This window comes from Sphingobium sp. OAS761, from assembly GCF_024168485.1.
Classification (GTDB): domain Bacteria; phylum Pseudomonadota; class Alphaproteobacteria; order Sphingomonadales; family Sphingomonadaceae; genus Sphingobium.
The window spans coordinates 1-56952 of record NZ_JALJVY010000017.1; the positions used below are offsets into that span (position 1 = coordinate 1).

Consider the following 56952-nt stretch of genomic DNA (forward strand, 5'->3'; position numbering starts at 1 on the left):
AACCAGATCAGATCACTCATGGCAGCACTCCTTGAACCGCCATTGAATCAATCAACCTCACCTCACACAAGCAATTTAATGGGTCCTGAGCCTAGTTCTCCTGATCGCGGGGAGCAACGATCGGGTAACCATCGATAATGGCGTAAACGATTGGTGGGGCCGGATCGAGAAAGTGTCTTTTGCCGATGGGACGATATGGACTTTTACCGACCTCATGGCGCGGTCCACGATAGGAACTCCCGGCACCGATGTTATCTATGGCCACGACGGAATAGATCAAATCACGGGTAAAGCGGGAGATGACATTCTTTATGGGAATAATGGTAATGACCGGCTCACTGGTGGTAGCGGCAACGATACGTTGAGTGGTGGCAACGGAATCGACGTTGCGGTGTTCAATGGCGAGCAAAGTTCTTACAGCCTGAGCACAAGTAATGGTTCTATTTTTGTAACAGATGTCGACGCCGCATCGGATGGCGACGACGGCAAGGATAGCCTATCCAGTATCGAGATAGCGGAATTCAAGAACGGCGTTCAAAGTTCGCTGGCAGCTCCCATCGTTCTCGATCTGAACGGTGACGGCGTTCAATTGATCGAGAAGGCTGTTTCAGAAGTGAATTTCGATTGGAATAGCGATGGAATTTCTGATCCGACGGGATGGATCGGAGGCACGGATGGCTTCCTATTTATCGATCGGGACAACAATGGTACCGTGACCGACGGAGATGAGCTGAGTTTCACAAATGATAAAGCGGATGCGAAATCCGATCTGGATGGCTTGAATGCTTTTGACAGCAACGGTGACGGCGTTCTTTCGGGAGCGGACGATCAATTTGAGCTCTTTGCTGTTTGGCGCGATGAAGACGGTAATGGCCTAGCTGCAGAGGGGGAAATACTCTCCTTGGCAAATGTTGGAATAGCATCGATCAATCTGGAAGGTGATGCTGTCAACGCGATTTGGCGGTGGGGAGAAAATGTTACCGTTAATACGGGTAGCTTTGTTCGTGCTGATGGTTCCACCGGATCATTTCTGGACGTAGCTCTCAGCTTCGACATGTCGTCAAACCCCGCTCCTAAGCTTGAAGGGCGCATTTCCTCTCCCGGAGATCGTCAGGCAAAAATTTCTACTCGAAATCAGGCATCGCGCTTGGTCGAGGCAATCGCTGCTTTTGACGGCGGGAGCGGTACCAGCGAGTTCGACCTACACGATCAATGGCGAGACCGACGGGAATATGCTTTTGCCTTCGGCCGAACGGAAATGAGATAAGACCGCATGCGCCGGAGATCCGATAATCACGATCTCCGGCACCTAAATCAGGAATATGCAGAACTAGATTAGTCGAGGAAGAAGATATTCGTTCCGCCAATAGTTCTCCATACGGCCCCTCTCAATCCCAGTAGACAATTGGCACTTTTGATGGTATTTACCGTTGGTCGGAGGCAAGAACTTCCGGTAAATCAATACCTTACTTCGATTACCGAGTGACCGTAGGGGTCACCAGGCACGCCAGGTATCGCGGCGGATTTTCCCGAATTATTGAAGCCGTTTCGCCCCGCACAGGACGGGCCTGCCGAACATTCGGCCTGCAATCCGATCTCTGGCTTGGTCAAGTCGCGGCGACGGCGGACTGCGCGACGAGGATGATGGTGCCCCCGGTCGGACTCGAACCGACACATCCGAAGATACCGCATTTTGAGTGCGGCGCGTCTACCAGTTTCACCACAGGGGCATGGCGCCTCCATAGTCGCAAGATGCGGTTACGCCAACTGCTTTTGCAGCGCGCGTGCGAGGGAAATCCGATGCGCACGGCAGGTACCGAACGAGCGCAATGCCGTGTCGTCACATTTGTCCGGATCATAGTGCAGGCTTCAGGCATTATGTTGCCGCAGGGCTGCATGACCGATACCCTGCTTGCGTAACGATCCGCGCCCGGTATAAGGGCGACATCGTGCAGACATAGATAACTTCAACGGAAAAGGACCTCCTTTGACCGATCCGTCTGCCACGTTCCTGCTGTTTGGCGCCACGGGCGACCTTGCCCGCAGGATGATCTTTCCGTCGCTGTATAATCTGCTGTCCGACGATCTTCTGCCGGACGATTTCCTGATCGTCGCGTCCGGACGGTCCGAGATGGACGACGACGCGTTCCGGGCCGAGGTGCGGGACGCGCTGCAACAATTTCTGCCCGCCGACCGCCACGACCCGGACCTGGCATCGCGTCTGTGCGCCATGATATGCTATCAGCCGGTCGAGGCCGGCAATGCAGGCCAGTTCGCCACCCTGGCCGACCGCATCGACGGCCGCGCCGATCGCGGATTGTCGGTCTATCTGTCGACACCGCCTTCACTGTTCGCGCCGACGGCCCAGGGACTGGCCGATGCCGGCCTGATCCGACACGACACCCGGATCGCGATGGAAAAGCCGATCGGCAAGGATCTCGTATCCTCCAGGGCCGTCAACGACGCCATCGGCGCGCTCTTCGCCGAGGAACAGATTTTCCGCGTCGACCACTATCTGGGCAAGGAAACGGTGCAGAATTTGCTGGCGCTGCGATTCGGCAACGTCATGTTCGAGCCGCTGTGGAACGCCGGCGCGATCGATCATGTGCAGATCACCGTCGGGGAAACGGTGGGACTGGAAGGCCGTGTGTCCTACTATGACGGCGTCGGCGCGCTGCGCGACATGGTGCAGAACCACATCCTCCAGATCCTGTCCATCATCACCATGGAGCCGCCCGCGCGGATGGACCCGACGGCCGTGCGCGACGAAAAGGTGAAGGCCCTGCGGTCGCTGCGCCCGATGACGGCGGAAACGGTCAAAAGCCACAGCGTGCGCGGCCAATATACGCCCGGCGCCGTCCAGGGTCAGATCGTCACGGGCTACGCCGACGAATTGGGCCAGGCATCGGACACAGAGACTTTCGTCGCGCTGAAGGCCCATATCGACAACTGGCGCTGGCAGGGCGTGCCCTTCTACCTGCGCACCGGCAAGCGGATGCCGACGCGGCAGTCCGAAATCCTGATCCAGTTCAAGCCCGTGCGCCATTCGATCTTCGGACGGGACGGCCATGGCACCGGGCTGGAACCCAACACGCTGATCATCCGGCTTCAGCCCGAAGAGCATATCCGCCTGCTCATCATGAGCAAGAGACCGGGGCTGGAACGGCAGGTCCATCTGGAGGAGGTGACGCTCGACGTATCGCTGACGGCGGCCTTTGCCGGCCAGCGGCGGCGCATCGCCTATGAAAGGTTGATACTGGACCTGCTGGCGGGCGACCAGACACTGTTCGTCCGGCGCGACGAGGTCGAGGCGCAATGGACCTGGATCGATTCGATCATCGGCGGCTGGAAGGAAGCGGGGATGAAGATCGCGCCCTATTCTTCCGGGAACTGGGGGCCGTCCTCGGCCATTGCCCTGATCGAACGCGACGGAGCAAGCTGGCATGACTGATCTTCACCCAACCATTGCCAAGGTCACGGACCGGATCGTGGCGCGCAGCAAGGTACGGCGGCGGCAATATCTCGACCTGATAGAGCGCGGTCGCGACGCGGGCACGAACCGCGATCAATTGTCCTGCGGAAACCTGGCCCATGGCTTTGCGGCCAGTGGCGAGGACAAGCCCACCATCCGCACGGGCCGGTCGATGAACATGGGTATCGTCACCGCCTACAACGACATGTTGTCCGCGCATCAGCCCTATGGCCGCTATCCCGAACAGATCAAAATCGCCGCGCGGGAGGTTGGCGCCACCGCGCAGGTTGCGGGCGGCGTCCCTGCCATGTGCGACGGCGTGACCCAGGGCCAGGCAGGCATGGACCTGTCGCTTTTTTCCCGCGACACCATCGCACTGGGCACGGCCATCGCGCTGAGCCACGCCATGTTCGAAGGCACGCTGTTGCTGGGTATCTGCGACAAGATCGTGCCGGGCCTGCTGATGGGGGCGCTGCGCTTCGGCCATCTGCCGACCATCCTGATCCCCGCCGGGCCGATGCCGTCGGGCCTGGCCAACAAGGAAAAGGTCCGCATCCGCCAGCTCTACGCCGAAGGCAAGGTGGGCAAGGACGAGTTGCTGGAATCGGAAAGTGCCAGCTATCATGGCGCGGGTACGTGCACATTCTACGGCACCGCCAATTCCAACCAGATGATGATGGAGATGATGGGGCTGCACATGCCGGCCGCGTCCTTCGTCAACCCGGGCACGAAGCTGCGCCACGAATTGACGCGGGCGGCCGTTCACCGGCTGGCCGCCATCGGATGGGAGGGTGACGACTACCGGCCGCTGGGCCATTGCGTCGATGAAAAGGCCATCGTCAACGCGATGATCGGGCTCATGGCCACCGGTGGTTCGACAAATCATGCGCTGCACCTGCCGGCGATCGCGCGTGCGGCGGGCATCAGCGTGGACTGGACCGATTTCGCGGAGATTTCGGAAGCAGTTCCGCTACTGGCGCGGGTTTATCCCAACGGATCGGGCGACGTGAACAATTTTCATGCGGCGGGCGGCATCAGCTTCGTCATCCGGGAATTGCTGGATGCGGGGCTGCTGCATCGCGACATATTGACGGTCGCCCGACAGGATCTGACCGCCTATGGCCAGGAACCCGTGCTGGAGGACGAGGCGCTGATGTGGCGCGACGTGCCTGTGTCGCGCGACGAAAGCATCCTGCGCCCGGTCTCCAGCCCCTTCCAGCCCGATGGCGGCATGAAGCTGCTGCAGGGGAATATCGGCCGCTGCGTGATGAAAGTGAGCGCGGTGGACGAGGAAAGATGGACGATCCAGGCCCCGGCTGCGATCTTCCACGACCAGGACGATGTGCTGCGCGCGTTCAAGGCCGGCGAGTTGGAACGCGACGTGATCGTCGTCGTGCGCTTCCAGGGGCCCCGCGCCAACGGAATGCCCGAACTGCACAAGCTTACCCCCGCTCTGGGCGTACTTCAGGATCGCGGTTTCAAGGTTGCCCTGCTGACCGACGGGCGCATGTCCGGGGCCAGCGGCAAGGTGCCCGCCGCCATCCATATGTCTCCCGAAGCCCTGGGCGGTGGTCCGCTGGGCAAATTGCGCGACGGCGATCTGGTCCGGGTGTGCGCGCGGTCGGGCGTCGTGGAGGCGATGGTCGACGCCGCGGAGTGGGACGCCCGCGACATGCCACAGGCCCCGCCCCCGCCCTATGATACCGGACGCGAGTTGTTCGCGCTTTTCCGGCATCATAGCGACGTCGCCGAGCAGGGCGCATCGCCGATCCTGGCCGCCATGGAAACCGAATTATGAATCCGTCCACCCGCCGGCAGGGATCGCAATTTCCGCCGGACGAGGTTCGCGCAGCAGCGTGAGGCCCACCGATATCACGGGCATGACGGCAAGAAAAAGATACAGGATGACCTGATGACCGACATCATCGCTGCCGACATTGGCGGTACAAATGCCCGCTTCGCACGGGCGTCGCTGAACGACCGGGGGGTGCCCGTGCTGGGCACCGTGCGCAAATACAAGGTCGCGGACTATGCGAGTCTTCCTGCCTGCTGGGTAGCCTTTGCCGATGATGAACGGCAGGAAGGAGACGGCCCTTTGCCCGATGCGGCATCCATCGCCTTCGCCACCGCGATCGGCCGCGACGTGATCAAGCTGACCAACAGCAACTGGATGATCCGCTCCGCCACACTGGCGGAAGATCTGGGCATGCGCTGCGTGCGACTGGTCAACGACTTCGAGGCGGTAGCCCATGCGGTGTCGCGCCTGCCGGACGAAAATCTGCCGCTGCTGTTCGGCGAGGATCGCCCCTTCCCGCGCGACGGCGGCGTGACCATCATGGGACCGGGCACGGGTCTGGGCGTAGCCATGATCGCTTATGAAGATGGCGAACCCCATGTCATAGCCACGGAGGGCGGTCATCTCGATTTCGCCCCGCTCGATCCGCTGGACGAAAAGATCCTGGCCTATCTGCGCGACAAGTTCCTGCGCGTCTCCACCGAACGGATCGTGTCGGGGCCCGGCCTCAACAATATCTACAAGGCGATGGCCACAATCGGTCATGAACGAGTCGTCCTGATGGAGGACCCCGAATTATGGAAAACCGCCCTGGACGGGGATGATGCGTTCGCACGGCGCGCCCTGGAACGTTTCTGCCTGTGCTACGGATCGGTTGCGGGCGACCTTGCGCTGGCCCATGGGCCTCACACGGTCGTACTGGCGGGCGGCCTCACCCAGCGGATGCGCGAGATCCTTCCAGAAAGCGGCTTTCACGCGCGCTTCAAGGCCAAGGGTCGGTTCGAAAGCCTGATGGCAAGCGTTCCCATACGTCTGGCCGTGCACGATGAAATCGGCCTGTTCGGCGCAGCCGCGGCCTTCCGGGAGAAATGAGCATGGCATTGACGGTCGAACAGGTGATGCAACTGGCCCCGGTCATCCCGGTGCTGGTCGTGGAGAATGTGGACGACGCCCTGCCGATAGCGCAGGCGCTGGTGAAAGGCGGGTTGCCCGCCCTTGAGGTGACTTTGCGCACGCCCGCCGCGCTGGATGTGATCCGCGCAATGGCCACGGTGGAGGGCGCTGTCGTCGGTGCGGGCACCGTGCTCAACCCCGCACAACTGGATGCGGCGATGGAAGCGGGCGCGCGCTTCATCGTCAGCCCCGGACTGACCGAACCGCTCGGCAAGGCCGCCATCGCCGCCGGCGTCCCGTTCCTGCCCGGCACGGCCACCGCCGCCGACATCATGCGCGGCATGGACATGGGATTGTCCCGCTTCAAATTCTTCCCGGCTGAAACATCCGGCGGCCTCCCCGCGCTCAAGGCGCTCGCGGCGCCACTGCACGAGGCGCGCTTCTGTCCCACCGGCGGCATCACTGCGCAGAGCGCCCCGGATTGGCTGGCCCAGCCCTTCGTTACATGTGTCGGCGGTAGCTGGGTCGTGCCCAAGGGGGCGGTCGACCCCGCACGGATCGAAGCACTGGCGCGCGAGGCCGCCGGGCTCGGTCGATAGTGTTCACCGGCCCGATGCTGTTGCACCGCCCGCCCCGCTATCCTAGATGCGAGCCATGACTCCGCGCCGCCTCCTCACCGCCCTTGCCCTGATGCTGTCGGGCTGTGCCGGCGGCGCGCAGCAAAACTACCCCTCGCTCGCCAAGCGGCCCATCGAAAGTGCGCCGGTCGCGGAGGTCGCGCCGCCGCCTGCCCCCGCCCCGGCCGATACCGAATTGTCCGCCGAGATCGCCCATTATGTCGAGCAGGCAGACCAGGGCGCGGCGATGTTCGATTCAGCCTATGGCAGGGCAGTGAAAGCCGTCGCCGGCGCATCCGGCAGCGCGGTTTCCAGCGATGCCTGGGTCAGCGCACAGGTTTCCATCAGCGCGCTGGAAGCCGCCCGCAACGGCAGCGTATCGGCGCTCGCGAGCCTCGATACGCTCTATGCCCGGCGCGCCAACGCGGTGGCCGACGGCACGGCACGCGGCGGGCTGGAAGACATCGACGCGGCCCGCAGCGCGGCGCTGGCGCTGGTCGATCAGCAGAATGACAAGATCGACGCGCTGAAGGGGCGCTTGCCACAGCCTTGAGCCGGTAAATCGCGGCTATTCGAACGCGGCCTTGACCGCGCCCTTGTGCGCCTTGGCATAATGGACATAGCGGTCGGCGGCGCCCCGCAGCCGGACAGCCGCTTCATCGTCGAGATCGCGCATATATTTGGCCGGACGCCCTGCCCATAGCTGACGATGCGGCAGCGTCTTGCCCGGTGACAGGAGGCCGCCCGCGGCAAGCATCCCGTCGCCTTCTATCACGCAGCCGTCCATCACGATCGCGCCCAGGCCGACAAAGGCGCGGTCGTGCAGGATGCAGCCATGCACCATCGCCATATGTCCGATCAGCACGTCTTCGCCGATGATCGTCGGCCAGCCGTCTTGCGGTCGGGTCGTCCCGTCTCCCGGGCTGTCGCAATGAATGACAGTCCCGTCCTGGACATTGGAGCGCGCGCCGATGCGGATGCGGTTCACGTCCGCCCGGATGACGCAATTATACCAGATGCTGGCGTCCTCCCCTATCTCAACATCGCCGATGATGCGGCATCCGGGCGCGATGAAGGCACTGGGGTGGATGACGGGCGTCTTGCCGTTGAAAGGGATGATGGTGACGTCGGGATAATCGGTCATGTCAGGCCCCCATCAGCCGGGCGGCGTGGAGGGCATGATAGGTAAGCACACCCGAACAGCCCGCGCGCTTGAATGCCATCAGCGTTTCAAGCACCAGCGCGTCCCGCTCGCCCGCCCCTGCCGCCACGGCAGCTTCGATCATCGCATATTCGCCCGACACCTGATAGGCGAAGACCGGAACAGAAAAGCGGTCCCGCACCCGCGCCACGATATCGAGATAGGGCAGGCCGGGTTTCACCATGACGCTGTCCGCCCCTTCGGCGATGTCCAGCGCGACTTCGCGCAGCGCCTCCTCACCATTGGCGGGGTCCATCTGGTAATTTTTCTTGTCACCCCTCAACAACCCGCGCGACCCCACGGCATCGCGGAAGGGGCCGTAAAAAGCGCTCGCATATTTCGCGGCATAGGCCATGATCTGGACATTGGCGTGCCCGGTTTCCTCCAGAGCCTCGCGGATTGCGCCGATCCGCCCGTCCATCATGTCGCTGGGCGCGATGATATCGGCGCCGGCCGCCGCCTGATTGAGCGACTGGCCGATCAGCACATCGACCGTCGCATCGTTGACGACATAGCCGTCCTGGTCCAGCAGCCCGTCCTGCCCGTGCGCGGTATAGGGATCGAGCGCAACGTCGGTCAGGACGCCGATGTCGGGCACGGCATCCTTGATCGCGCGGATCGCGGTGCACATGAGATTGTCCGGGTTGAGCGCTTCCGCTCCGTCGTCGCTGCGCCGATCCGGCGGGGTATTGGGGAACAGGGCGAGACAGGGAATGCCGGCATCGCGCGCTTCCCTGGCCCGCGCGACGATCAGGTCCACCGACCAGCGCGATACGCCGGGCAGGGCCGCGATCGGTTCTTCCACGCCATCGCCGTCCGTCACGAAAAGCGGCCAGATCAGATCCGCCGGCGACAGCCGGTTTTCGGCGAACATCGCCCGGCTCCATGCCGATGCGCGGGTGCGGCGCATGCGGAGCGCCGGGTAGGAAGCTAAGGTCATGGCGCGGGTGTAGGCGCGCGACGCGGGTCGATCAAGCCGGGTTCAAGGGGGCCGCCGCCGAAGTTCACACTGTTGCAGGGCCTGCAAAACCTACTGCGCGAACCGACGGAAGAAGCTGTCCGCGTTCCAGCTTGGCCGTTCCGGCGCATTGGCGACGCGGAGCGCGACGGCAGTCACATAGTCGTTCAGCTTCGCGGTCTCGGCGGGCAACACGGTCTGGTTCAGGTCGTCGAAGGGCGAATGATAAAGGTTGGCGCGCCAGGCCTTTTCCACGGTCGCTTCCGGCGTGTCCGCCTTGAACCCGTATTTGAAGAAAAGCGCGGGGATGCCTTCGCGGATGAAGGCATATTGGTCGGACCGGATGAAGACGTTGCGATCCGGAAAGGGATCCGGCGTGATCGGCAGGTCCATCGCCGCGCTTACCGCCGCCGCGTCCTGGCCCAGGCTGCTCTGGTCATAACCGATCGGCGTGACGCTGGTCAGCGGGAAAATGGGCAATGCCATGTCGAAATTGAGGTCGGCGACCATCGCGTCGGCCGGCACCGTCGGGCGTCGCGCGAAATAGCGCGAGCCGAGCAGCCCCTTTTCCTCCGCCGTGACGATGGCGAACAGGATCGAGCGTTTGGGCTTCACCCTGCCCTGTTTCAGTGCCTTGCCGATTTCCAGCAGGCTGGCGACGCCAGACGCGTTGTCGAACGCGCCGTTGTAAATGGCGTCGCCCTTGACCGGTGTGCCGATGCCGTATCCGTCCAGATGCGCGGACAGCACCACATATTCGTTGCGCAGTTTCGGATCGCTGCCGGGCATGACGGCAATCAGGTTCGGGGATGACAACGCGCGGCGCTTGGCCACGACATGCGCCTTCAGCCGCTGCGCCAGCGGAAAGGTGGCAACGGGCGCGGACGCATCGGCTGCCGCCGCGATCGGTGCGAAATCCTTGCCCGACCCGGCGAACAGCAGCGCCGACTTCGCCGGATCGAGTTGGGCGTTGAGGAAGGGCGTGCGGGTTTCGCGCAGACTGTCGTCGGCATAATAGAGCGCGGGGACTCCGGCCAGATTGATCCGGCGGTTCCAGGGAATTTCGACCTGACCCGGCGTCACCAGGCTGATCAGGCCAACGGCGCCCTGCGAAGCCAGATATTTGGTGCGTTCCGACCGGGCATGGGATTTGAGCGCGCCGGAAATGGTCGCCGGGCCGCCCGACAGGACCACCACGATCTTGCCCTTCAGGTCCAGACCGGCGAAATCGTCATGGCCGGCCTCTGGCAGGTGAAGGCCGTAGCCGGCGAAGACCATCGGCGCTTCGAGAGCGTCAGGCACAGGCCCGCCACCGCCGAAAAAGATGAGGTCGCCCGGCACGGACAGCGTCGTTTCCCCATCCGGCCCGATCAGGGCCGCGTTGCTCTGGTCAGACTGGACAACCTGCTCGATGAAGGCGACCGGCTGTTTGTAGCCGTCGATCCCCATCGGCTTGAGCCCGAGTTTCCTGAACTGTGCGATAACATAATCCGCCGCGCGATCGTAACCGGGCGTGCCCGTGCCCCGTCCTTCCATCCCGTCATTGGCGATCGCCTGCACATGGGTCCACCATGCCGCACCGGCGGCGTCATAATCCCTGGGCGCGGCAGGCAAGGCGGTGGCGCAGGTCAGCGCGAGCAGCGGGAGGAGAGCGGAAATCTTGCGCATAGTCGGGCTTTCCCCTGTTATCGAACGGCCCGTTGTGGCCTTTTGCGATTCAACGAACAAGAAGGCTTGGAACCACCATCCACATAGTGTATTGCACGGACAACACAGTATGGAGAAAGTGATGCGCCGCCAGACCCTTGCCCATGCCCTGCTGATCGCCGGGCTGGCCTTGCTTCCCGCCGGTTGCTCACGCGAGATGCGCGGCGATCATGACGACGACCGCGCGGCCGCAGCCTCCGGCCCCGCCGACTGGGCCGCGCTCCGCGACTTCATCGGCGTCGAGACGACAGGCCCCGACAATGTCGTCATCACGCGCGGCGATTTTTCGGTCCGGGCCGAGGGCGACCAGAAGGTGCTGGACCGGCTGGAGATCAAGGTCGACGGCGATATGCTGGAGATCGGACGCAAAAGACATTCGGGCATGAGCTGGAGCAACGACCGGGGCGCGACCATTCATGTGTCGATGCCCGCCATCAGGCGCGTGGATGCCACCGGGTCCGGTAATGTCACGGTCGACAAGGCGGACGGCGATGCGTTCAAGGCCGACCTGACGGGATCGGGTGACCTGAAGATCGCGGCGGCATCGGTCAAATCGCTCAATGCCAGCCTGACCGGTTCGGGCGACCTGTCGATCACCGGTCAGGCGGAGGTTGTCGACATATCGATCACCGGGTCGGGCAATTTCGACAGCCCCGGGTTGAAGGCAGGGAGCGGCGAGGCATCCGTGCTTGGATCGGGCGACGTCGATTTTGCTTCCGACGGCAAGATCGCTATCAGGATCATGGGTTCCGGCGATGTGACGGTGAAGGGCAAGGCGCAGTGCAAGAGCAGCATCATGGGATCTGGCGAGGCGCGCTGCGCACCCTGACGGCGGCTCTCCTGCTTTTCGCGCCGGGCGCCCAGGCGGCGACACGCGGTTACACCATCACCAGTTTCGACACGATCCGTGTCGATGCGCCGGTTACCATCCTGCTGACCACCGGTACCGGCGCATCGGCCCGCGCCGATGGCGATCAGGACGCGCTCGACCGGCTTCGGGTGGAGGTGTCGGGCCGATTGCTCAACGTGACGATGGAACGACCGCGTCCCGGAGAGAAGCGTAGCGGCAACGCCACGTTGCGGATCGGGACCGGCATGGTGGAGCGGGTTGTGCTGACCGGCGGCGGATCGATCACTATCAATCGCCTGAAAGGCCTGCGCGGCGATCTGGTGCTGGGCGGCAATGGCGACATCAGCGTCGGCGACGTGCAACTGGACCGGGTCGAGGTGATGCTGGCGGGCGGCGGACGGGCGACGCTCGCGGGCGTGGCCGGCGTTGCCAATATCCGCGTCAATGGGCCGGGTGCGGTGGACGCCGGGTCTTTGCGCGCGCGCCAGGCAAGCATCGCCAATGACGGGCCGGGCGCCGTGACGGTGACCGCCGAGGTCAATGCGAAAGTGAGCGCGACGGGATCAGGCGATGTGACCGTCACGGGCAAGGCCGCCTGCTCGGTCGACAATCGCGGCACCGGCCGCGTCGCGTGCGGCGGCGAGAATTATTGAGGCCTTCCCGCCGACAGCAGGGTATCGAATGCGCCGACCCCCGCGCCCGGCCCGCCCGGATGGCTCCAGACCGCGCCGCTGACCGCCAGGAAATCCGCGCCCGCCACCACGAGCGGCGCCGCATTGGCGGGGGTAATGCCGCCAATGGCGACGCAGGGCAGTTCGAACAGCGTGGTCCACCAGGACAGGATCGACGGATCGGGCCGGTGCGACGTTTCCTTCGTCATCGTGGGGTAAAAGGCACCGAAGGCGACATAATCGGCGCCGGCCTCCCCGGCCTCCATCGCCAGATGGCGGCTGTCATGGCAGGTGATGCCGATCTGCACCTTTGGCCCCAGCAACGTGCGCGCGGCCTTCGGATCCCCGTCCCCCTGCCCCAGGTGCACGCCGTCTGCGCCCAGGCGGTGCGCCATCGCCGCGCTGTCGTTGACGATGAAGGCGACGTCGCGATCCGCACAGAGTTTTTGCAGCGGCTGGGCGGCGCGGGCGACTGCGTCGTCGTCCAGTCCCTTGAGACGAAGCTGGAACGCCGCCACCGTGCCGCCATCAAGAGCGGCGTCGAGCCGGTCGACGAAAGCGGCGTCGATCGACGGCGGGGAAATCAGGTAAAGCTGGCAGGCAGGGCGAAAGCCCCGTTCGAACTGGTCTGCAAAATGCGGATCGAGCGCCAGCTCTTCTTCGGTGAAATCGGTCATGACGGAGCTATAGGACTTCGCTCAGTCGCGGTCAGCCAAAAGTTCGATCATTCCGTGCCCGCCAGCGCATGCGCGATCTGGATGGAAAGTTCATTGATGCGCAAACCGACGGGGCGCACCTTCTGCACCAGAGCGCCACCTTCCGCGACCGAATAGGGCGTCTTGCGCAGCCGGGACGCAGCTTCGCGCAGTACCGGCGCCAGGCCCCCGACTTCGGCAAAGACTTGCCGTCCGACCTCGATCACGCGGATCGCGCGCTGCATCGCCGACAGGCCGTTGGACTGGCCGAACCGGTCAAGATCGACGGCCGTTTCGTTCCAGCGTTCCAGCGTCTCGTCGGCATCGGCTTCCCCGGCGGCCATCGCCCCATCGATCCGTTCCGCCATGGCATCCAGCCGACCGGCGAAAGCCACATCCACGGTCGGCGTCCTGTCAATATTCATCGGCGAGACGACCATTGCCATCGTCTGGGCGAACAGCAGGTCGGCGTTGGCCAGATGCCAGCCCGGTCCGTCCTGCGGCGTCGCCGCCAGCGACGCGCGCGCCATTTTCTCCCGGGCGTCGACCAGCAGCTTGACGCTGTCCATCATCCGGCGCGCGGCCTGCCCACCCGCGTCGGCGTCGTTGCGCGCCATTGCATCGATCAGCGGCGGAAAGCTGAGCATCAGGGTGCGGACATGCCCGTTGAACCGGCGGTTGTCGGCGATGAGGCTGGCCGGCTTGATGTCTTCGGAGAGTTCCAGTGTCGGAAAATCGGGCTGGTCCAGCGCCGTCAGCTTGCCGTCGGCCAGATCGATTGCGGCCACGGCCCGGTCGAGACTGGGCCGGAACGCGCCCGCAGCGCCCGCCGGCCCTGCCTGCATCGCCTGCTGCCAGGCAGGCTGAAGTATGACCAACGAATCGACGACGGGCTGCTGGACTGCGTTGAGCCGCTCCATCCAGGCGCCATATTCGGCCATTTCGGCGTTGATCGCCGTCATTGTTGGATCGTCCTGCCCGACCTGGGGCACGGGTTCGCGCGTCGTGGTCGCCCAGCTCGCCGGCGCGGCTGCGAAGAGGACAATGGGCAGCAACAGGCCCCGCAGAATGAGGATCATCTCCCCTCCCCCCGTCATGATGCCGGTCGCCGCCCCCGGCGACCGGCACCGTGTCAATCCGTCAGGCCGTTACCGGCTGCTTGGCGGTCGAGGCGGCGTGGATTTCGTCGATCGCTTCGCCCAGCGACGCGTTGAATTCGTCGTCGCTCATCTGCTGGCGCAGGTCGTTGAGCAGCGCGCGGCTGAAGCTGGCGATGATGCCCCGATTCCTGGCCAGTTCGCCGCAGGCCTCGGTGCGGCTGAACCCGCCCGACAGCGCGACGACCCGCAGCACCTTGGGATGATCGACCAGCGGATCGAACAGTCCGGCCTTCGCGGGCAGCGAAAGCTTGAGCATCACCTGCTCGCCTTCGGGGAGCGCATCGAGATTCTTGAGGATTTCCTCCAGAAGGATGGCGTCGGCCTCCGCGCGCTCGGGCGACTTGATGTTCACTTCCGGCTCGATGATCGGCATCAGCCCACCGGCCAGAACCTGACGGCCGACCTCGAACTGCTGCGCGACCACGGCGGCGATGCCTTCGCGGTTGGCAAGGTTGATGACCGAGCGTTCCTTCGTGCCGAATACGCCCAGGCCCCTGGCGCGCGCAAGCAGCGCGTCGAGGCCGGGATTGGGCTTCATCAGCTGGACCCCGTTTGCTTCGTCCTCCAGCCCCTTGTCGATCTTGATGAAGGGTACGACGCCGCGCTCGGTCAGCGCGGTCGGGGTCGGCTTGCCGTCGACGGTGCCGTCCATGGTCCTCTCGAACAGGATCGCGCCCAGCACCTTGTCGCCGCTGAACACCGGCGAGGTGATGATGCGGCTGCGCATCGCGTGAATCAGGGCAAACATCTCCTCGTCGTTCGACCAGGCGCCTTCCTCCACGCCATAGCCCTTCAGCGCCTTGGGCGTGGAACCGCCGCTCTGGTCGAGCGCGGCGATAAAGCCGTCCCCGGCGGCAATCTTCTGCTTCATGGTCTGATCCAGCATCTGCACATACCTTCTCTGTTGGCGCCGCCGATGCGGCGACGCATGATCCCAGCGGCCGCGGCAGAATGCCGCATCAAGGCCGCAATGCACCAAGGCCCCTCCGCCCGGCACTTTCAGGCTGTTAGCCGCGCGATTGCCGCACCGCAAGAAACATCCGGACAGCAAAGCTTTCCCATCCCGGCACGCGTTGCTAGGGATTGGGGCGACGGAAACGGGAGAAAGACAATGATTGGCTGGACGCGCGGAATGGCGGCGGCGGCCCTTCTGGCGGCAGCGCCCCCCGTTGTCGCAGCGCAAAAAACGGAAGTCGGCGCCGTTGCACCCGATTTCGAGCTGACCCTGGTCAACGGTAGCAAGGTCTCGCTCGCGGATCTGAGGGGGCAGGTCGTGGTGCTGAACTTCTGGGCGACATGGTGCGTGCCCTGTCGCAAGGAGCTGCCCACGCTCGATGCCTATTACAGCTTGCAGGCCAAGAATGGCCTGCGCGTCTTTGCCATCACCACCCAGGATTCGGTGCCCGTGGGCCAGCTCAAAAAACTGTTTGCCGCGATGCGGATCCCCTCGGCGCGGCGGATCAAGGGCCCCTATGGTCCGCTGACCGGCGTGCCGACCAACTTCGTCATCGACCGGGCGGGCGTGCTGCGCTACGCGCGGTCGGGAGCGTTCGACCTGGACGATCTCAACCGCCTGCTTGTGCCGCTGCTCAACGAGCGCGCGCCGTCATGAAATAAGGCGGCCCATCGCGGGCCGCCCCTTCCCTCCATCGTCAGGCTGACAAGCCCTTCGCACATTGCGGTCACCCCATCAGCGCGCTGACGCCGGGCAGGTCCTTGCCTTCCATCCATTCGAGGAACGCGCCGCCGGCGGTCGAAACGAAGCTGAAGTCCGCAGCGACGCCGGCATGGTTGAGCGCCGCGACGGTATCCCCGCCGCCTGCGACCGAGGTGAGTTGCCCTTCCTTGGTCAGCGCCGCCGCCGTCCGCGCCAGCGCAACCGTCGCGGTGTCGAAGGGCGCCATTTCGAACGCGCCGAGCGGCCCGTTCCAGACCAGGGTGCGGCAGGTCTTGAGCGCGTCGCCCAGCGCCTCGACCGCGGCCGGGCCGACATCCAGTATCATTTCGTCGCCGGCGACTTCATGCACGTTGCAGGTCCGGACCGACGGCGGATTTGCGGCGAATTCCTTTGCCACCACCACGTCATAGGGCAAATGGATGGTGCAGCCGGCTGCCTCTGCCTTGTCGAAGATCGCCTCTGCCGTGCCAGCCAGATCCTTCTCGCACAGCGACTTGCCGATATCGACGCCGCGCGCGAACAGGAATGTGTTGGCCATGCCGCCGCCGATGATCAGGTGATCGACCTTCGCCACCAGATTGTTGAGAACGTCGAGCTTGGTCGAGACCTTGGCGCCGCCCACCACCGCCGCGACCGGGGTCACCGGCTCGCCCAGAGCGGCCTGAAGCGCGTCGAGTTCCTTTTCCATCGAGCGGCCCGCGAAAGCCGGCAGCTTATGCGCCAGCCCCTCGGTCGAGACATGTGCGCGGTGCGCGGCGGAAAAGGCGTCGTTGACGTAAAGATCGCCGATTGCCGCCATCGCGTCGGCCAGCGAGGGATCATTTTTCTCCTCACCGGCGTGGAAGCGGGTGTTTTCCAGGATGGCGATGTCGCCGTTGCGCATCACCTTGATGCCGTCCGTTGCCGCTTCGCCCTGGCAATCGGGGATGAACTGCACCTCGCGCCCGAGCACCGCCGACAGCGGCCGGGTGATCTTCGACAGTGAATATTCCGGATTCTTCTGCCCCTTGGGACGACCGAAATGGGCGAGGATCAGCACCTTGGCGCCGCGATCGGCCAGTTCGAGCACGGTCGGCATTGCCGCGCGCAGGCGCGTATCGTCGCTGACCGAGCCGTCCTGCATCGGCACGTTCAGATCCTCGCGCACCAGCACCACCTTGCCGGTGATGTCGCCCATGTCGTCGAGTGTCTTGAACGGCTTGGCCATGGTGGCTCCTGAAAATTTCACGTGAACGGGAGGAAAAACCCCGCCGGAGCGTTCCGGCGGGGCCTTTGGAGACTTAGAGGAACTTCGCGACGACACCGGTGGTGTCGATCATGCGGTTCGAAAAGCCCCATTCGTTGTCGTACCAGCTGAGCACGCGGACCAGCGTGCCGTCGATGACCGCCGTTTCCAGGCTGTCGACGGTCGAGCTGCGGGGATCGCTGTTATAGTCGATCGAGACAAGCGGTTCGTCCGAATAGCCCAGCACGCCCTTGAGCGGGCCGGATTCCGACGCGGCCTTGAGCAGGTCGTTTACCTCATCCTTGGTCGTGCCGCGCTTGGCGATGAATTTGAGATCGACAACCGACACGTTCGGCGTCGGAACGCGAACCGACGATCCGTCCAGCTTGCCCTTCAATTCCGGCAGAACCTCACCCACCGCGCGGGCGGCGCCGGTGGTGGTCGGGATCATCGACAGGGCGGCTGCACGGGCGCGACGCATATCCTTGTGCAACTGGTCCAGCGTGTTCTGATCGTTGGTGTAGCTGTGGATCGTCGTCATGAAGCCCTTTTCGATGCCGATGGCATCGTGAAGGACCTTCGCCAGCGGGGCCAGGCAGTTGGTGGTGCAGCTGGCGTTCGAGATGACGACATCATCGGCGCTCAGCGTGTCGTGGTTGACGCCGAACACGACGGTCTTGTCGACGCCGGTGGCGGGCGCGGAGATCACGACGCGCTTGGCGCCGGCGGTCAGATGTGCGCTGGCCTTGCCCTTGTCAGCGAAGATACCGGTGCATTCGAGCGCGATTTCCACGCCGAGTTCTGCATGGGGCAGGTTGGCGGGATCACGCTCGGCCGTGACCTTGATCCGCTTGCCGTCGACCACGAGGTAATCGCCGTCGACGCTGACGTCGCCGCTCCAGTTGCCGTGCACGGAATCGCGCTTGAACAGCAGGGCGTTGGACTGGGTGTCGCCCAGGTCGTTGATGCTCACCAGTTCGAGATCATGATCGGTGCGCGACAGGATCGCGCGCGCCACCAGGCGGCCAATGCGTCCAAAACCGTTAATTGCTACCTTCGTTGCCACTGCACTAGCCTCCTGAGGTGTTGTTGCGGTTCAATTGTTGAGGGCGGCCGCGATCTGCGGCGCGATCTTCGCGGCGGTCAGGCCGAAATGATCATAGAGCGCCTCGGCCGGAGCCGATGCGCCGAAACTGTCGATGCCGAAGCGCAGGCCGGCGATGCCGGTATAGCGCTCCCAGCCGAAGGTCGTTCCCGCCTCGATGGAAACGCGCAGCACATGGTGGGGCAGCAGGTCCTCACGATAGGATTGCGGCTGCGCCTCGAAATGCGCCCAGCTCGGCATCGACACGACGTCCGCGCCAATGCCCTGGGCTTCCAGCGCCCTTGCGGTATCGACCGCGATTTCCACTTCCGATCCGGTGGCGATGATGACCACCTTGCGTTCCGCGGTCGCGGCCAGGAGCCGATAGGCGCCCCTGGCGCAGAGATTTTCACCCGCCTTGTCGGTCCGCAACTGCGGCAGGTTCTGCCGGGTCAGCGCGAGGACGGACGGGCCCGTCGCGTCCTTGAGCGCCAGTTCCCAGCATTCAGCGGTCTCGACCACGTCGGCGGGGCGATAGACGTCGAGGTTGGGAATCATGCGCATCGACATGACATGTTCGATCGGCTGATGGGTCGGGCCATCCTCGCCAAGGCCGATACTGTCATGCGTCAGGACGTGGATGACCCGCTGCTGCTGGAGCGCGGCGAGGCGGATGCCCGCGCGCATATAGTCGGAAAAGACCAGGAATGTGCCGCCATAGGGAATGACGCCGCCATGCAATGCCATGCCGTTCATCGCGCAGGCCATGCCGAATTCGCGGATACCGTAATAGACGTAGCGGCCGCCATAATCGGCGGCGGTCAGGGGGCCGGTCGATTTCGTCTTGGTGTTGTTGGAGCCGGTGAGGTCCGCCGAACCGCCCAGCGTTTCGGGCAGCAGGTCGTTGATCGCACCCAGTGCCAGTTCGCTCGCCTTGCGGGTCGCGACCTTCTGCGGAGCGGCGATCAGGCTGTCGACATAGGCGTCGAGCGAGAAAGATTCGGGCAGGTCGCCGGCCATGCGGCGGGAAAATTCCGGACCATTACCGGCCTTTGCCAGGCGATCTTCCCATGCGGCGCGCACATCGCGCGCCTTGGCGCCGATCGCTTTCCATGCAGCGGCAATGTCGTCCGGGATGACAAAGGGCTCGGCCGTCCAGCCCAGGAACTCACGGGCGGCGGCAACTTCTACATCGCCCAGCGCAGACCCGTGGACACCGGACGTGCCCGCCTTGTTCGGCGCGCCATAACCGATCTTGGTGGCGCAGGCGACCAGCGAGGGGCGCGGATCGGCCAGCGCCTCGTCGATGGCGCGGCGCACATCGGCGACGTCATGGCCGTCGCAGGACACGACGTGCCAGCCGGTCGCAGCATAGCGGGCGCGGACATCCTCGCTGCTCGACAGGTCGACCGAACCGTCGATGGTGATCTTGTTGTCATCCCACAGCACGATGAGCCGGCCCAGCTTCAGATGCCCGGCCAGGCCGATCGCTTCATGATTGATGCCTTCCATCAGGCAGCCGTCGCCGGCCACCACCCAGGTGCGGTGATCAACCAGGTCGTCGCCGAACTGCGCATTCAAATGACGCTCGGCGACCGCCATGCCTACCGCCGTGGCAAGGCCCGAACCCAGCGGGCCGGTAGTGGCTTCGACGCCGGCAAGCTCGAAATTTTCGGGATGCCCGGCACAGGGGCTTTGCAACTGGCGGAAGTTGCGGATGTCGTCCATCGTCGGACGGGCGTAGCCGGTCAGGTGCAACAGGCTGTAGATCAGCATCGATCCATGACCGGCCGACAGCACGAAACGGTCGCGGTCGGCCCAGCGGGGCGCCGAAGCGTCGAATTTCACATAATCGCGGAACAGCACCGTGGCGACGTCCGCCATGCCCATCGGCATCCCCGGGTGGCCGCTGTTAGCGGCCTGAACCGCATCCATGGATAGCGCGCGGATGGCGTTGGCGAGCGACATATCGGAAACAGTCATCGGTGTCGGGCGTCTTTCCTGAACATGCGAAGAGGCCGCCCGCGCGCTCCGGCGGACGAGTCGAGTCGGCGCCTCCTTTGTCGCCTCCCGTCCCATGCGTCAACCGTGCCAATCCCCGAGATGACGTCAATCCGCCATTCCCGCTTTTGTCCCGCGTCCAGTTCGACTATGCACACGGGATGGCAAACGAGCGGTTGATGCAGGCGATTGGCACGCTGGAACGTGCGATCGGACGGCTGGAACAGGATGTAACGCATTTGGCGGCGCCTGACCGTCCCCCATCCCCCAACGGCATCGACGTGCCTGCGGCGCGGGAAGCGCTGCGGTCGCTCGACGATCTCATCGACCAGTTGCGAGGGCGCACCGATGGCTGAAACGATGCTCCACATCGCGGGCCGCCAGTATCCGATACGCTGCCGCGACGGTGAGGAGGCTCAATTGAGCCGGCTTGCCGCGATGATCCAGGAAAAGGCCGAACAGGCGCAACAGGCGACGCCCGGCCTGACCGAAGTGCGCACATTGCTCTTTTCCGCGCTGTTCCTGGCCGATGAACTTGCCGACATGCGGCGGGAAATGGCCGGGCATCAGGCACGTCTTGCGCTGGAAACGGAAGACGATGCCGCGGCCGGCGCGATCGAGGGTCTGACGGAGCGGATAGAAAAGCTGCGCGCGACCCTTGCCGCGGGGACATCCCAGGCCTAGATTGCGGGAGACGGGCACTGCGCGGCACGAGCATTTGCGAACATCCCTGAGGCGATAAAGACATCCTAGGGGGCTGTCCCTGGCCGGGTTCCGGCCCGATCCACATGGCTCCCACCTGACGTTGAGGCGTCAGAGGATTTTCCAGCAAACGACCGAGGCGGTCCCGTCACCCTTCCGCCCCGCCAGCGCCACCCCGGATTGATGATGAGCGACGAGACGTCCAGCCCCGACAAGTCCAGCCTGCGCGCCATCGCGCGGCAGCGCCGCCGCAATTTCGTCGCCACGCTCGATCCGCTGGCGCACCGGCTGGCGTTCAAGGTCCTTCCTTCGCCGCTCGCACGCCGCATGGATGGCGCGCGGACGGTCGCGCTCTACATGGGGCTCGACGACGAAGCGCCCGCCCAGCGACTGGCGGCGCAGCTCATGACCATGGGAAAGACCGTAGCGCTGCCCCGCGTGCTCGACCGGCTGGGCAGCATGGATTTCGTGCTGTGGCGGCCCGAGGACCAGTTGTTCCCGGGCCTTTTCGGCACCAGCCACCCGGAACCGGGCGGCGGATCGGTCGCGCCGGACGTCATCATCGCGCCGCTGGTCGGATTCGACCGCGCGCTGAACCGGCTGGGCCAGGGCGGCGGATATTATGACCGCGCCTTCGCCCGGTTTCCCGACGCGCTGCGGGTCGGCCTGGCCTGGTCGGCTCAGGAGATCGACGCCCTGCCCGCCGACCCGTGGGATTTGCCGCTCGACGCGGTGATGACCGAGGTCGAACTGATCGAAGGACCCGAATGATGGACATCGACCCGCGCCATTATCATCAGCCAAGCTGGCGCAAGCCGGTGGGCATGATCGCTATCATCGCACTGATCGCGCTGTGGGCGGTCATGGTGGGCAGCCTGTCGGGCTGGATCGCGATGCTGCCCATGTGGGCGCAGGTTCCGGTCTATGTCGTGCTGGGCGTCGCCTGGATCTGGCTGTTGCCGCTCAAGCAGCTGATGCGGTGGATGGAAACCGGCATCTGGCAGAAATATTGAGGGCCTGCCGTCCGGCAGGTGGCGCGAGTGACGGGGCTCGAACCCGCGACCTCCGGCGTGACAGGCCGGCGCTCTAACCAACTGAGCTACACCCGCGTTCGGTGTGGAGGGGGCCTCTATGCGCCTGGGGTCATGCTGTCAACCGTCCGTCACGGGACTTTCATTCCGTTCCGCATTTTCTTGCCGGCGCGGGACGGTCAGCGTGCCCTGTTCGAACAGGAAACCCGCAATGTCGGGCGTTCCGGCGGCAGCGACGACGGTTTGGACGATGATCAGCAGAGGAACGCCCAGCAGCGCCCCCGGCGTGCCCCACACCCAGCCCCAGAAGGCCAGCGAGGCAAGAATCAGCAGCGGGTTCATGGTCAGCCGCCGTCCTAGCAGCATCGGCGTGACGACATTGGCCTCGACGAGATGGAAGCCGACCTGCAAGGCGGCCGGCATCAGCGCGATCCAGACGTCGTTGAATACCATGAGGCCGCCCAGCGCCAGCAGCACCGCCGCCAGCATCGGGCCGAAATAGGGAATGAAGTTCAGCAGCGCCACGATACCGCCCCACATCAGCGGGGAGGGCATTCCGATCAGCCACAGGGCGAAGGCCACGGACATGCCGAGGCACAGATTGATGGTCGCTATGGTGATGACATAGGCGGATGTCGCATCGACAACATTCTGGATCACGCGCGCCACAGCCATCGCGCCGTCGAAACTGCCGCGGCTGTTGATCGTGCGCCGCCGCAACCGGGTCCAGCCCGCCAGAAAGAAATAGATTACGAGCAGCGCGAACACCATCTGGATAATGGCCGACGGCGCCGATGTCGCCGCGAACTGGAGCAGCGAGCGCGGGGCTTCGACCGCGGCGGTCTGTGCTGCCGCCACCGGCCCCTGCGCCAGCATCTGCACCATTTCGTCGACGAACCGCTGGAGATTGGAATAGAAATCGATCACCGGCGCCAGATTTGCCTGAATCTGCGGCAGCCGTTCGGGCAATGCCTGGAACCAGTCGGTCGCCGGCACGATGATCAGCACCAGCGCCGTATTCGCGACCGCCAGAAAACCCACCACCGCGATCAGCGCCGCAAGGCCCGAAGGAAGGCGCCGTCGTTCCATCCATTCCAGCAGCGGCACCAGCGCGATCGCAATCACCAGGGCGGCGGTGATCGGCAGGAAGAATTCCGCGCCGGCGCGAAGGGCGAACGGCAAGGCAAGCAGCAGGCCGATGCCCGATGTCAGGGCGATCGACGCCAGCAGGCGGTCGCGCCGCCGGTTGATCTCCTGTTGTTCCTGGGGTGTCATGCCGAGTCCCTGTCCCCGCCCGTTTTGGCCCCCGCCAACCGGGCGGATGAGTGCCCGACCATATCCGCCGGCAATTTGCAAGAAACACAACGGAGCATGGCGAAGGATCGCTTAACCAAATATTCGACCTTCATCGCTAGGCCTTGCGCGGGGACGCGATGGAACGGGGCGGAAATGACGGCGACTGGTCTTGCGAAGATGGCAATGATGGCCCTCGCCTGCGCAACAGGAACCGCCAGCCAGAGCGCCCTTGCACAAACGCCGGTCCGGCTAGAGACCCAGATGTTTATCGAACGGACCGTGACCGATGTGAACGGCCGGACACGCCGGATCCTCGCCAGTGCGAATCGCGCCGGCCCGGGCGACCAGCTCATCGTCATCATATGCTGGCGCAACGACAGCCCCGAACCGATCCGAAGCGCGGCCATCACCCGCGCCTTGCCGCGCGGACTGGAAATCGACCCGCGCGACCCGATGATGCAGGTGTCGGTCGACGGCGGGATGCATTGGGGCCGGCTCGACCGCCTCTGGCTGCCGACGCCGCTGGGCGGCACGCGCAGGGCCATTCCGGCAGATGTCACGCACGTCCGGTGGTTGCTGGCCGAAGCGGCTGCGGGGGAGACCGGCCGGCTGAGTTATCGCGCCACCATCCGCTGACCTTTCGACCCCCGGCAAGAAGTCCGTTGAGTGCCGCGGCGTGCTCGCCTAGTGCGAATCACCCGACCGGAGCCTTGCCCTATGTCCAAAGACGCCGAACGCGCCTATCTTTCCAATATGGGAGAAGACGGTGCGCAGCATTCGCTGGGAAAGCCGTTCACCGGTCCGAATTGCGCCATGGAACTGGCGTCGATCGGTTTCATCATGAGCCTGTTGCCGCCGACACCTGCGAACCTGCTCGATCTTGGCTGCGGGGGCGGCTGGACCAGCCAGTTCTTCGCCCGTGCCGGATATCGGGTGACGGGGCAGGACATCGCGCCGGACATGATCGCCCTGGCCCAGGACAATGCCCGGCTGAACGGCGTTACCGACCGAACCACCTTCATATGCAGCGATTTCGAGGACCTGGATTTCGACGGCCGGTTCGATGCCGCGATCTTCTTTGATTCCCTGCATCATGCCGAGGACGAGGCGTTGGCAATCCGGTCCGCCTATCGCGCGCTGCGGCCCGGCGGGATACTCATCACCCATGAGCCTGGCGAAGGGCACAGCATAGCCCCCGGCTCCATCGAGGCCATGGCCAAATATGGCGTGACCGAACGCGACATGCCGCCGGACCTGATCATGGCGCGCGGGCAAGAGGCGGGCTTCACGGATTTCCACGTGCTGCCGATGCCGCACATGCTCCAATATATCTTCTACCAGCCCCATACCTATCCCAAGCGCCGGTTGAGCAAGCGCCGATGGCGCATGACGCGCCGGGTTCTCGACCTCTTGTTCAAGCCCGATCTCAAGCAGGAAGCGATCGTGGTAATGACGAAATGACGGGACAACGCTTCCGCCCTGTCGGCGGCTCTCCGCTTCCCCCTGCATCATTCCCGCGCTAAGGACAGTCGCATGATCCTGGTCATCGACAATTACGACAGCTTTACCTGGAACCTCGTCCATTATCTGATGGAGTTGGGCGCGCAGGTGGAAGTGGTACGCAACGACGCCATTTCGGCAGGACAAGCCCTGTCGTCGGGGGCAAAGGCCTTTCTGCTGTCCCCCGGTCCGTGCACGCCCGACGACGCCGGCATCAGCCTGGACCTGGTCGCCGCCTGCGCCGACGCGGGCGCGCCCCTGCTGGGCGTATGCCTGGGCCATCAGGCCATCGGCCAGCATTTTGGCGGCAAGGTTGTGCGCGGGGGCCTGATGCACGGCAAGACGTCGCCCGTGGCCCATGACGGCACCGGCCTGTTCGCCGGTCTCCCCTCCCCCTTCACCGCGACTCGCTACCATTCTTTGATCGTGGAGGAGATTCCGCCCTGCCTGCACGTCAACGCAACGAGCGAGGACGGTTCGGTGATGGGCTTCCGGCACGAGAGCCTGCCGATCCATTCCGTGCAGTTCCACCCGGAAAGCATCGCGACCGAGCATGGGCATGCGATGCTGGCCAATTTCCTGCGCATCGCGGGCTTGCCGGTGCGCCAGCGCGAGGTCGCCTGAGCGGGCAGCGCCCGCCGTCGCAAATATGTCGCGTCGGAACGCCGCAATGTCAGGTGACATCGGCCACTCGACTCCGCCCCCTTCCGCCGACTAAGGCGGCACGATGACCAGCCTGCCCGATCCTTCAGCACCGCTTTCCCCGGCGCTAGCCACCGAAGCGTTCGACCTGCTGTTCGACGCCGACCTGCCGGAAGCGGAGATCGCAGCTTTCCTCGTCACCATGGCCCGGCGCGGCGAGACGGCAACAGAAATCGCCGCCGCCGCCCGCGCCATGCGCGCACGAATGATCCCGGTCACGGCGCCTGAAGGCGCGATCGACGTGTGCGGCACGGGCGGCGACGGGCATCACACACTCAACGTGTCCACCGCGGTCAGCCTGGTCGTGGCCGCGGCGGGCGTGCCGGTCGCCAAGCATGGCAATCGCGCCGCATCGTCCAAGGCCGGCGCCGCAGACACGCTTGAGGCGCTGGGTCTCGACCTGGACCGCGTCGCCGACACCGCCGAAGCGACGCTGGCGGACCTGGGCATCTGCTTTCTTTTCGCGCAGAAACATCATCCCGCCCTCCGGCGGCTCGCCCCCATCCGCAAGGCGATCGGCGAGCGGACCATCTTCAACCTGATGGGGCCGCTGGCAAACCCGGCCGGGGTGCGCCGCCAGCTGATCGGCATCGCGCGCCCGGCCTATGTGCCCATCTACGCAGAAGCGCTGGCGGAGCTGGACGTCGACCGGGCGATGGTCGTGTCGGGAGACGAGGGGCTGGACGAATTGAGCCTGGCGGGCGGCAACGACGTCGCAGAGGTGGCGCGCGAGGGCATCGTCGCCATGCGCCGCCTCGTCGCGGCCGACCTGGGCCTGCCGGTGCGTCCGATCGACGCCATCCGGGGCGGCGATGCCGCCTTCAACGCCGCCGCCCTGCGCGCGCTGTTGCAGGGAGAGGAAGGCGCCTATCGCGACGCGGTGCTGTTCAACGCCGCGGCCGCGCTGGTCGTGGCAGGTGCGGTCGAGGATATGCCCGAAGGGATGGAGGAAGCCGCCGAGACCATCGATCGCGGCCTTGCCAACGCGTTGCTGAATTGCTGGATAAACTGGAAATGACCAACAAACTGATCGAGATTTGCGACTATAAGAGGCAGGATGTCGCCCGGCGCAAGGCCGCGACCGATATCGCCACGCTTCGGTCGCGCGCGGCCGGACAGACCCCGCCGCGCGGCTTTCGCAAGGCGTTGGACGCCGCCGCAGCCACGAAGTTCGGCCTGATCGCGGAGGTCAAGAAGGCCAGCCCGTCCAAGGGGCTGATCCGCGCCGATTTCGATCCCCCTGCCCACGCCCGCGCCTATGCCGCCGGCGGCGCGGCCTGTCTGTCGGTGCTGACCGACGAACCTTATTTTCAGGGCCATGACGATTATCTGGTAGCCGCGCGCGCGGCCTGTTCCCTTCCGGTTCTGCGCAAGGATTTCCTGGTCGATCCATGGCAGGTGCTGGAAAGTCGGGCACTGGGGGCCGACGCGATCCTGATCATCGTCGCCGCCCTGGACGACGGGCAGATGATGGAGATCGAGGACGCGGCGCTCGGCCTTGGCATGGATGCGCTGATCGAGGTTCATGACGAAAACGAGCTGGAGCGGGCGCTGAAGCTGCGATCGCGCCTGATCGGCGTCAACAATCGCGACCTGCGGGATTTCTCCGTCGATTTCGCACGCACATATGATCTGGTGGGCAAGGCGCCCGAAGGGTGCACATTCGTCGCCGAAAGCGGCCTAACCGGCCATGCCGACCTGACGGCCATGGCCGATCACGGCGTGCGATGCTTCCTGGTCGGAGAAACGCTGATGCGCCAGGCCGATGTCGAGGCGGCGACGCGCACGCTGCTGACCGGCGCATGAGCAACCTCACCCATCTCGACGAGGAAGGCGCAGCCCGCATGGTCGACGTGTCGGGCAAGGCGGTGACGGCGCGGGAAGCCATTGCACGCGGCCGCATCGACATGAGCGAGGCCGCCGCCGCCGCCATCGCGCAAGGTCTGGTGAAGAAGGGCGACGTCCTGTCCGTCGCGCGCATCGCCGGCATCATGGCGGCCAAGCGCACCGCCGACCTGATCCCGCTATGCCATCCCGTCGCGCTGAGCGCCGTCACCGTCGACCTGCACCCTGACGAAAGCGGCGTGACGGTGGAGGCGACCGCCCGCACCGCCGGGCAGACCGGCGTCGAGATGGAGGCGCTGACCGCCGCGACCGTCGCGCTGCTGACCGTCTATGACATGGCCAAGGCGATCGACAAGGCGATGGTCATCGGCGCGGTGCGACTGATCGCCAAGTCCGGCGGCAAGTCCGGCGACTGGCGCGCGCCATGAGCCTGCTGCCGGTTGCGGAGGCACAGCGGCGGTTGCTGTCGCTCGCAGCGCCGAAGGGCGAGACTATGGTCGCCGTGCCCGATTGCGCCGGGCGCTGGCTGGCGCGCGACATTCCTGCCCTGCGCGACCAGCCCTGGGCCGACCTGTCCGCCATGGACGGCTATGCGGTGCGCGCGGCGGAGGCGCCCGGCCCCTGGCGCGTCACGGCTGAAAGCAGCGCCGGCGACATTGCGCCACCGCCACTTGCACCGGGCGAAGCCTGCCGGATATTCACCGGAGCGCCGCTGCCGCACGGTGCGGACGCCATTCTGATCCAGGAAAATGCCGCGCGCGAAGGCAATCAACTGCGTGCCAGTGCCGACCCGTTGCCGACCGGCCGTCACGTTCGCGCTGCCGCATCTGACTTCAGCCGGGGTGCGACGCTACTGACGGCGGGAAGCCGGCTAGGTGCCGCGCAGGTCGCGCTGGCGGTGCTGGGCGGCCATGGTGCGTTGCCGGTCGGCCGCCGTCCCCGTGTCGCTTTGCTGTCGACGGGCAACGAACTGGTACCGCCCGGCGCGCCGGTGCCGCCCGGCGCCCTGCCCTCCTCCAACGCGCCTATGCTGGCCGCCCTGCTTGCTTCCCTTCCCTGCGAGATCATCGACATCGGGATTGTCCCGGACGCAATGGAACCGCTGAATGCCGCTTTCGTCCGCGCGCGCGAGGCGGACATCATCGTGTCGACGGGAGGCGCCTCCGTCGGGGATCATGATCTGGTCCGACCCGCCTTCACCGCGGCGGGCGGGACGCTGGATTTCTGGAAGATCCGGATGCGGCCGGGCAAGCCGCTGATGGCCGGACAAATTGGTGAGGCCATATTCCTGGGGCTTCCGGGCAATCCCGTGTCGGCCTTCGTCACGGCGATCCTGTTCCTGCTGCCGCTGGTCCGCCACATGGCGGGCGCCGGCGCCCCGCTGCCCCGTACCGACCAGGCCGTGCTGGCCACGGGGCTTCCGGCGACCGGCGAACGAGACGACTATCTGCGGGCCTGGCGCGGCGACGAAGGCGTCGTGTCCGTCACATCGCAGGACAGCGCGGCGACCGCCGCCATGGCGAGCGCCGATTGCCTGATCCTGCGCGCGGGCGGCTCCCCTGCCGCAGCACCGGGGGACCGCGTCACGATCTTGCCGCTGGATCTTTGAGATCCGGGCGAAAGGCGCCGCCCCTTATTGCGCCGGCAGAACGAAATGGTTGGTGCCATTCTTCAACGGGTGGGACTGGCCCTTCCAGATGAAATCGCCCGGAAGCGAGTTCGGTTTGATGATCTCGGCGACCAGCTTGTCGTTGCGGACCCGATAGCGGACCGAAACCGGCCCCTGCGGCGTTGCGGCCGTCGCGTCCAGCGACTTGAGCGATCCCAGCGTCGGAGCGATCCGCACACGCCGATAGCCTGTCTCGGCCGGCGTGATGCCGGCAACGATGTCCAGCAGGTCGACCGTGGGATGGGCGCTCCAGGCATGAGTGTCCGAACGGCTGAATTCGCCATGTTCTTCGGGCCAGGTCGTGAGGTTCAACGCCAGCATGTCCCGCCAGGGTTGCAACAGGTCGAAATATCGATCCGCCAGGCCCGCATGGCGCAATGCAGCGGCAAGATACCAGGCATAATAATAGCTGACCTGCGCAACATCTTCCGGCGCCGTCAGGCCCTGGCCCGGCAGGACAATCCTGTCTGCCAGAGTGCGCGCGTCGTCCCCGGTTACAACATCGTACAGAATGGCCAGGGCGTTCATATGCTGACTGAAGCGATCGCGCGACGGATTGTCGGCGAATAGCCCCCTGTCGGCATCCCAGCATCGGTCGCGGATCGCACGCTTGAGATCATCGCTCCACGCCTTGTTCCCGGCTTCTTGCGCTGCATCGCCAAAAGCCTGCTCAAGCCGGGCTGCCTGATCGAGCGCGCCCACCAGGGAGACCGACAAAAGGCAGCTCTCGCCGGCATCGTCATAGGATGGGAAAACGGTCCTGTCGGTCGCGGGCTGACCAATCCAGTCGATGAAATTCCAATATGGGTTTTTGCGCACCAGTCCGCCCGGCGAGTAATAATCCTTCCACCACGCGATCACCCTTCGCATGAGGGGGATATTGCGAACGAGCGGTTCGGGGTCGGGCTGATGCAGGCGCCAATCGTCCAGCATGCCGATCCAGAGCAGGCCGAAGGTCGGCATGATCCTGTCGTCGCGCGACGGATAGGCGCCCCGGATCGCGCCGGGCGCTGTTTCGGAGACGCCAAACGCCTCGATCGCCTGTCGGGCGAGCCGGGGATCTTCCGACATGGCATAGGAAATGAGCATCTGAATGCGCGTATCACCCGCATATTGGTGCTGTTCCCAATAGGCGGTGTCCATGTAGGTTTCATGCGCATCGATCCGTGCCGTGCGCCAGCCGATGTCAAAGATGCGGTTCAGATCCGGGTCGTCGCTTGCGAACTGGCCCACCTTCACGAAGGGATAGCCCGTTTCAAATGCGCGAAAGGATTCCAGCGTCAACGGGTCGTCGGCAGTTTCGACCTCCAGTTCGGCATAGCGCCAGACGCGCCACCACAGGGGCGCGAAAGTCCGGCGCTTGCCATCGGCAATGAATGTGTCGTAAATTCCGGAGACGCTGCGATCTTCCACGAGATCGCGATCGCCCTTGGCGCCGCCTTTGTTGTGGAGCGCTTCGGACCACCTCAACTTAAGCCGTGCCCCAAGGCCACCGGACGTTTGCAACTCCGGGTAGGCAGCGATCATCGCGTCCCTTTGGAACAGCAGCCTTACCTTGCTGTGCGCCGGAACGACGACGGAGCGGGCGGGAAAGGATGCGGCGCCCGCCAGGTCTGAACGCACCATCTTTCCAGGCGAAGCTGCCGCATATAGCTGTTGCGGAAGATAATCGGCGGTCAAGGTTCGCGCTGCCGCCTGCGGCGCGGGCACGGCATCCTGCCAGCCCGCACCGGCCTCGGAGGGCTCTTCCGCATCGAAATCGGCTTTCGCCGCATCTATTATTTCCGGATTGCTTCCAACATAGTAATAATATTTCAAAAAATCCCTGGAGCCGTTGCGAAAACTCCGGCCCATGTCCCGTTTCACGCGCCAGCCGGGTTTATCGGTGGCAATCATTGCTGCATCGCCGTCGCCGGCCAGACGAAAGCCCGTAGCAACCGTCATCTGAAATACGGGGGCAAGGCTGGTGATCGACGTGCGGCCGATGGCAACATCGCGTTGCTGTTCGGTTGCGTCCGGCGGCAGTTTATTGGGTTCCGCACTATCCCAGACCAGCGCCGCCACGACGTTGCGCCCCTTTCGCAGGTACGGAGCCAGATCGATTTTCTCCTGCCGCCAGTTCCTGGGAGATGTCGCGGATGGGCCGGACGCCACGCGTGTTCCGTTTACGAACAGGATGAACCGGTTGTCCGCGGTAACCCAGGTTTCATATCGATGGGGCTTGCGGTCGAGTTCGACCTCCCGGCGAAAATGCAGGACGATCGGCTTTTTCATGCCATCCGTGCCCGCAATGCTTATCCAGCCATTTGCATGCCCCGTTTCGACGGGTGCAGGCGCAGGTGCAGGTGCAGGTGCGGGCGGCGCATCGGCCGCCGCGACGGAAGATGCGCCTGTCACCGCCAGAATGACGGCTGATAGAAGAGCGTTCGGAGTCATCTGTTCATTCCGTCGATGCGCGCCGCACGCGCGTCAGGATCGGCAGGATGTGGCGGCACAACGGCGGTCCGACCGTTATTGAGCCACGATCCGCAAGGGCCCTACCAGCCCGGCCGGTACCGGCCGCAGCGACTTGTAGCTGGGCGACTTGGGATCGACCATCGCGTTTTCCAGGACGTTGGCCACCGTTACGATCAGGTCATTATTCCCCGGTTTGGCAACGCCGGTAATGTCGATGCGAAACGGTCGCGTGATCGCCGGCGGCAACGTGCGACCGTTCAGCGTCACGGTCGCCATGTCATGAACCTCGCCGAGTTCGAGAAAGAGCTTCCGGCCACGGCCCAGAAGCTGCCCATCGATGGCCACGGTCCTGCGATAGGTGCCCTCTCCCGCGAAATTCGCCAGTTCCGGGACATTGCGCCAATCGCCCAGAGCGATCGTGCCCAGATCATGGGCATAGGGCTTGCGCATGGCATGCCCCTGCACGTTGAGGTTCCAACCGTCGACCGGCAGCGTCATGCTTTCCTGCGTCGCTGGATCGTCGACGCGATGAGGCGCTTCCCTGCTATCAAGCACCAGCAGGGCGCTTTGGCCGGCCGGGAGGTTCAGCGGCACTTGCGTCGCATTCCCGCTGGCGGAAGCCGAATAGGGGGCGATGCTTCCGTCGATCGCGTTCCAGCGCGTGACTCCCCCCACCCGAGGCAGCGTCAGGTTCACATCGCGGGCCGACGTGCCGACATTTGCCAGAAATGTGACCAGGCGGTCGCCGACATTGCGTTGAACGAAGACCAGATCGCTCGCATCGCCGCCGAAGGTCAGGTTCGCTGCGACCCCCGCCTGCCGCAGCGAAGGCACGACGTTGTCGGCCGACACCATCTTCGCTCCGGCTTTCATGGCCATGTCGATAGCGCGGCGCACGCGCTTGTCCCGTCGCGCCGCATCCGCCAGGCCCTCGTCCCGATCCGGTATATGGTCGGTAAAGAAAACCGGCAGGCCGGCCTTGGCGAAGCGGGCGATCGCTTCGGCGGTTTCCGCGCGCATCGCGCTGATCGGCGGCAGGACCAGAACCGAATAGCGCGCACCGCCCGCGGCGACGAGCTGGCGATCCTCCACCCGTGCACGAGCGATCGAATCCGGATTGATCCGATCGAAATCATAGCCACCGGCAATGAAGGTCTTTTCCGCGGCCTGCTTTCCAGCGCCGCCATCCTCTATGCCGACATAATAGCCGTAACGACCATAATAATAGGCGACCGGCACGATCGCGTCCCCGGACTGCATGACCGATTGCAACCGCGCCACATAATGTGCGAGCGGCTTCATCGCCGGCCAAATGGGGTTGGTTTCGTTGAGCATCGAACTGAAGCTCAGACCGGACGGGTTGGGCGAAAAGGCGTGCCAACCGGGCCAGTCCTCCGCCTTGTAACGATAATTCATGCCATGCATGATGATGTCGGTAACACCGCCCGCAATGATGAGATCAACGCGCCGCCGCATATCGTCGGGCGTTACATCGAACGGCCGGCCGCCCCAAGCCAGCCCCTCCACCGACACATGCTTGCGTCCGTAGAGATGCGCCGCCGACCGCGCCAGCCGCATGAAAAGGGGGTCGGCGCCATGCACCAGGTCTTCCGTTTCGGGAATGTCGGCCGATCCGTAAGCCTGGATGATGTCGAACGGACCGCCATGCGCCTGAAGCTTGGCCAGCATCCCGTGGCTATGGTTCCAGTCGACGAAGGGTTTGACGAAACCCGTCATGAGACTTTCGGACAGCGTCCGGCGATAATCGGCACGGACCCTGTCGGCCAGGTCGCCGCTCTTCGCGTTAAAATAGGGCGGGGAATAGCGTTCATCCCACGCCTGCATCCAGCCGGGCTGAAGGATGAAGGGCAGATAGGGCGTCAAATCGTAGCCACGCCGTTTCCTGAATTGATCCAGGAATTCAGGCCCCCAGTGAATATCCTGCATCAGTTCGAAACTGTCGATGAATGTCGACCTTATGCCCGCAGGATCGATGCCCAGGGGATCGCCCGTCCGCGCGGCATGGCGCCGGAACGCGTCAGGATCGGTCGGGTCCAGCACAAGTTGCGGTCCCTGTCCCGCCGCGCCGAGCACGCCCATGTCGACGGCATATTGTTTGAAAACGAACACCTGCCAATCGCCGGGCGGCGGCGACCATTGCAATGTGCCATCCGCAGCGATCTTGTCCGTCAGGACAATACCGCTGGCGGGGTCGAGTTCGCCCGGCACGCGAACATTCGACCAGGGCGAAAGTTTGAAGCCCGACGATGACTGCGCCGCTATCGTTTCAGGCGCGCTGCCCTTCATGGCGACGACCGCCACGATGCGGGCGCGTGCGTCGAGCCGTGCGGCCCAGTCCGCGACCTTCGGGTCCTTCGTCCGTTCATCGAAGAAGCTGAGCGCACCCAGGCGCCGGGTCCATTTGGGGATGGTGACCTTGATCGGCCCCTGCTCACCGCCCTTGACCTGGGTGACCGCCATGGACAATTCGCTCAGTGCCTTTTCGGGCGTAATGGCGAAGCCCCCGCCTGGAGGCCAGGCGGAACCAAGCGTGTAGTCCAGGCTCATGCCGAGCGACTTAGCCGCCTCCCCGGCCGCTTTGAGCCGATCGAAAAACATCGGTTCGGCATATTGGTTGACGCGATCGCGTTCGGCGCGGGACAGGGCGACGAAATTGGGGGTCATGGCCTGTACCTCGGCGCCCGCGAACCCGTTGTCCGCGAGCAGGTGCAGCTCGCGCCGCACTTCCTCGTCGGTGACATCGGCGCCCGGCCACCACCACCGCACCCGCGGACGGACTTCCATCGGCGGGGAAGAAAAACCTTCTTCCAGCGTGTCGGCGTAAACATGTCCGGTCGCCGCCGCAAAAAGGGCCGTCGCCCCCAGCAGGGTGTTCAGTATCCTACGCCTGACCGCCATGTTCACTTCCTCTCCTGCTGGCTCCGCCGGTTCGGTATGACGAAGCCCTGTGCGCACTATTATTCAAACCGCGGCCCTTAGTCCTTTCCAGCGCCGTCGTCGCGCTTCGGAAGCCGACCGGGGACCTGAGGGACATAAGCACGAAAACGCACGGTAGCGTTCGTATTTGTTATGCGCATGAATGCTGCACGTCAACAGCCGTCGACGAGTCGCCCGTCCATCCGCGCCGCCGAGCGCGTCTATGCCAAATTTCCGAAGAGCGCCTAACTGATGGCAGCAACGCGCGCCTTGTCAGGGAAGCGGATCTTTGGGACGGCTGTTCGCCATGAATACATGGCGTTTCAGACCGATTGGCGTTTGAAGGTGGTGGCGTCCGCCTGTGCCCACCAGCGGGCGAGCCGCTCGTCACGCGCGCCGTCCAGCAACTCGCCCGGTTCGACGAAGGGATAGAGTTCGTCGATGGATCGCATCTCGACCGCGCTGATCCGCTGTCGCAGGCCGTCCGGCGTGAATTCATCCGGCGAATCGATGCCGCAGGCGACGACGATGTCGTGCAACGCCGCCAGCGTCGCGCGCTGGAAGCGCGCCACGCGTTCAGCCTTTTCCGGAACCACCAGCGCGCGCTCGCGCGCGGGAGACTGGGTGGCGACGCCGGTCGGGCATGTGTCGGTGTGGCACCGCATCGACTGGACGCAGCCCAGCGAGAACATGAAGGCGCGCGCCGCGTTGCACCAGTCCGCACCCAACGCAGCGTTCATCGCGATGCCCGCGCCGGAACTGACCTTACCCGACGCGGCCAGCCGGATCCTGTCTTTAAGGTTGCTGCCGACGAGCGCATTGCGGGCAAGGATGAGGCCTTCGCGCAACGGCATGCCGATGCGGTCCGACAGTTCGGTCGGCGCCGCGCCGGTGCCGCCTTCCGCGCCGTCGATTACGATGAAGTCCACCAGAATGCCCGTTTCCAGCATGGCCTTGACGACGGCGAACAGTTCGTGCGGATAGCCTACACATAATTTGAGACCGACCGGCTTGCCGCCCGACAGGTCGCGCATCCGGGCTGCGAATTCGACCAATTCTATCGGTGTCGAAAAGGCGCTGTGTCCCGGAGGCGAAAGACAATCCTGTCCCGCTTCCACGTCGCGCGTCCTGGCGATTTCCTCCGTGACCTTGGCACCGGGCAGCAGTCCGCCATGACCCGGCTTGGCACCCTGGCTGAGCTTGATCTCGGTCATTTTCACCGCATCGTGCGCCGCGCGATCCGCAAAATGCCCGGGGTCGAACCGGCCGCGGGCGTCGCGGCATCCGAAATAGCCCGAACCGACTTCCCAGACGACGTCGCCGCCATGCTTGAGATGATAGGGCGACAGGCCGCCCTCCCCCGTATCATGGTAGAAGTTGCCCAGTCTGGCGCCCAAGTTCAGCGCCTCGATCGCGTGCGCGCCCAGCGCACCGAAGCTCATCGCCGATATGTTCAGTCGCGCGGCCCGATAGGGTCGGCTGCACTGGTCGGTGCCGACGGAAACGCGGGTTTGTCCCGGCGCATTGCGCGACGGCGCGATGGAATGCGCCAGCCATTCATATTCATCGGAATAGACGTCCAGTTCGGTGCCGAACGGATGCGCGTCCACAGCGCCCTTGGCCCGGGCATAGACCAGCGCGCGCGCATCATGACTGAAGGGGCGCCCGTCCAGGTCGCTTTCCACGATATAGGCACGCAGAAACGGGCGCAGCCATTCGAAAAGCCAGCGGAAGCGTGCCGAGGCCGGGTAATTTCGGCGCAGCGAATGATGCACCTGGACAAGGTCGACAAGGGCAAGAACCAGTATCGGCGCGAACAACAGCAGCGCCCAGAGTGCGCCGACGTGCCACTGTGCCAGGATCAGGCAGGCAATCGTTCCGACGGCCCCGATAAGGAGAATGATGTTGCGCGAGAGGGCGTGATCGCGTGTCAGCGCGAGGATGAGACCGGGACGCGCACTCATGACAGCAGGTTGCGCAAAACGCCGACGACGTCGCGGCCACGGCCACCCAGGACCGCCTTCGCGGAATATAGCGCCATGCCAGCCACCTGCCCCGGCTGCACCTTGGGCGGCATCACCAGTTCGAAGCGATCGGTCACGACATCCAGCAGCGCGGGCCCGGGCACGGACAGCCAGTCACGCACCGCCTGGTCCAGTTCTTCGGCCTTTTCCACCCGGCGGCCCCACAGCCCCATCGCCTCCGCCACGCGCCCGAAATCCGGGTTGAGAAGGTTGGTGTAGCTGTCGATCAGCCCTTCCACCTTTTGTTCGATCTCCACGAAGTCGAGCGCACTATTATTGAACACCGCCACCTTGATGGCGAGATTTTCCTGCACCGCAGTCAACAGGTCGCCCATCAACATGGCCAGTCCGCCATCGCCCGAAAGCGATATGACGGTGCGGTCCGGATAGGCAGCCTTGGCACCCAGCGCTTGCGGCATGGCGTTGGCCATCGTCCCGTGGCTCAGGCTGATGACGGTGCGGTTTCGCCCGGTGGACGCCACATGCCGCAGGCACCATACCATCGGCGATCCGCCATCTGCCGTATAGACGGCATCGGCAGGCGCCAGTCGCGAAATGAGTTCGGTCAGATATTGGGGATGGATCGCGCCGCCCTTGCCGAGCCGGGCGTGCTTCCCCTGGTCCTCGAGCGTTCGGGCACGATGCGCCAGGCACTCGTCGAGGAACGCCCGGTCGTCGCGCGGGCCGACATGCGGCAAGAGCGCATCGAGCATAGCCCCGATGTCGCCCACCACGCCCAGATGGACAGGATGGCGGCGGCCCAGATGCGTGCCGTCCAGATCAACCTGAACGATCGTCGCCTTTTCCGGATAATATTGTCGCCAGGCGAAGTCGCATCCCAGCAGCAGCAGCGTGTCGCATTCCATCAGGGCATGGTAGCCAGCCTCCCCGCCGAAAATGCCAGTCATCCCGACATTGAAGGGATTGTCATGTTCCAGATAGTCCTTTGCGCGCGAGGTATGGGCGACCGGCGCCTGCAGGGTGCGCGCCAGTGCCACCACCTGATCATGCGCCTGTTCGCACCCCGATCCGCCATAGACTGCCACCTTGCGGCCCGCGTTAAGGATGGCAGCGACCCGCTCGATCTCGCCTGTTGAAGGCCGGACTACCGGACAGGCCGGATGAACGGCGAAGGCCGGCTCGTCAGGTGCCTTTGCGCTGGACACGTCGGCCGGCACGATCAGCACGGCGACGCCGCGCCGCGTGAGGGCGGCCTGCGCCGCCATCGCCGCCTTGCGCCGTGCCTGGCCCGGTGTGCGGATTTCCTCGCAAAACACGCTACACGACTGGTAGATGGAGCGGAAATCGACCTCCTGGGGAAAGTCGAATCCCAGTTCGTCGCGGACGATCTGACTGGCGATCAGCACGACCGGGGCACGGTTGCGATGCGATTCGAACAGCCCGTTGATGAAATGCAGGCTTCCCGGTCCGCACGACCCGGCGCACAGGGCCAGATCGCCCGTCAGTAGCGCGTCGGCACCTGCGGCAAAGCCGCCCGCCTCCTCATGCCGGACATGCACCCATCTGATGTCGCTTTCGCGGATCGCATCGGTGACATGATTGAGCGTATCGCCCGGCACCCCGTAGCATCGGCGCGCACCGGCATCCCGCAGGGTTTCGATGATCACCTGCGCCACATTCGCCATGTCTGATGTCCCAGTGATGAAATATCATTGGTAAAAGCATGGGCCGCACCTCCTGTTCCGATGGAACGGGACAATATTGCGCGGCAACAACGAAATTGCGCCCGGGACCGTTTGTCCCATGGACAACGAAATCCTGCATGCTAAGTCCGCGCCATGACCGGGGGGATCAGGCAGTCGCGAGGGTTACGGCGCATATTCGCGCTTGCCTTGCTGTGCGTGCTCGCCGTTCGGATCGCCGTCCCGACTGGCTTCATGCCCACCCAGACGATCCACGGTGTCGTCATATCGCTATGTACGGGGCAGGGCGCGGTGCAGATGGTCCTGCCGGTCAAAGGGCAGGACAAGCCGGATCATTCCGACCAGACCAAGGATTGCCCGTTCGCCGCCGGGATCGGTGGCCCGCTGATGCACCCGACGGCAGCGCCGCCGGCTGCGAGCGTTGCTCTCGAACTTCCCGTCATGCTCAGCCGTGCGATCGCGGACCTGACCGTCCATCGGCTCGCGGCGCCCCCGCCCCCTTCCCACGCGCCGCCACCCGACGCCTGAACGGGTCGCGCGGCGATACCGGCAGATGCCGGCCACAAACCGACGACGCATAATATCGCGCCCTGATACGCCGCCCTGAATCGGGCGGTGCCGACAGACCCCCACGCGACCCGATCCCTTCCGAGCCCGGCCGTCCGCCCGTGCCGCCACGCGCTGGCTGCACAGGCGGATGCCGGTCCGCATCCATTCAGGACAATCGAGGCCGATCGTGAACCATTTTCCACTGCTTGCCGCCGTATCACTTGGCGCGGCTTCACCCGCCATGGCGCAAGTTCCCGCTTTCTCCGAAGGACAGGACACCAGCTTTTCGGTGGGTGATCCCATCATCGTCACCGCGCACGGCATGGCTGGCGATGCTACCGCCATCATCACGTCGATCGACCGGCTGGGCGGCGATGTCGCCCAGAATGCCAACGTCAATTACGCCTGGGAACTGATCGGACGCCTGCCGGGCGTCATGCTGACCAATTTCAACCAGGGGACGACCAGCGGCAAATTTTCATTCCGCGGGTTCAATGGCGAGGGCGAGATCAATGCGGTCAAGCTGCTGATCGACGGCATTCCGTCCAACAGCAATGACGGCAACATGCCCTTCATCGACAGCATCTTTCCACTCGACATTGCCGGAGTGGATGTCGTGCGCGGCACGTCCGATCCGCGTTACGGGCTGCACAATATCGCGGGCAACGCAAACATCGTCACCCGGATCGGCGGCACATATCTGGACGTCAGGACGTCGGCGGGCAGCTATGCGACGCGGGAAGGCCAGCTGTCCGCAGGGTTGGAGCGCGGCCGGCTGAGCCAGAATTACCTGATCGCCTATCGCCGTTCGGGCGCGTATCGCGATCATGCCGATCTGAACCGGCTGAGCCTGGCGGGCAAATGGTTCTACCAGCTTTCCGACGATGTGCGGATCGGCGCCATCGCCCGCTATTATCGCGGGCAAGCGCAGGAACCGGGCTATCTGACACGGGAGGATTCGCGGGCGCACCCGACCATGACGAACGCCTACAACGCAACCGATGGCGATGCACGGCGAACGCAGCAATATAGCCTGCATCTCGATGCGGACCTGAGCGACCGGCTGGCACTGTCGGCGAAGGCCTATGTCAACCGCCTGCGCGACGACCGATACGTCAAATTTTCCGCCCAGGCATCGCAACAGCGCCGGGTAACGAACGAAGATCAATGGGGCGCGCTGGCCGCGCTTCATTATCACGCCGACATTGGCGGCGTGCCTGTCATGCTGGAGGCGGGCGGCGACTATCAGGATCAGGACAATGTGTCACTGCGTTACCTGTCTTCGGCACGCATATCCATCAGCCAGACCCGCGATCAGGCTTTCACCCTGCGCGCCGGCGGGATCTACGCCCAGGCGATCATCAGGCCGGCGTCCTGGCTGACGATAACGCCCGCCTACCGGGTCGACTGGGTCGGCGGCCGTTTCCACAACCGGCTGGCCGGCACGGATGCGCCGGTCAACGATTATGGCGCGATCAGGCAACCCAAGATGAGCCTGTCCGTCACGCCGGCCGAAAGCTGGACGCTCTACGGAAACTGGGGGCGCACCTTTCAGATCGGAGTCGGGTCGGGTGCCTATCTCATCCCGCCGCGTCAGGTCGACCTCGCCCCGTCGATCAACGAAGGGTGGGAAGCCGGCGTCAAATATGCGCTGGGCCGGACGGTCGAGGCGCGCGTCGCGATATGGCAGCAAAAGGCCACGGGCGAGATCAAGCGGCGACTGAACGATCCGTTGGGCGACAGCGAAAATCTGGGTGCGACGCGGCGGCGCGGTATCGACGTGCAGGCGAGCGCGAAGCCTGTTTCCGGCCTCAGCTTCTGGGGCGCGGTTTCGCATCAGAGGGCGGTGATAGTCACCCCCGATCCGGCTACGCCGCAATATCGGGGCAACGCCATCGACCATGTGCCGCAATGGATATTTTCGGGCGGCGTCGATGTCACGCCAGTCAAAAATCTGCGCCTTTCGCTCTGGGCAGGCGGCCAGTCAGCCTACGCGCTGACCAGTGCCAATGCGCAGGGACGCTGGGGCGACTATGCCACGGTCAATGCAGAAGCCGCCTGGCAAGCGACGCCGCAGGCGGAACTGTCACTTTCGGCACGGAACATCACCGATACCTATTATGAATATGTGTGGTGGGACGGGGCGCAGACGCTGCACAGTCCGGCGGACGGGGCGAACATGACCATCGCCATCCGCCTGCGCTTCTGACCATGGCAGGGCACGCCCGGCGCCTGTGGCGGTCGATCCATCTGTGGCTTGGCCTGACGGTCGGGCTGTTGTTCGTGCTGCTCGGCCTGACCGGATCGGCGCTGGTTTTCTATGTGGAGATCGACGCCCTGCTCCACCCCGCCACGCAGGTGGAAAGCAGCGCGCCCGCACCGGACTGGTCGTCCCAGGCATGGGACCGGGCGCTTGCCACCGTACGAACGCAATGGCCGCAGGACCGGGGGGCATGGCGGTTCGAGGCGTCGGACAAGCCGGGCGCGATCCACGCGCGCTACTATCCGCCGAGGCGAAGCGCCGGCACCCCGATGGCCGCCGTCCGCATGCTGTGGCTGTCGCCCGACGGGGAGCGGGTGCTGAGGCAGGATAGATGGGGCGCCTATGCCATGACCTGGCTCTACGACCTGCACATGGAGTTGCTGACGGGCGAGACCGGGCGCAGGTTCGTCGGCTGGTCCGGCATAGCCATGCTGATGTTGCTGGCCAGCGGGCTGGCCGCATGGTGGCCGCGCGGTAGCTGGCGCAAGGCGATTGCGTTCAAGCGTCACGCCGTGCCGATCCGGCGGCTGCACGACCTGCACAAGCTGACGGGCCTGGGCAGCGGTGCGCTGCTGCTCGTCCTGACGCTCACCGGGGTGATGCTGGCGCTGCCTTCGGAAAGCAACTGGGTGCTTGGCCGCATGATCGCGCCCGTCGACCATGTCCCGATGCCGCAGGTGCGATCCGAAGGCCGGCAACCGATCAGCATTCGTCAGGCGCTGGCGGTCGCGCACCATGCACTGCCCCAGGCACGTCTCGCGTGGATCGAAGCCCCCGGCCCGACCGGCGGCGCCTTTCGCATTCGCGTGCAGGTGCCGGGCGATCCCAGCCGCCGCTTTCCGCACAGCTATGTTCATGTCGATCCCTATTCGGGCGCGGTCCTGGCCGTGCTCGATGCACGCAGGGGGAATGCGGCGACGACCATCAACAACTGGCTGCATCCGCTGCACGACGCATCCATAGGCGGCCTGTCGACGCGTATCCTGGCATGCCTTGCAGGACTGGCGCCCGCAGCCCTGTTCCTGAGCGGCGTGTTGCGCTGGCGGCGGCGGATCGCAGCGCGGCGGCGCGGTCCAACAGCAGATTGATGCGCCCCGCACCGTGAACACGGCCGGACGATGCCCCCTCAGCGACCGCGATCGAACGGGTCTCCATGCAGCGAGCGCCCCGCCGTTTCGGGCATGAAGCGCAGCGCGATCAGGCCGATGACGCACGCGACGACCATGTAATAGGCCGGCATCAGCTCATTGCCCGTCAATCCGATCAGGCCGCTGCCGATGGCCGGTGCGGTGCCGCCGAACAACGAGGTCGAGACATTGTAAGCGATCGCGAAGCCGGCGAAACGCACCGATGTCGGGAACAGCGCCGGAAAGGTGGCCGAAATCGTCGCGAGCTGCGGCACATATAGCAAGCCCAGCAGAATGAAGCCCGTAATCGCCCCGGCCAGCCCCGTGGCCATCAGCATGTAGAGCGGCACCACGGCGACGATCAGGCCGATCAGGGACAGGCGCCACATCGCGCGGCGGCCGATCCGGTCGGACAGATGGCCCGCGAAAGGCAGGAACAGCATCATGAACAGCATGCCGATCAGCGGCACGGTCAGTGCCTCGTCAGGCGACAGGCCTATACGCCGCTGAAGATAGGTGGGCATATAGCTGAGCAGTGTATAGTTCACCACGTTGAGCGCCACGACGAGGCCGCCCACGACCAGCATCGGCCGCCAGTGCCGGCGCATCATGTCCCTCATCGCCGGGGCATGGGCGTGATCACGGGCTTGGCCGTCCTCGCGGAACACGGGCGTATCCTCCATCCGCGCACGCAGATACATGCCGATCAGCCCCATGGGCGCCGCCACGAAGAAGGGTATGCGCCAGCCCCAGTCGTGCATCGCAGCATCACCAAGCAGCAGGGAGAAGATCAGCATCAGCCCCGCGCCGAAGGAAAATCCCGCGAGCGTGCCGAATTCCAGAAAGCTGCCATAGAAGCCACGCCGGTCGTCGGGCGCATATTCGGCCATGAAGGTCGCCGCCCCGCCATATTCGCCGCCGGTGGAAAAGCCCTGCACCATGCGCAACAGGATCAGCAGCGTCGGCGCCCACAGGCCGATGCTGGCATGGGACGGGATCAGGCCCACGGCCAGTGTAGCCCCCGACATCAGCAATATGGTCAGCGCCAGCACAGACTTTCTCCCCATGCGATCGCCCAACGGCCCCCAGAAAAGGCCGCCAAGGGGTCGGACGAGGAAAGAGATGGCGAAGGTCGCAAGCGCGAACAGCACGGCGTCGTCGACGTCGCCCGGAAAGAGCGCGGCGGAAATATAGGTCACGCCATAGGCATAGATGCCATAGTCGAACCATTCGGTCGCATTGCCCAGTGCCGAGGCCGCGATCGCGCGGCGCAACGTCGATGGGTCGACCGCCGATGAAGCAACCGGCGGCGCGGCGATGATGTCATCCGTCATGTCGTATCTCCATCGGCGGTATTGGGATCAAGCAGCGACGCCATGGGCGTGGTACGCGGGACGATCTGGAAATCCTGCTGCTCGGGCGCCGGGACGGGCGCGCTCGCAGCCTGCCGCCACAGCCCGAACCCCAGCGTCCCGCCCGCGCAGAGGGCGATGAAGAGGAACAGGCCGCCGCTGCCTGCCGCGGTCATCGCCGCTGCGGCGCCCGTCGGTCCAAGGGCCGCACCGACGGAATAGAGCAGCACCAACCGCCCGCTCGCGGCGACCCGTTCGCTGGCCAGCAGGCGGTCGTTGCAATGCGCCACGCACAAAGGATAGAGCGCAAAGCTCAGCCCGCCGAACAATGCTCCGAGCGCCAGCAGCGGCAAGCCCCCTGCCCGTAGCAGGGCGAGCCCGACGCTGACGGCCAGGGTCGCGCCAAAGCTGCCGACGATGACCACGCGCCGGTCATAGCGGTCCGACAGCCGGCCCAACGGCCATTGCATCGCGACGCCCCCCAGGATCACGATCATCATGAAGCTGGCCGTCGCACCGAGGTTGAGGCCGAGGCGGCGGACATGGACCGCGGCAAGGCCATAGAAGGCCCCGAGCATCAGACCCGTCGCGACGGCGCCGACGACGCCGAGGGGCGAGGCGCGGTATAGCGCGCGGATCGAAAAGGCGCCGGCCTCCACCGGCAGCGGGGCGCTGCTGCGCGTCAGGCAAAGCGGGATGATCGCCAGCGAGATCAGAATGGACGCGATCTGGAACGGTATGGCCGGCACATGGCCGCTGGCGCCCAGCAGAAGCTGCCCCACCGCCTGCCCGGAATAGAGCGCGACCATATAGGCCGCCAGAATGCTACCGCGCGTGTCGCTGTCCGCACGGTCGTTGAGCCAGCTTTCCAGACAGATGAATACCCCCGCCACGCAGATGCCGTCGATCAGGCGCAGCGCCGCCCAGGGCAGGGGATGATTGAGCAGCACGTAAGACAATGTGCTGGCCGACAGCAGCGCGACGAACGCGGCGAAGGCGCGAATATGCCCCACCCGTCGCACGATGTCGCCGGCACGCAGGGCGCCGAGCACCAGGCCCCCGAAATAGGCGGTCGCGACCGCGCCGATCGCCATGGTGCCCGCCCCTGCCCGTTCCAGCCGCAGGCTGATGAGCGTTGCCAGAAAGCCGCTGCCCGCCATCAGCATGAAGATGGCGAGCAGCAGGCTGCGAACGGGGCGGATGGCGGCGATCATGGGCGAGCCGTACGGTGCGCGGGACTAGGCCGCGCGCCGGCCCTCCGCCGCGGGTTCATCTTCTTCTTCGACCAGCGCGCGATGCAGTGCGCCGATCGCGGCATCATAATGACCGGTATCGACGATGAATTGCACGTCTACATTGCGGATCTGATGCTGCATCGCGATCACGTCGATGCCGGCCGCACCCAGCGCACGGAGCGCATCCGGCATGAGCCCTGGCCGCGAGATGTCGCTGCCGATCACCGACACGATGGCCACCGGATGGGCGGAGATCGCCGCGTCTGGATAGCGATCCTGCAAATCGGCGATGATCCGCTTCACCTTTACCGCTTCCGCCGAAAGATAATGGGTGATGGTGTTGGCATTCGACGCTTTGCTGACGATCCAAGCGCCATGCCGGGTCAGCGCATCCAGAATGGCGGCGTCGTAGCCCTTCACGCCCACCATGTCCTGTTCGAAAAACTGGAGCGCCTGCGCATGACGGATGCCGGTCACGATCTCCACGCGCGGGCTTTCGGACACATAATCGCCGCAGATCAGCGTGCCACCATCTTCCCGGTCGAATGTGTTGCGCACGCGCAGCGGAATGTCTGTCTGCCTCAGGCCCCTGCCCGCACCGGGATGGATCGCTTCCATGCCCAGATTGGCAAGCTGGTCGGCCACATCATAGTTGGTGCGACCGATCTTGCGGGCCTTGTCGGTGCCGACCAGTTTCGGATCGGCGCTCGACAGGTGGAACTCCTTGTGAATGATCGCCTCGCGTGCGCCGGTGAGGACCGCGATGCGCGAAAAGGTCATTTCCGAATAGCCGCGCGCATAGCGCCGGACCATACCCTCGCTGCAACCGGCATAGCCGGTCACGATGGGCAGGGTCGTTGCGAGGTCGATGTCCGCGAATGCCTGTCCGATGCGCTCGTCCAGGCCGCGCATATCCTCCTGGTCCCACAAGGTCAGGTCGACGAAGTGCGCGTTCACCCCACGGTCCCGCGCCAGCAGGGCCGTCGAATGCGCACTATGCGCTTCGCCCAGGCCCGCGAGCAATTCGCGAACCGTGACCAACTGCTCCTTGACGCAGAAGCGGCCATGGGCGCGCAGCCGCGCCAGATCGTCGAGGCACGCGGTCACGGCGTCGATGCGCATGTCCACGAAGGCATTGGCTTCATTGAGGCTGTCGTTCCGCGCGAACATGCCTTCGTTACGGGCATGCATGGCCTCGCGCACATCCTGCATCGCGTGACGCCACCCGTCTGCGCCGTCGTCCGCCACGAAACGGGCATAGACGCCCGGCGTTCCGGACTTCTTGTGCTCCAGCAACAGGTCCGTCATGCCGGCATAGGCCGACACCACGAACACCCGGTTATACAGGTCCGCGCCCTTGCGGCCGGCGATCAGAACATTGTCGAACAATGTCGCTGTCGCAGCCATGGAAGTACCGCCGATCTTTTCGACGCTATGCAAGCCCGTCATACCAGCACCTCCTCTGCCAAACACCCGCGCACCGGTTCAACCGGCTGCGGTTCGCCACGTGCGGCGATGAATTCCGGGCGCGGCCTGTCAACACCGAAGGGCGGAGCCAGCCTGTTGCTGACCGCATTATAGACCATGAAGGCGTTGGCGCGCGGAAAGGGCGTGATGTTGCCGTTAGACCCGTGCATCACGTTGCAATCGAAAATCACGACCGAGCCCGGCTTCCCGGTCGGCGCGACGATGCCGTGCTTGTGCGCGAGTTCCGCCAGGCTGTCCTCGTCAGGCACGCCATATTCCTGTTTCTTGAGCGACTGGCGATAATGATCCTGCGGCGTTTCGCCCACGCAGGTCAGATAGATTTTGTGACTGCCCGGTATGAGCATCAGCGGCCCATTATTCGCCGTATTTTCGGCCAGCAGCACCGACATGGACAGCGCGCGCATGCGCGGCATGCCGTCTTCAACATGCCAGGTTTCGAAATCGCTGTGCCAGTAAAATTCCTTGCCGGTGAAGCCGGGCTTATAGTTGAGCCGCGACTGGTGCAGATAGACCGCATCACCCAGCAGGAATTGCGCGACGCGGGCCAGCCGCTCATCGGCGGCGAGGCGGGCGATCACATCGCTCTGCGCATGGATTCTGAAAATCGAGCGGACTTCGGTGCCGCCCGGCTCGGTCACGACCGTCTCTTCCTCCAGCGCCTGCGGGTCGGCCAGCAGCTTGCCGGCCTCGCTCTGGAGGAACGCGACTTCCGCGTCCGAGAAAATATCCTCCAGGACCAGGAATCCGTCACGGTCGAACCGCTCCGCCTGCTCCCGGCTGACCGGCGCATCCTCGTTCCACTGGCTGTAGACGACGGGATCGAGGCGCGGCAAAAACTCCGCCACGTCGGCGTGGCGGGACGGGTAGACGTCTGTCATGGGACTTCCCCCTTTATTCAATCATTAATCGGCAAGCGCAGGCTCGCTCTCGAGTTCGGGATCGGCCGGATAGGCGCCGCTTTCATCATGCACCTCGTTTCCGGTGACCGGCGGGTTGAATACGCAGGCGCACAGGATGTCGGTTTCCGGGCGGACGATATGCTTGTCATGCGCGTTGAGGGCGTACATCACGCCGGCGCCCAGCTTGTGCGTCTCGCCGGTGCCCAGATCCTCGATCGTGCCGTTGCCCTTGAGCACCAGCACGGCTTCCAGGTGATTCTGGTAGTGCATATGCAGTTCCTCGCCCGCGTACATGGAGGTGACGTGGAAGGAAAAGCCCATGGCGTCGTCTTTCAGCAGCAGGCGTGCGCTTTCCCAGCCTTTGGACTTCACATTCTTGTCGGACTTGCGGATGTCCTGAAGCTTGCGGATAAACATGTCGGTTTCTTCCTTATTCTGCGGCGACGCCATAGGTGACGGTGAAGGCGGAACGGATGGCTTCCTCAAGAATGTCGAGCCCCGCCGACAGAACGGCGTCGTCGATCACAAGGGGAGCCAGCACCTTCACGATCTCGTCATGTGCGCCGCTGGTTTCGATGATGAGCCCCTGCGCGAAGCAGGTGGCGGTGATGGTTTCGGCAATCTCGCCCGATCCGACGTCGATGCCGCGCATCATGCCCCGGCCGCGGGTCGACAGGCCGTGCTCGGCGGCCATCGCGTCCAGCCTGCGTTCGAGCAAGCCGCTGCGACGGGCGACATCCTGCTGGAACACGTCGGTGCTCCAGAAATGGCGCAGGGCGGCGGTCGCGGTCACGAAGGCATGGTTGTTGCCGCGGAAGGTGCCGTTATGTTCGCCCGGCGACCACTGGTCGAGTTCCGGGCGGAACAGGGTCAGCGCAAAGGGCAGACCCATGCCCGACAGGGATTTGGCCATCGTGACGATGTCGGGCGTGAATCCCATGCCCTCGAAACTGAAGAAATTGCCCGTGCGGCCGCAGCCCGCCTGAATATCGTCGACGATCATCAGCGCGCCGTGGCGCCGGGCGATCTCGGCGATCTTGCGCAGCCATTCCGGCGACGCGGCATTGAGGCCGCCTTCGCCCTGCACGGTTTCCAACATGATCGCGGCCGGCGCGTCCAGACCGCTCGACGGATCCGACAGCCGGCGTTCCAGCAGTTCGGCCGTATCGACATCCGGGCCATGATAGCCGTCATAGGGTTCGTGGCTGACATGGCTGAGCGGGACGCCCGCGCCACCGCGCTTCGCGGCATTGCCCGTACAGGCCAGCGCCCCCAGCGTCATGCCGTGGAAACCGTTGGTAAAGGCGATGACAAGTTCGCGCCCGGTGATCTTGCGGGCCAGCTTGATCGCGGCTTCGACGGCATTGGTGCCGGTCGGGCCGGTAAACATCGCGCGATAGTCGAGTCCGCGCGGTTTGAGGACCACATCCTCCAGCGCCATCAGGAAATCCTGCTTGGCATCCGTGTGCAGATCGAGCCCGTGCGTGATGCCGTCCGCGGCGACATAGTCCATCAGCGCCGTCTTGAGCACCGGATGGTTATGGCCGTAGTTCAGCGTCGAGCAGCCCGACAGGAAGTCGAGATAGCGGCCGCCCTGATTGTCGAACATCCAGACGTCCTGCGCCTTGTTGAACTGGCGCGGCATGGACCGCGCATAGCTGCGCACGCCGGATTCGCGGCGCTCGTAGATGGTGCGATCCGGAATGGATCGGGTCGGTTCGGGAAGGATAGTCGTGCTCATGGCTTATATTTCCTCCTGTTGGTGCCGCCCCTTTGGGGTCAGCGGGCCGATGCGCGCCTGAAATTCTGTGGCATGCGCTCCGGCGAAATGGGCTTCGCGGTCGAAACGGACGGTCTTTTCGAGGGTGGTGCCCCACGTGCGGGCCAGCCCTTCGAACAACGCCCATGACGCGCGATTATCCTGGGTTACGGTGGTGGTGAGGTGCGTGACGCCGGCTTGCTGCGGACGCGCCAGCACTGCCTCGACCATGCGGCTCGCCAGCCGCCGGCCCCGCGCAGCCGACGACACCGCCACCTGCCATATGAAGAAATTTTCCGGCGCTGCGGGGGGGCGATAGCCCGACACCCACCCCACCACGTCGCCCTGGAGTTCGGCGACGACGCATGTAGCCGCGAAATCGGTGCATTGCAGCAAATTGCAATAGGCCGAATTCGGGTCGAGCGGCGGACAGGCCGCAATCAACGCCGTAATGGCCGGCCCGTCCGTCGCGACGGGCTCGCGAAACGCAATGTCCTGCCCCTCGCTCGCGTCGGAGCGCGCAGAAGCCCGTGGCGGCGTGGAAACCGCTGTAGCTTGGGTATCGAAGATTGTTTATCTCCCGAATTATATTTTCGTTGCAGGGATATCGGTCCCCGCCGATAGGGCGTCATATATGCTATGATAGGCAGAATTTTCAACCCCTGCCGGACAATTATGTTTCAATAATTGAAGCATATCGTGGCGCCACAGGTGGGAATATCGGAGTTGTTGGCGCCCGTTCCCGTTCCGGTTATTGAACATCCCATGGATTCTTCGATCGCATCCCTGACATTGCGGGCGCTGCGCCGCGTCCTGCGCGCAACCGACATCGGCAGCCGTCAGCTCGCCGCCGCCACCGGCCTCACACCATCCCAGCTTCTCGTTCTCAGGGAGATAGACGCGCGCGGCTCCGCCACGCCCAGTGCGATCGCGCAGACGCTTCAATTCAGTCAGGCGACCATAACGGCTATCGTCGACCGGCTTGAGAATCTGCACTACGTCCAGCGACAGCGCAGCGAGCGTGACAAGCGCCAGCTGCACCTCAGCCTGCTGCCTTCGGGCAGGGTCGCGCTCGACGATGCACCCGACCTGCTGCAAAAGACCTTCACGGACCGGTTCGTCCAGCTTCCCCAGTGGGAGCAGGCGATGATCCTGGCATCGGTGGAACGGCTGTCGGAATTGCTGAACGCACAGAATATCGATGCCGCGCCCTTGCTGGACAGCGGCATCATCGACCGATCCGCCACGGCATAAGCGTTATCCGGCACGCGCGGTGCCCGCGACCGTTACTGAATGCCGCGACATAATGATGCCGACTTTCGGCGTGGTCGCGTCGTCGTTCTTCGCATACGGCCTGAAGATGCCACCGCACCGCGGCTCTGGCCCCTGGGCGGCGTCGAGATCGGCCGTTGATACCGCCAGCGCGGGCATCTTGCTTATCGAAGTCTTTACTCAGTCCGATTAAGGACATGCGCGATTGTCACAGTGCGGTGTTCGCGATGCGTATCCTTTCCATTTTCCCCCTGGTCCTGCTGCTGTCGGCCCCGAGTCCGGCCTTCGCGCAGGTCGCTGCCGCCGATAGCGGGGATACCGGCTGGATGATCCTGTGTGCGCTGCTGCTCCTTTTTGCCGCCCTGCCCGGCCTGATGCTCCGACATGCCGGCCAGGTGAACGTCCGCAACATCCTGTCGGTCATGGCGCAGGGGGCAGGCGTCGCCGCCATCATGTCGGTCGGCTGGGCGATCGCCGGCTACAGCCTGGCCTTTGCACCGGGCAATGCATGGCTTGGTGGCGGGGCCAATCTGTTGCTGGCCAATCTCGCCCAGTTACGCGACGGGCTGACCGTCCCGGAATCCGCCTTCGTCCTGTTCCAGCTCGCGCTCGCGCTGGTCGCGTCCTGCCTGCTGGTCGGGAGCGTCGCTGAACGTGCGCGGATCGGCTGGTTCCTTGCATTCATTCCCCTCTGGCTGCTGCTGGTCTACGCGCCGATGGTCCATGCCCTCTGGGCAGGCGGATGGCTGGCGGCGCTGGGCGTCATGGATTATGCCGGCGGTATCGCCACCCATGTTGCTGCCGGATTTTCCGCCCTGGCCCTTGCCTTGCTGGCCGGCCGCAGGTCCGAGATTTCCGATCCGGGACACGCGCCCGGATTGACCATGGCCGGCGGAGCGCTGGTCTGGATCGGCCTGTCGGGTGCGGTTGGCGGATGGGCGCTGGGCGCGACCGACGACGCGGCGACCGCCATCCTCAACCATCATTTCGCCGCCTGCACGGGCGCGCTCGCCTGGGCGTTGTTCGACCGGGTACTGACCGGGCGCACGAGCGCGACCGGCGTGATGAGCGGCGCTCTGGCGGGCATCGCCGCCGTTTCCGCGTCCGCGGCGCTCGTGGGAACGGGAGGCGCGATGCTGACTGGAGTGATCGCGGCCACCATCTGCCGCATCGCAACCGGGTTGCTGGCGGGCCGGATCGACGATGGTGCGAACATCTTCGCGATCCACGGGCTCGGCGGGATGACCGGCGGCCTGCTGCTGCCGATCTTCGCCCTTCCGATATTGGGGGGCGTGGGTTTCGATCCGTCGATCAGCTTTTCCGGCGCGATGGTTTCCCAGATCGTCGGGATTTCCGTCGTCGCCCTCTGGTCCGTGCTCGGCAGCGCCATCGCCGCCCTGATCGTGTCTATGGTTCTGCCCTTGCGGGTCACCAAGGCGCAGGAAGGGGAAGGGCTCGACGCGGCGGTGCACGGCCAGCAAGGCTGGGATTTTCGATGACGGCCATGACCGTCGCCGTCGCCATCTTCGCGCATCAGGAAGAGCGCCGAATCGCATCGTGCCTGAAATCGCTGCCGCTCGACCGTGCGGACACCGTCTACCATGTGCTGGTCAACGGTTCGACCGACGCCACCGTGCAACGCGCGCGAGAAGCGGCTGGCGGGCGGGCCAACGTCATCGTGCACGACATCGCGGCGGGCGGAAAGTCGCGCACCTGGAACCATATGGTGCACGTGCTGCTGAGCGGGGGCGAGCGCGCCGTCATTTTCCTGGACGGCGACGCGCAAATCATTCCCGGCTCCATCGACGCCCTGATCGCGGACCTGGCCGCCCATCCTCATGCCAACGCCGCCGCCGGAATGCCGATGAACGGACGCATGGCCGAAACCTATCGACGCAACCTGGCGATCGAAGGCGGGTTGTTCGGCGACCTTTATGCCCTGTCAGGGGCGTTTGTGGCGGCCATCAGGGCACGTGGCCTGCGCCTGCCCGACGACCTGATCGGCGACGACGGGCTGGTCGCCGCCTGGGCGCATACCGGGCTGGGCCGCGACACGGACTGGATTCATGAGAATGTGCTGGCCTGCGTCGATGCCGGATTCCTGTGCGAGCAGGTCAGCCTGGCCCGGCCATCGACGTGGTCCATGCAATATAAACGCCTGATCAACTATTCCGTCCGCTTTTTCCAGAACAGGATCGTGTCCGACATCATGACGCGCGAAGGGCCATGTGGCTTGCCGCAGCGTCTTGCCAGCATCTATCCCCAGTGGCTGCCGCGCTTTCGGCCGCGACCCGGCCTGACCGGCTGGTTCGACCGCAAGGCGCTGGCCCGGATGCGCGCCGCCGCCTAGCGATCCTTGCCCGCCAGTTCCTTGTTCACATAGAGGGCAAGGCCGGTGATCACCGCGCCGGACAGCAGATAGGCGCCCGAAGCCGCCAACCCGAATTCGGACGAGATGGACAGGGCGACAAGCGGTGCGAAACCGGCCCCGATCAGCCAGGCAAGGTCGGATGTGATCGCCGAGGCGGTATAGCGGGTGGCGGTGCTGAAATTCGATGCGACCACGCCGGAAGACTGGCCGAAGCTGAGACCCAGAAGGATGAAGCCCAGCACCATGAATGCTACCTCTCCAAGGTCTCCACCGTCGAGCAGCAGCGGCGCGAAGATCGAAAAGAAAGCGATCGCGACCGCGGAATAGCCCAGCAGACGCCGTCGCCCGACCTGATCGGCGACGAAGCCGGACACGACGATGGCAAGCACGCCGACGAACCCGCCGATCACCTCGATGGCCAGGAACCGTTCGACGGGCTGCCGGGTGAACAGCGCGATCCACGACAGCGGGAACACCGTTACCATATGGAACAGAGCGAAGCTGGCGAGCGGCGCGAAGGCGCCGATGATGATGTTGCGCCCTTCGCTCTGGACCGTCTCGATCACCGGCGAAGGCTGAAGCTCGCGCTTTTCGAACAGGCGCGAAAATTCGTGTGTGCTGACGATGCGCAGGCGGGCGAACAAGGCCACGACGTTGATCGCGAAAGCCACGAAGAAGGGATAGCGCCATCCCCAGTCCAGAAAGTCGGCCGGCGACAGGGTGGTGAGGAAGAAGGAAAAAAGGCCCGCCGACACCATCAGCGCGAGCGGCGCACCCAGTTGGGGCATCATTGCATACCAGCCGCGCTTCGACACCGGGGCGTTGAGCGAGAGCAGCGATGCCAGGCCGTCCCACGTCCCGCCCAGCGCAACGCCCTGCCCCGCCCGGAACAGCGCCAGCAGCAGCGCCGCGCCATGTCCGATGGTGTCATAGCCCGGCAGGAAGGCGATCGCGGCGGTCGACCCGCCCAGCAGGAACAGCGCGATGGTCAGTTTCACCCCGCGGCCGAATTGCCGGTCGACGGCCATGAAGATGAACGAGCCGACCGGACGCGCCATGAATGCCAGCGCGAAGATGGCGAACGACCAGAGCGTTCCCATCAGGGGCGTCATGTAAGGGAAGACATGGGCCGGGAACACGATGCAGGACGCGATCGCATAGACGAAGAAGTCGAAAAATTCCGAGGTCCGCCCGATGATGACGCCGATCGCGATTTCGCCGGGCGCGATCTTGTGCTCCCGCGCGTTGATGGCACGGGCATCGCGTTCCAGCGGCGTCGAATTGGGCGTGGTCGTCGCGGAAGTCATGAGTTCGAACGGGCCTTCATGCTGCGGGAACGATCCATGCCATACATCGTTGCATGACGAATCGCCCGGTGGATAAATCCGCCCATGCCCTATTTCGCACATGCGCGGGGATAGGACAAAAGGTCCAATGTCGATCCGTGAAAGACCCTATTATGCGGGCCGCATGACAGCCCGCCCTTCCGCTTTCAACGGCGCTTTCCTGCGCCGAATCGCTCCGCTGCTGCTGCTGACGCTGGGGGGGTGCGACTGGGTCGTTCTCTCGCCCGCCGGGGATGTTGCGATGCAGCAGCGCGATCTTATCCTGATCGCCACGCTGCTGATGCTGCTGATCATCATCCCGGTCATCGCCATGACGATCTGGTTCGCCTGGCGCTATCGCGAGAAGGCGCAGGCCGCCGACTATGATCCGGACTGGGACCATTCGACCAGCCTGGAACTGATGATCTGGTCGGCGCCGCTGCTTATCATCATCGCGCTGGGCGCCGTGACCTGGACCAGCACCCATCTGCTGGACCCCTACCGCCCGATCGAACGCATAGATTCCGGCCGCAAGGTCGAACCGGCGGCCAGGCGCCTTCAGGTGGAGGTCGTGGCGCTCGACTGGAAATGGCTGTTCATCTATCCCGAACTCGGCATCGCCACCGTCAACGAACTGGCCGCGCCGGTCGATCAGCCGATCGAATTCAAGATCACGTCCGCTTCGCTGATGAACAGCTTCTTCGTTCCGGCGCTCGCGGGACAAATCTACGCGATGCCGGGAATGCAAACCGTGCTTCACGCGGTCGCCAACAAGCCCGGCAATTTCGAGGGATTTTCCGCAAACTATACCGGCACGGGCTTTTCCCATATGCGCTTCCGCTTCCACGCGATGGATCAGGCCGGTTTCGACCGATGGGTCGCGCAGGTGAAGGCGAGCGGCGCGAAGCTGGACCGGGCGACCTACGTCGCGCTGGAACAGCCGAGCGAGAAAGTGCCCCCCATGTATTTCGGCGGCGTCGAGCCCCGCCTTTTCCATGCCGCACTCAACATGTGCGTGCAACCGGGCAAGCGATGCATGGACGAGATCATGATGACCGATGCGCGCGGCGGCGCGGGCAAGGAATCGGCTCGCGACGTCGCGGGCCTGCGCCACGACGGCACAATCGACGTCGGCGGATTCCACCCGGTCGAACCCGGCAAGAAGGGCGAGATCGCCCAGCCCGCGGGCATGACGCCGGCGGCCGAGCGCACCCCTGCGGAACAGGGCCACCAGGCGCCCGGCCACCAGCAGGATGCAGACGGCCATGCCGGCCATAGCGGACATGGCGGCATGTGATCCCGCGTCCGACGTCCGCCCCCTATCCTTTCCCTTTCGCCTGAAGGCATCGACACATGGCCCCCCATCCCGCATCGGAAAACAGCGGTATCTGGAAACTGATCTTCGGCCGGCTCGACTGGAGCGCGCTGCCGCTGCACGAACCCATTGTCGTGGGCACCTTCGCAATGGTCGCGCTGGGCGGTCTGGCCGTGTTCGGCCTGATCACCAGATACCGGCTCTGGGGCTATTTGTGGACGGAATGGTTCACTACCGTCGACCACAAACGCATCGGCATAATGTACATGATCCTGGGCCTCGTGATGTTCGTGCGCGGTTTCGCCGACGCTGTGATGATGCGGATTCAGCAGGCGATGGCGTTCAACGGGTCGGAAGGCTATCTGAACGCCCATCATTACGACCAGATCTTCACCGCGCACGGCGTCATCATGATCTTCTTCGTCGCGATGCCGATGATCACCGGGATCATGAACTACATCGTCCCGCTCCAGATCGGCGCCCGGGACGTCAGCTTTCCCTTCCTCAACAATTTCAGCTTCTGGATGACGACGTCGGGCGCGGTGATCGTGATGATGTCGCTGTTCGTGGGCGAATTCGCGCGGTCGGGCTGGCTGGCCTATCCGCCGCTGACCGGCATCGCCTATTCGCCGGGCGTGGGCGTCGACTATTATATCTGGGCGCTCCAGATCGCGGGCGTGGGCACGTTGCTGTCGGGCGTCAACCTGATCGCGACCATCGTCAAGATGCGCGCGCCGGGCATGACCATGATGAAATTGCCGATCTTCGTATGGACGTCGCTGCTGGCCAACGTGCTGATCGTCGCGGCCTTCCCGGTGCTGACTGCCGTGCTGGCGCTGCTCAGCCTCGACCGTTACGTCGGCACCGCCTTTTTCACCAATGATTTCGGCGGCAATCCGATGATGTACGTCAACCTCATCTGGATCTGGGGCCATCCGGAGGTCTACATCCTCATCCTGCCGCTGTTCGGCGTGTTCTCCGAAGTCGTGTCGACCTTCTGTTCGAAGCGATTGTTCGGCTATTCCTCCATGGTCTACGCAACGGTCGTCATCGCGATCCTCTCCTATCTGGTGTGGCTGCACCATTTCTTCACGATGGGGTCTGGCGCCAGCGTCAACAGCTTTTTCGGCATCACGACGATGGTCATTTCCATTCCGACCGGCGCCAAGCTGTTCAACTGGTTGTTCACCATGTATCGCGGACGCATCCGGTTCGAACTGCCGATGATGTGGACGGTCGCCTTCATGCTGACCTTCACGATCGGCGGGATGACCGGCGTGCTGCTGGCGGTGCCGCCGGCGGACTTCGTGCTCCACAACTCGCTGTTCCTGATCGCCCATTTTCATAACGTCATCATCGGCGGCGTGCTGTTCGGCATGTTCGCGGCGATCAATTACTGGTGGCCCAAGGCGTTCGGTTTCAAACTGGACCGCACCTGGGGCGTGCGCAGCTTTTGGCTGTGGGTCGTGGGCTTCTGGTTCGCGTTCATGCCGCTCTACATATTGGGGCTGATGGGCGTGACCCGCCGCCTGCGCGTGTTCGACGATCCGTCGCTGCAAATCTGGTTCATCATCGCCGCCTTCGGCGCGTTCCTGATCGCCTGCGGCATCGCCTGCATGTTCATCCAGTTCGGCGTATCGATATGGAAGCGCAACGAACTGCGCGACACGACGGGAGATCCCTGGAACGGCCGCACGCTGGAATGGTCGACCAGTTCACCCCCGCCCGACTATAATTTCGCCTTCACGCCGGTCATCCATGACAACGACGCCTGGGCCGACATGAAGAAGCGGGGCTATCAGCGGCCGACCGGCGGGTTCGAGCCGATCCATATGCCCAGCAACACCGGCACGGGCATCATCCTGGCGGGTCTGGCCACGGCGTTCGGCGTCGCCATGATCTGGTATATCTGGTGGCTCGCCGGCCTGTCCTTCTTCGGCCTG

At 64.5% G+C, this 56952-nt stretch carries 50 protein-coding genes and 2 tRNA genes (1 of these 52 only partly in view); 28 read left to right on the forward strand and 24 right to left on the reverse strand.

Annotation, left to right across the window (positions count from 1 at the left end; all coding sequences use genetic code 11):
- The first annotated feature begins 103 nt into the window (after positions 1-103).
- Positions 104-1267: a calcium-binding protein gene (locus J3E64_RS20750; protein WP_367398651.1), complete on the forward strand. Its 1164-nt coding sequence runs from the start codon at positions 104-106 to the stop codon at positions 1265-1267.
- 378 nt (positions 1268-1645) lie between these two features.
- Here J3E64_RS20750 and J3E64_RS18760 read toward each other — a convergent pair.
- Positions 1646-1730: transfer RNA gene (locus J3E64_RS18760), tRNA-Leu, on the reverse strand.
- A gap of 257 nt (positions 1731-1987) precedes the next feature.
- Here J3E64_RS18760 and zwf point away from each other — a divergent pair.
- The 5 genes from zwf to J3E64_RS18785 all read left to right on the forward strand — a co-directional run bounded on the left by zwf (position 1988) and on the right by J3E64_RS18785 (position 7550).
- Positions 1988-3451: a glucose-6-phosphate dehydrogenase gene (gene zwf / locus J3E64_RS18765; RefSeq protein ID WP_253344625.1), complete on the forward strand. Its 1464-nt coding sequence runs from the start codon at positions 1988-1990 to the stop codon at positions 3449-3451.
- Positions 3444-5270, forward strand: a complete 1827-nt coding sequence (gene edd / locus J3E64_RS18770; RefSeq protein ID WP_253344627.1) for a phosphogluconate dehydratase — start codon at positions 3444-3446, stop codon at positions 5268-5270. Before zwf ends, edd begins: the two co-directional genes overlap by 8 nt.
- Before the next feature lie 114 nt (positions 5271-5384).
- Positions 5385-6359 (forward strand): glucokinase, encoded by a 975-nt coding sequence (gene glk, locus J3E64_RS18775; protein WP_253344628.1) that lies wholly within the window; start codon positions 5385-5387, stop codon positions 6357-6359.
- A 2-nt stretch (positions 6360-6361) separates the two neighbouring features.
- Complete coding sequence (gene eda / locus J3E64_RS18780; RefSeq protein ID WP_253344629.1) at positions 6362-6979, forward strand: bifunctional 4-hydroxy-2-oxoglutarate aldolase/2-dehydro-3-deoxy-phosphogluconate aldolase; 618 nt, start codon at positions 6362-6364, stop codon at positions 6977-6979.
- Positions 6980-7034: 55 nt separating this feature from the next.
- Positions 7035-7550, forward strand: coding sequence for a hypothetical protein (locus tag J3E64_RS18785; protein WP_253344630.1), 516 nt, complete (start codon positions 7035-7037; stop codon positions 7548-7550).
- A gap of 15 nt (positions 7551-7565) precedes the next feature.
- On the opposite strand, the gene J3E64_RS18790 is transcribed toward J3E64_RS18785, so the two are convergent.
- The 3 genes from J3E64_RS18790 to J3E64_RS18800 all read right to left on the reverse strand — a co-directional run bounded on the left by J3E64_RS18790 (position 7566) and on the right by J3E64_RS18800 (position 10824).
- Positions 7566-8141 carry a gamma carbonic anhydrase family protein gene (locus J3E64_RS18790; RefSeq protein ID WP_253344631.1) on the reverse strand — a complete coding sequence of 192 codons (576 nt, stop codon included), beginning with the start codon at positions 8139-8141 and terminating at the stop codon, positions 7566-7568.
- A gap of 1 nt (position 8142) precedes the next feature.
- Positions 8143-9138, reverse strand: a complete 996-nt coding sequence (gene hemB, locus J3E64_RS18795; RefSeq protein ID WP_253344632.1) for a porphobilinogen synthase — start codon at positions 9136-9138, stop codon at positions 8143-8145.
- 90 nt (positions 9139-9228) lie between these two features.
- Positions 9229-10824, reverse strand: coding sequence for a M28 family metallopeptidase (locus J3E64_RS18800; protein ID WP_253344633.1), 1596 nt, complete (start codon positions 10822-10824; stop codon positions 9229-9231).
- A 121-nt stretch (positions 10825-10945) separates the two neighbouring features.
- On the opposite strand from J3E64_RS18800, the gene J3E64_RS18805 reads away from it, so the two are divergent.
- Both J3E64_RS18805 and J3E64_RS18810 read left to right on the forward strand, forming a co-directional pair.
- Positions 10946-11692: a head GIN domain-containing protein gene (locus J3E64_RS18805; protein ID WP_253344634.1), complete on the forward strand. Its 747-nt coding sequence runs from the start codon at positions 10946-10948 to the stop codon at positions 11690-11692.
- Entirely contained in the window at positions 11644-12366 is a 723-nt protein-coding gene (locus J3E64_RS18810; protein WP_253344635.1) for a DUF2807 domain-containing protein, read from the forward strand. The genes J3E64_RS18805 and J3E64_RS18810 overlap by 49 nt, the downstream gene beginning before the upstream one ends.
- On the opposite strand, the gene thiE is transcribed toward J3E64_RS18810, so the two are convergent.
- The 3 genes from thiE to J3E64_RS18825 form a co-directional block, all read right to left on the reverse strand.
- Positions 12360-13061: a thiamine phosphate synthase gene (thiE, locus tag J3E64_RS18815; RefSeq protein WP_253344636.1), complete on the reverse strand. Its 702-nt coding sequence runs from the start codon at positions 13059-13061 to the stop codon at positions 12360-12362. The genes J3E64_RS18810 and thiE overlap by 7 nt on opposite strands.
- 47 nt (positions 13062-13108) lie before the next feature.
- Positions 13109-14158: a hypothetical protein gene (locus J3E64_RS18820; RefSeq protein WP_253344637.1), complete on the reverse strand. Its 1050-nt coding sequence runs from the start codon at positions 14156-14158 to the stop codon at positions 13109-13111.
- A 61-nt stretch (positions 14159-14219) separates the two neighbouring features.
- The gene (locus J3E64_RS18825; protein WP_253344638.1) at positions 14220-15125 is read right to left on the reverse strand and encodes a fructose bisphosphate aldolase; all 906 of its coding nucleotides are present in this window, start codon (positions 15123-15125) and stop codon (positions 14220-14222) included.
- A gap of 246 nt (positions 15126-15371) precedes the next feature.
- Between J3E64_RS18825 and J3E64_RS18830 the strand changes: the two genes are divergently transcribed.
- Positions 15372-15851: a TlpA disulfide reductase family protein gene (locus J3E64_RS18830; protein WP_253344639.1), complete on the forward strand. Its 480-nt coding sequence runs from the start codon at positions 15372-15374 to the stop codon at positions 15849-15851.
- 70 nt (positions 15852-15921) lie between these two features.
- Here the strand turns inward: J3E64_RS18830 and pgk are convergent, their stop codons facing one another.
- The 3 genes from pgk to tkt all read right to left on the reverse strand — a co-directional run bounded on the left by pgk (position 15922) and on the right by tkt (position 20209).
- Complete coding sequence (pgk, locus tag J3E64_RS18835; protein WP_253344640.1) at positions 15922-17124, reverse strand: phosphoglycerate kinase; 1203 nt, start codon at positions 17122-17124, stop codon at positions 15922-15924.
- A gap of 73 nt (positions 17125-17197) precedes the next feature.
- Positions 17198-18208, reverse strand: a complete 1011-nt coding sequence (gene gap, locus J3E64_RS18840) for a type I glyceraldehyde-3-phosphate dehydrogenase (RefSeq protein WP_253344642.1) — start codon at positions 18206-18208, stop codon at positions 17198-17200.
- Positions 18209-18238: 30 nt separating this feature from the next.
- Complete coding sequence (gene tkt, locus J3E64_RS18845) at positions 18239-20209, reverse strand: transketolase (RefSeq protein ID WP_253344644.1); 1971 nt, start codon at positions 20207-20209, stop codon at positions 18239-18241.
- Between the two features lie 179 nt (positions 20210-20388).
- Between tkt and J3E64_RS18850 the strand changes: the two genes are divergently transcribed.
- The 4 genes from J3E64_RS18850 to J3E64_RS18865 all read left to right on the forward strand — a co-directional run bounded on the left by J3E64_RS18850 (position 20389) and on the right by J3E64_RS18865 (position 21942).
- The gene (locus tag J3E64_RS18850) at positions 20389-20583 is read left to right on the forward strand and encodes a hypothetical protein (protein ID WP_253344646.1); all 195 of its coding nucleotides are present in this window, start codon (positions 20389-20391) and stop codon (positions 20581-20583) included.
- Positions 20576-20911, forward strand: a complete 336-nt coding sequence (locus J3E64_RS18855; protein ID WP_253344648.1) for a cell division protein ZapA — start codon at positions 20576-20578, stop codon at positions 20909-20911. The genes J3E64_RS18850 and J3E64_RS18855 overlap by 8 nt, the downstream gene beginning before the upstream one ends.
- Positions 20912-21115: 204 nt before the next feature.
- Entirely contained in the window at positions 21116-21700 is a 585-nt protein-coding gene (locus tag J3E64_RS18860) for a 5-formyltetrahydrofolate cyclo-ligase (protein ID WP_253344650.1), read from the forward strand.
- Entirely contained in the window at positions 21700-21942 is a 243-nt protein-coding gene (locus J3E64_RS18865) for a DUF2842 domain-containing protein (RefSeq protein WP_253344723.1), read from the forward strand. Before J3E64_RS18860 ends, J3E64_RS18865 begins: the two co-directional genes overlap by 1 nt.
- A 19-nt stretch (positions 21943-21961) precedes the next feature.
- Here J3E64_RS18865 and J3E64_RS18870 read toward each other — a convergent pair.
- Together J3E64_RS18870 and J3E64_RS18875 are read right to left on the reverse strand one after the other, a co-directional pair.
- Positions 21962-22038, reverse strand: a tRNA-Asp gene (locus J3E64_RS18870).
- Positions 22039-22080: 42 nt separating this feature from the next.
- Positions 22081-23235 carry an AI-2E family transporter gene (locus tag J3E64_RS18875; protein ID WP_253344652.1) on the reverse strand — a complete coding sequence of 385 codons (1155 nt, stop codon included), beginning with the start codon at positions 23233-23235 and terminating at the stop codon, positions 22081-22083.
- Positions 23236-23517: 282 nt separating this feature from the next.
- On the opposite strand from J3E64_RS18875, the gene J3E64_RS18880 reads away from it, so the two are divergent.
- The 7 genes from J3E64_RS18880 to J3E64_RS18910 all read left to right on the forward strand — a co-directional run bounded on the left by J3E64_RS18880 (position 23518) and on the right by J3E64_RS18910 (position 28912).
- Positions 23518-23892: a hypothetical protein gene (locus tag J3E64_RS18880; protein ID WP_253344654.1), complete on the forward strand. Its 375-nt coding sequence runs from the start codon at positions 23518-23520 to the stop codon at positions 23890-23892.
- An 81-nt stretch (positions 23893-23973) separates the two neighbouring features.
- On the forward strand, positions 23974-24717 hold the full coding sequence (locus J3E64_RS18885; RefSeq protein WP_253344656.1) for a bifunctional 2-polyprenyl-6-hydroxyphenol methylase/3-demethylubiquinol 3-O-methyltransferase UbiG: 744 nt from the start codon (positions 23974-23976) through the stop codon (positions 24715-24717).
- 72 nt (positions 24718-24789) lie between these two features.
- Positions 24790-25380, forward strand: coding sequence for an aminodeoxychorismate/anthranilate synthase component II (locus tag J3E64_RS18890; protein WP_253344658.1), 591 nt, complete (start codon positions 24790-24792; stop codon positions 25378-25380).
- Between the two features lie 103 nt (positions 25381-25483).
- Positions 25484-26476, forward strand: coding sequence for an anthranilate phosphoribosyltransferase (gene trpD / locus J3E64_RS18895; RefSeq protein ID WP_253344660.1), 993 nt, complete (start codon positions 25484-25486; stop codon positions 26474-26476).
- The gene (trpC, locus tag J3E64_RS18900; protein ID WP_253344662.1) at positions 26473-27264 is read left to right on the forward strand and encodes an indole-3-glycerol phosphate synthase TrpC; all 792 of its coding nucleotides are present in this window, start codon (positions 26473-26475) and stop codon (positions 27262-27264) included. Before trpD ends, trpC begins: the two co-directional genes overlap by 4 nt.
- On the forward strand, positions 27261-27731 hold the full coding sequence (gene moaC / locus J3E64_RS18905; protein ID WP_253344664.1) for a cyclic pyranopterin monophosphate synthase MoaC: 471 nt from the start codon (positions 27261-27263) through the stop codon (positions 27729-27731). The genes trpC and moaC overlap by 4 nt, the downstream gene beginning before the upstream one ends.
- The gene (locus J3E64_RS18910; RefSeq protein ID WP_253344666.1) at positions 27728-28912 is read left to right on the forward strand and encodes a molybdopterin molybdotransferase MoeA; all 1185 of its coding nucleotides are present in this window, start codon (positions 27728-27730) and stop codon (positions 28910-28912) included. The genes moaC and J3E64_RS18910 overlap by 4 nt, the downstream gene beginning before the upstream one ends.
- A gap of 24 nt (positions 28913-28936) precedes the next feature.
- Here J3E64_RS18910 and J3E64_RS18915 read toward each other — a convergent pair whose 3' ends face one another.
- The 4 genes from J3E64_RS18915 to J3E64_RS18930 all read right to left on the reverse strand — a co-directional run bounded on the left by J3E64_RS18915 (position 28937) and on the right by J3E64_RS18930 (position 38036).
- Positions 28937-31246, reverse strand: coding sequence for an alpha-L-rhamnosidase C-terminal domain-containing protein (locus tag J3E64_RS18915; RefSeq protein WP_253344667.1), 2310 nt, complete (start codon positions 31244-31246; stop codon positions 28937-28939).
- Between the two features lie 237 nt (positions 31247-31483).
- Positions 31484-34348, reverse strand: a complete 2865-nt coding sequence (locus J3E64_RS18920) for a glycosyl hydrolase (RefSeq protein WP_253344668.1) — start codon at positions 34346-34348, stop codon at positions 31484-31486.
- 341 nt (positions 34349-34689) lie between these two features.
- Positions 34690-36330 (reverse strand): FMN-binding glutamate synthase family protein, encoded by a 1641-nt coding sequence (locus tag J3E64_RS18925; protein WP_253344669.1) that lies wholly within the window; start codon positions 36328-36330, stop codon positions 34690-34692.
- Positions 36327-38036: a thiamine pyrophosphate-dependent enzyme gene (locus J3E64_RS18930; RefSeq protein ID WP_253344670.1), complete on the reverse strand. Its 1710-nt coding sequence runs from the start codon at positions 38034-38036 to the stop codon at positions 36327-36329. Before J3E64_RS18930 ends, J3E64_RS18925 begins: the two co-directional genes overlap by 4 nt.
- A 153-nt stretch (positions 38037-38189) precedes the next feature.
- On the opposite strand from J3E64_RS18930, the gene J3E64_RS18935 reads away from it, so the two are divergent.
- The 3 genes from J3E64_RS18935 to J3E64_RS18945 all read left to right on the forward strand — a co-directional run bounded on the left by J3E64_RS18935 (position 38190) and on the right by J3E64_RS18945 (position 41954).
- Positions 38190-38582 (forward strand): hypothetical protein, encoded by a 393-nt coding sequence (locus J3E64_RS18935; RefSeq protein WP_253344671.1) that lies wholly within the window; start codon positions 38190-38192, stop codon positions 38580-38582.
- A gap of 208 nt (positions 38583-38790) precedes the next feature.
- A complete protein-coding gene (locus tag J3E64_RS18940; protein ID WP_253344673.1) occupies positions 38791-40812 on the forward strand; it encodes a TonB-dependent receptor in 2022 nt (673 codons plus the stop codon).
- 2 nt (positions 40813-40814) lie between these two features.
- Positions 40815-41954 (forward strand): PepSY domain-containing protein, encoded by a 1140-nt coding sequence (locus tag J3E64_RS18945; protein ID WP_253344675.1) that lies wholly within the window; start codon positions 40815-40817, stop codon positions 41952-41954.
- A 38-nt stretch (positions 41955-41992) separates the two neighbouring features.
- Here J3E64_RS18945 and J3E64_RS18950 read toward each other — a convergent pair whose 3' ends face one another.
- From J3E64_RS18950 to ectA, 7 genes are read right to left on the reverse strand one after another with little or no spacing between them, the layout of a single operon-like run.
- The gene (locus J3E64_RS18950) at positions 41993-43327 is read right to left on the reverse strand and encodes an MFS transporter (protein WP_253344677.1); all 1335 of its coding nucleotides are present in this window, start codon (positions 43325-43327) and stop codon (positions 41993-41995) included.
- Positions 43324-44559 (reverse strand): MFS transporter, encoded by a 1236-nt coding sequence (locus J3E64_RS18955; protein WP_253344679.1) that lies wholly within the window; start codon positions 44557-44559, stop codon positions 43324-43326. The genes J3E64_RS18950 and J3E64_RS18955 overlap by 4 nt, the downstream gene beginning before the upstream one ends.
- A gap of 24 nt (positions 44560-44583) precedes the next feature.
- Complete coding sequence (locus J3E64_RS18960) at positions 44584-46029, reverse strand: aspartate kinase (RefSeq protein WP_253344681.1); 1446 nt, start codon at positions 46027-46029, stop codon at positions 44584-44586.
- Positions 46026-46946: an ectoine hydroxylase gene (thpD, locus tag J3E64_RS18965; RefSeq protein ID WP_253344683.1), complete on the reverse strand. Its 921-nt coding sequence runs from the start codon at positions 46944-46946 to the stop codon at positions 46026-46028. Before thpD ends, J3E64_RS18960 begins: the two co-directional genes overlap by 4 nt.
- A 24-nt stretch (positions 46947-46970) precedes the next feature.
- Positions 46971-47384, reverse strand: a complete 414-nt coding sequence (locus J3E64_RS18970; protein WP_253344685.1) for an ectoine synthase — start codon at positions 47382-47384, stop codon at positions 46971-46973.
- Positions 47385-47397: 13 nt separating this feature from the next.
- On the reverse strand, positions 47398-48708 hold the full coding sequence (gene ectB / locus J3E64_RS18975; RefSeq protein ID WP_253344686.1) for a diaminobutyrate--2-oxoglutarate transaminase: 1311 nt from the start codon (positions 48706-48708) through the stop codon (positions 47398-47400).
- A gap of 3 nt (positions 48709-48711) precedes the next feature.
- Positions 48712-49218: a diaminobutyrate acetyltransferase gene (gene ectA, locus J3E64_RS18980; RefSeq protein WP_367398652.1), complete on the reverse strand. Its 507-nt coding sequence runs from the start codon at positions 49216-49218 to the stop codon at positions 48712-48714.
- Between the two features lie 273 nt (positions 49219-49491).
- On the opposite strand from ectA, the gene J3E64_RS18985 reads away from it, so the two are divergent.
- The 3 genes from J3E64_RS18985 (at position 49492) to J3E64_RS18995 (ending at position 52348) form a co-directional block, all read left to right on the forward strand.
- Positions 49492-49980: a MarR family winged helix-turn-helix transcriptional regulator gene (locus J3E64_RS18985; protein WP_253344688.1), complete on the forward strand. Its 489-nt coding sequence runs from the start codon at positions 49492-49494 to the stop codon at positions 49978-49980.
- A gap of 245 nt (positions 49981-50225) precedes the next feature.
- Positions 50226-51497, forward strand: coding sequence for an ammonium transporter (locus tag J3E64_RS18990; protein WP_253344689.1), 1272 nt, complete (start codon positions 50226-50228; stop codon positions 51495-51497).
- Between the two features lie 5 nt (positions 51498-51502).
- A complete protein-coding gene (locus J3E64_RS18995; RefSeq protein ID WP_253344725.1) occupies positions 51503-52348 on the forward strand; it encodes a glycosyltransferase in 846 nt (281 codons plus the stop codon).
- On the opposite strand, the gene J3E64_RS19000 is transcribed toward J3E64_RS18995, so the two are convergent.
- Positions 52345-53676 carry an MFS transporter gene (locus J3E64_RS19000; RefSeq protein WP_253344690.1) on the reverse strand — a complete coding sequence of 444 codons (1332 nt, stop codon included), beginning with the start codon at positions 53674-53676 and terminating at the stop codon, positions 52345-52347. The two genes, J3E64_RS18995 and J3E64_RS19000, sit on opposite strands and share 4 nt — an antisense overlap.
- 163 nt (positions 53677-53839) lie before the next feature.
- Between J3E64_RS19000 and cyoA the strand changes: the two genes are divergently transcribed.
- Together cyoA and cyoB are read left to right on the forward strand one after the other, a co-directional pair.
- Complete coding sequence (cyoA, locus tag J3E64_RS19005) at positions 53840-54991, forward strand: ubiquinol oxidase subunit II (RefSeq protein ID WP_253344727.1); 1152 nt, start codon at positions 53840-53842, stop codon at positions 54989-54991.
- A 56-nt stretch (positions 54992-55047) separates the two neighbouring features.
- A protein-coding gene (gene cyoB, locus J3E64_RS19010; RefSeq protein WP_253344692.1) for a cytochrome o ubiquinol oxidase subunit I crosses the window boundary here: on the forward strand, positions 55048-56952 show its 5' portion. The gene runs 114 nt beyond the window's last position; the window shows 1905 of its 2019 coding nt (coding positions 1-1905); its start codon is at positions 55048-55050; the stop codon falls past the right edge of the window.

What these genes read in the sequence shown, in the direction of transcription:
- J3E64_RS18855 (WP_253344648.1), top strand. Translation starts at nt 20,576, where the DNA reads ATGGCTGAAACGATGCTCCACATCGCGGGCCGCCAGTATCCGATACGC.
- trpD (WP_253344660.1), top strand. Translation starts at nt 25,484, where the DNA reads ATGACCAGCCTGCCCGATCCTTCAGCACCGCTTTCCCCGGCGCTAGCC.
- J3E64_RS18930 (WP_253344670.1), bottom strand. Translation starts at nt 38,036, where the DNA reads ATGGCGAATGTGGCGCAGGTGATCATCGAAACCCTGCGGGATGCCGGT.
- J3E64_RS18805 (WP_253344634.1), top strand. Translation starts at nt 10,946, where the DNA reads ATGCGCCGCCAGACCCTTGCCCATGCCCTGCTGATCGCCGGGCTGGCC.
- J3E64_RS18990 (WP_253344689.1), top strand. Translation starts at nt 50,226, where the DNA reads ATGCGTATCCTTTCCATTTTCCCCCTGGTCCTGCTGCTGTCGGCCCCG.
- J3E64_RS18885 (WP_253344656.1), top strand. Translation starts at nt 23,974, where the DNA reads ATGTCCAAAGACGCCGAACGCGCCTATCTTTCCAATATGGGAGAAGAC.
- cyoA (WP_253344727.1), top strand. Translation starts at nt 53,840, where the DNA reads ATGACAGCCCGCCCTTCCGCTTTCAACGGCGCTTTCCTGCGCCGAATC.
- J3E64_RS18915 (WP_253344667.1), bottom strand. Translation starts at nt 31,246, where the DNA reads ATGAAAAAGCCGATCGTCCTGCATTTTCGCCGGGAGGTCGAACTCGAC.
- trpC (WP_253344662.1), top strand. Translation starts at nt 26,473, where the DNA reads ATGACCAACAAACTGATCGAGATTTGCGACTATAAGAGGCAGGATGTC.
- J3E64_RS18910 (WP_253344666.1), top strand. Translation starts at nt 27,728, where the DNA reads ATGAGCCTGCTGCCGGTTGCGGAGGCACAGCGGCGGTTGCTGTCGCTC.
- J3E64_RS18850 (WP_253344646.1), top strand. Translation starts at nt 20,389, where the DNA reads ATGGCAAACGAGCGGTTGATGCAGGCGATTGGCACGCTGGAACGTGCG.
- J3E64_RS18790 (WP_253344631.1), bottom strand. Translation starts at nt 8,141, where the DNA reads ATGACCGATTATCCCGACGTCACCATCATCCCTTTCAACGGCAAGACG.
- J3E64_RS18820 (WP_253344637.1), bottom strand. Translation starts at nt 14,158, where the DNA reads ATGATCCTCATTCTGCGGGGCCTGTTGCTGCCCATTGTCCTCTTCGCA.
- J3E64_RS18860 (WP_253344650.1), top strand. Translation starts at nt 21,116, where the DNA reads ATGAGCGACGAGACGTCCAGCCCCGACAAGTCCAGCCTGCGCGCCATC.
- moaC (WP_253344664.1), top strand. Translation starts at nt 27,261, where the DNA reads ATGAGCAACCTCACCCATCTCGACGAGGAAGGCGCAGCCCGCATGGTC.
- edd (WP_253344627.1), top strand. Translation starts at nt 3,444, where the DNA reads ATGACTGATCTTCACCCAACCATTGCCAAGGTCACGGACCGGATCGTG.
- J3E64_RS18825 (WP_253344638.1), bottom strand. Translation starts at nt 15,125, where the DNA reads ATGCTGGATCAGACCATGAAGCAGAAGATTGCCGCCGGGGACGGCTTT.
- hemB (WP_253344632.1), bottom strand. Translation starts at nt 9,138, where the DNA reads ATGACCTTAGCTTCCTACCCGGCGCTCCGCATGCGCCGCACCCGCGCA.
- J3E64_RS18865 (WP_253344723.1), top strand. Translation starts at nt 21,700, where the DNA reads ATGGACATCGACCCGCGCCATTATCATCAGCCAAGCTGGCGCAAGCCG.
- J3E64_RS18830 (WP_253344639.1), top strand. Translation starts at nt 15,372, where the DNA reads ATGGCGGCGGCGGCCCTTCTGGCGGCAGCGCCCCCCGTTGTCGCAGCG.
- J3E64_RS18995 (WP_253344725.1), top strand. Translation starts at nt 51,503, where the DNA reads ATGACCGTCGCCGTCGCCATCTTCGCGCATCAGGAAGAGCGCCGAATC.
- J3E64_RS18960 (WP_253344681.1), bottom strand. Translation starts at nt 46,029, where the DNA reads ATGACGGGCTTGCATAGCGTCGAAAAGATCGGCGGTACTTCCATGGCT.
- J3E64_RS18875 (WP_253344652.1), bottom strand. Translation starts at nt 23,235, where the DNA reads ATGACACCCCAGGAACAACAGGAGATCAACCGGCGGCGCGACCGCCTG.
- J3E64_RS18890 (WP_253344658.1), top strand. Translation starts at nt 24,790, where the DNA reads ATGATCCTGGTCATCGACAATTACGACAGCTTTACCTGGAACCTCGTC.
- thpD (WP_253344683.1), bottom strand. Translation starts at nt 46,946, where the DNA reads ATGACAGACGTCTACCCGTCCCGCCACGCCGACGTGGCGGAGTTTTTG.
- J3E64_RS18880 (WP_253344654.1), top strand. Translation starts at nt 23,518, where the DNA reads ATGTTTATCGAACGGACCGTGACCGATGTGAACGGCCGGACACGCCGG.
- J3E64_RS19000 (WP_253344690.1), bottom strand. Translation starts at nt 53,676, where the DNA reads ATGACTTCCGCGACGACCACGCCCAATTCGACGCCGCTGGAACGCGAT.
- tkt (WP_253344644.1), bottom strand. Translation starts at nt 20,209, where the DNA reads ATGACTGTTTCCGATATGTCGCTCGCCAACGCCATCCGCGCGCTATCC.
- J3E64_RS18970 (WP_253344685.1), bottom strand. Translation starts at nt 47,384, where the DNA reads ATGTTTATCCGCAAGCTTCAGGACATCCGCAAGTCCGACAAGAATGTG.
- J3E64_RS18950 (WP_253344677.1), bottom strand. Translation starts at nt 43,327, where the DNA reads ATGACGGATGACATCATCGCCGCGCCGCCGGTTGCTTCATCGGCGGTC.
- J3E64_RS18785 (WP_253344630.1), top strand. Translation starts at nt 7,035, where the DNA reads ATGACTCCGCGCCGCCTCCTCACCGCCCTTGCCCTGATGCTGTCGGGC.
- J3E64_RS18985 (WP_253344688.1), top strand. Translation starts at nt 49,492, where the DNA reads ATGGATTCTTCGATCGCATCCCTGACATTGCGGGCGCTGCGCCGCGTC.
- eda (WP_253344629.1), top strand. Translation starts at nt 6,362, where the DNA reads ATGGCATTGACGGTCGAACAGGTGATGCAACTGGCCCCGGTCATCCCG.
- J3E64_RS18955 (WP_253344679.1), bottom strand. Translation starts at nt 44,559, where the DNA reads ATGATCGCCGCCATCCGCCCCGTTCGCAGCCTGCTGCTCGCCATCTTC.
- ectB (WP_253344686.1), bottom strand. Translation starts at nt 48,708, where the DNA reads ATGAGCACGACTATCCTTCCCGAACCGACCCGATCCATTCCGGATCGC.
- thiE (WP_253344636.1), bottom strand. Translation starts at nt 13,061, where the DNA reads ATGACCGATTTCACCGAAGAAGAGCTGGCGCTCGATCCGCATTTTGCA.
- J3E64_RS18800 (WP_253344633.1), bottom strand. Translation starts at nt 10,824, where the DNA reads ATGCGCAAGATTTCCGCTCTCCTCCCGCTGCTCGCGCTGACCTGCGCC.
- J3E64_RS18945 (WP_253344675.1), top strand. Translation starts at nt 40,815, where the DNA reads ATGGCAGGGCACGCCCGGCGCCTGTGGCGGTCGATCCATCTGTGGCTT.
- J3E64_RS18925 (WP_253344669.1), bottom strand. Translation starts at nt 36,330, where the DNA reads ATGAGTGCGCGTCCCGGTCTCATCCTCGCGCTGACACGCGATCACGCC.
- J3E64_RS18920 (WP_253344668.1), bottom strand. Translation starts at nt 34,348, where the DNA reads ATGGCGGTCAGGCGTAGGATACTGAACACCCTGCTGGGGGCGACGGCC.
- J3E64_RS18935 (WP_253344671.1), top strand. Translation starts at nt 38,190, where the DNA reads ATGACCGGGGGGATCAGGCAGTCGCGAGGGTTACGGCGCATATTCGCG.
- pgk (WP_253344640.1), bottom strand. Translation starts at nt 17,124, where the DNA reads ATGGCCAAGCCGTTCAAGACACTCGACGACATGGGCGACATCACCGGC.
- glk (WP_253344628.1), top strand. Translation starts at nt 5,385, where the DNA reads ATGACCGACATCATCGCTGCCGACATTGGCGGTACAAATGCCCGCTTC.